General features: G+C 30.4%; 52 protein-coding genes, 1 pseudogene and 1 riboswitch (2 of these 54 running past the window's edge). Of the genes and pseudogenes, 43 read left to right on the top strand and 10 right to left on the bottom strand.

Going from position 1 to position 57,671, the window contains the following annotated elements; translation table 11 throughout:
• From L3B98_RS13355 to L3B98_RS13295, 14 genes are all read left to right on the top strand, one after another.
• Positions 1-1,138, top strand: partial view of an ABC transporter ATP-binding protein gene (locus tag L3B98_RS13355; RefSeq protein ID WP_238917050.1) — the 3' portion only. The gene continues 578 nt to the left of window position 1, outside the view; the window shows 1,138 of its 1,716 coding nt (coding positions 579-1,716); its start codon lies off the left edge, out of view; the stop codon is at positions 1,136-1,138.
• Between the two features lie 50 nt (positions 1,139-1,188).
• On the top strand, positions 1,189-1,317 hold the full coding sequence (locus L3B98_RS28940; protein WP_257788319.1) for a hypothetical protein: 129 nt from the start codon (positions 1,189-1,191) through the stop codon (positions 1,315-1,317).
• Between the two features lie 60 nt (positions 1,318-1,377).
• Positions 1,378-2,799, top strand: coding sequence for a Cys-rich peptide radical SAM maturase CcpM (ccpM, locus tag L3B98_RS13350; protein WP_015391943.1), 1,422 nt, complete (start codon positions 1,378-1,380; stop codon positions 2,797-2,799).
• Positions 2,800-2,816: 17 nt separating this feature from the next.
• On the top strand, positions 2,817-3,932 hold the full coding sequence (locus tag L3B98_RS13345) for a TIGR04066 family peptide maturation system protein (RefSeq protein WP_238917048.1): 1,116 nt from the start codon (positions 2,817-2,819) through the stop codon (positions 3,930-3,932).
• A 12-nt stretch (positions 3,933-3,944) separates the two neighbouring features.
• Positions 3,945-4,205 carry a hypothetical protein gene (locus tag L3B98_RS13340; RefSeq protein WP_077361842.1) on the top strand — a complete coding sequence of 87 codons (261 nt, stop codon included), beginning with the start codon at positions 3,945-3,947 and terminating at the stop codon, positions 4,203-4,205.
• Between the two features lie 199 nt (positions 4,206-4,404).
• Complete coding sequence (locus tag L3B98_RS13335) at positions 4,405-5,286, top strand: hypothetical protein (protein ID WP_238917047.1); 882 nt, start codon at positions 4,405-4,407, stop codon at positions 5,284-5,286.
• A gap of 493 nt (positions 5,287-5,779) precedes the next feature.
• A complete protein-coding gene (locus L3B98_RS13330; RefSeq protein ID WP_238917046.1) occupies positions 5,780-8,323 on the top strand; it encodes a dockerin type I domain-containing protein in 2,544 nt (847 codons plus the stop codon).
• Positions 8,324-8,755: 432 nt separating this feature from the next.
• Entirely contained in the window at positions 8,756-11,506 is a 2,751-nt protein-coding gene (locus tag L3B98_RS13325) for a X2-like carbohydrate binding domain-containing protein (protein ID WP_238917044.1), read from the top strand.
• 553 nt (positions 11,507-12,059) lie between these two features.
• Positions 12,060-14,285: a glycoside hydrolase family 48 protein gene (locus L3B98_RS13320; protein ID WP_238917043.1), complete on the top strand. Its 2,226-nt coding sequence runs from the start codon at positions 12,060-12,062 to the stop codon at positions 14,283-14,285.
• A 417-nt stretch (positions 14,286-14,702) separates the two neighbouring features.
• On the top strand, positions 14,703-17,318 hold the full coding sequence (locus L3B98_RS13315; RefSeq protein ID WP_238917042.1) for a glycoside hydrolase family 9 protein: 2,616 nt from the start codon (positions 14,703-14,705) through the stop codon (positions 17,316-17,318).
• A gap of 180 nt (positions 17,319-17,498) precedes the next feature.
• Entirely contained in the window at positions 17,499-17,642 is a 144-nt protein-coding gene (locus L3B98_RS13310) for a cyclic lactone autoinducer peptide (protein ID WP_015391951.1), read from the top strand.
• Positions 17,643-17,913: 271 nt separating this feature from the next.
• Complete coding sequence (locus L3B98_RS13305) at positions 17,914-20,055, top strand: glycoside hydrolase family 9 protein (protein WP_238917041.1); 2,142 nt, start codon at positions 17,914-17,916, stop codon at positions 20,053-20,055.
• A 25-nt stretch (positions 20,056-20,080) separates the two neighbouring features.
• Entirely contained in the window at positions 20,081-21,907 is a 1,827-nt protein-coding gene (locus tag L3B98_RS13300) for a glycoside hydrolase family 44 protein (RefSeq protein WP_238917039.1), read from the top strand.
• A gap of 28 nt (positions 21,908-21,935) precedes the next feature.
• Complete coding sequence (locus L3B98_RS13295) at positions 21,936-23,354, top strand: dockerin type I domain-containing protein (RefSeq protein WP_238917037.1); 1,419 nt, start codon at positions 21,936-21,938, stop codon at positions 23,352-23,354.
• 69 nt (positions 23,355-23,423) lie between these two features.
• Here L3B98_RS13295 and L3B98_RS13290 read toward each other — a convergent pair whose 3' ends face one another.
• Entirely contained in the window at positions 23,424-24,098 is a 675-nt protein-coding gene (locus L3B98_RS13290; protein ID WP_238917035.1) for an ATP-binding protein, read from the bottom strand.
• A gap of 133 nt (positions 24,099-24,231) precedes the next feature.
• Here L3B98_RS13290 and L3B98_RS13285 point away from each other — a divergent pair, with 133 nt between their 5' ends.
• Positions 24,232-24,417 carry a hypothetical protein gene (locus L3B98_RS13285; protein ID WP_238917034.1) on the top strand — a complete coding sequence of 62 codons (186 nt, stop codon included), beginning with the start codon at positions 24,232-24,234 and terminating at the stop codon, positions 24,415-24,417.
• Positions 24,418-24,733: 316 nt separating this feature from the next.
• Here L3B98_RS13285 and L3B98_RS13280 read toward each other — a convergent pair whose 3' ends face one another.
• Together L3B98_RS13280 and L3B98_RS13275 are read right to left on the bottom strand one after the other, a co-directional pair.
• The gene (locus L3B98_RS13280) at positions 24,734-25,465 is read right to left on the bottom strand and encodes a LytTR family DNA-binding domain-containing protein (protein ID WP_015391956.1); all 732 of its coding nucleotides are present in this window, start codon (positions 25,463-25,465) and stop codon (positions 24,734-24,736) included.
• A 177-nt stretch (positions 25,466-25,642) separates the two neighbouring features.
• Positions 25,643-25,732, bottom strand: a riboswitch (cyclic di-GMP riboswitch).
• A gap of 20 nt (positions 25,733-25,752) precedes the next feature.
• On the bottom strand, positions 25,753-26,349 hold the full coding sequence (locus L3B98_RS13275; protein ID WP_238917033.1) for an accessory gene regulator B family protein: 597 nt from the start codon (positions 26,347-26,349) through the stop codon (positions 25,753-25,755).
• 353 nt (positions 26,350-26,702) lie between these two features.
• Here L3B98_RS13275 and L3B98_RS13270 point away from each other — a divergent pair, with 353 nt between their 5' ends.
• From L3B98_RS13270 to L3B98_RS13260, 3 genes are all read left to right on the top strand, one after another.
• Positions 26,703-27,239 (top strand): CPBP family intramembrane glutamic endopeptidase, encoded by a 537-nt coding sequence (locus tag L3B98_RS13270; RefSeq protein ID WP_238917032.1) that lies wholly within the window; start codon positions 26,703-26,705, stop codon positions 27,237-27,239.
• 691 nt (positions 27,240-27,930) lie between these two features.
• On the top strand, positions 27,931-29,412 hold the full coding sequence (locus L3B98_RS13265; RefSeq protein ID WP_238917031.1) for a cellulase family glycosylhydrolase: 1,482 nt from the start codon (positions 27,931-27,933) through the stop codon (positions 29,410-29,412).
• A gap of 34 nt (positions 29,413-29,446) precedes the next feature.
• A complete protein-coding gene (locus L3B98_RS13260; RefSeq protein ID WP_238917030.1) occupies positions 29,447-30,586 on the top strand; it encodes a dockerin type I domain-containing protein in 1,140 nt (379 codons plus the stop codon).
• A gap of 442 nt (positions 30,587-31,028) precedes the next feature.
• Here L3B98_RS13260 and L3B98_RS13255 read toward each other — a convergent pair whose 3' ends face one another.
• Together L3B98_RS13255 and L3B98_RS13250 are read right to left on the bottom strand one after the other, a co-directional pair.
• Positions 31,029-32,249: a multidrug effflux MFS transporter gene (locus L3B98_RS13255; protein ID WP_238917029.1), complete on the bottom strand. Its 1,221-nt coding sequence runs from the start codon at positions 32,247-32,249 to the stop codon at positions 31,029-31,031.
• Between the two features lie 289 nt (positions 32,250-32,538).
• Positions 32,539-33,423, bottom strand: a complete 885-nt coding sequence (locus L3B98_RS13250) for an MBL fold metallo-hydrolase (protein ID WP_238917028.1) — start codon at positions 33,421-33,423, stop codon at positions 32,539-32,541.
• 387 nt (positions 33,424-33,810) lie between these two features.
• Here L3B98_RS13250 and L3B98_RS13245 point away from each other — a divergent pair, with 387 nt between their 5' ends.
• The 13 genes from L3B98_RS13245 (at position 33,811) to L3B98_RS13190 (ending at position 43,825) form a co-directional block, all read left to right on the top strand.
• Positions 33,811-34,146 (top strand): helix-turn-helix domain-containing protein, encoded by a 336-nt coding sequence (locus L3B98_RS13245; protein ID WP_238917027.1) that lies wholly within the window; start codon positions 33,811-33,813, stop codon positions 34,144-34,146.
• 904 nt (positions 34,147-35,050) lie between these two features.
• On the top strand, positions 35,051-36,310 hold the full coding sequence (tetA(P), locus tag L3B98_RS13240; protein ID WP_238917025.1) for a tetracycline efflux MFS transporter TetA(P): 1,260 nt from the start codon (positions 35,051-35,053) through the stop codon (positions 36,308-36,310).
• Positions 36,294-38,252 carry a tetracycline resistance ribosomal protection protein gene (gene tet / locus L3B98_RS13235; protein ID WP_238917024.1) on the top strand — a complete coding sequence of 653 codons (1,959 nt, stop codon included), beginning with the start codon at positions 36,294-36,296 and terminating at the stop codon, positions 38,250-38,252. Before tetA(P) ends, tet begins: the two co-directional genes overlap by 17 nt.
• A 333-nt stretch (positions 38,253-38,585) precedes the next feature.
• Positions 38,586-38,885, top strand: a complete 300-nt coding sequence (locus L3B98_RS13230) for a hypothetical protein (protein ID WP_238917022.1) — start codon at positions 38,586-38,588, stop codon at positions 38,883-38,885.
• A 152-nt stretch (positions 38,886-39,037) separates the two neighbouring features.
• Positions 39,038-39,148 (top strand): hemolysin XhlA family protein, encoded by a 111-nt coding sequence (locus L3B98_RS13225; protein ID WP_238917151.1) that lies wholly within the window; start codon positions 39,038-39,040, stop codon positions 39,146-39,148.
• Between the two features lie 417 nt (positions 39,149-39,565).
• Positions 39,566-40,318, top strand: a complete 753-nt coding sequence (locus tag L3B98_RS13220) for an SGNH/GDSL hydrolase family protein (protein WP_238917020.1) — start codon at positions 39,566-39,568, stop codon at positions 40,316-40,318.
• 10 nt (positions 40,319-40,328) lie between these two features.
• The gene (locus tag L3B98_RS28935) at positions 40,329-40,454 is read left to right on the top strand and encodes a hypothetical protein (protein WP_275298419.1); all 126 of its coding nucleotides are present in this window, start codon (positions 40,329-40,331) and stop codon (positions 40,452-40,454) included.
• 168 nt (positions 40,455-40,622) lie between these two features.
• A complete protein-coding gene (locus L3B98_RS13215) occupies positions 40,623-40,838 on the top strand; it encodes a hypothetical protein (protein WP_173696295.1) in 216 nt (71 codons plus the stop codon).
• 118 nt (positions 40,839-40,956) lie between these two features.
• Positions 40,957-41,583 (top strand): HAD family hydrolase, encoded by a 627-nt coding sequence (locus L3B98_RS13210; protein ID WP_173696296.1) that lies wholly within the window; start codon positions 40,957-40,959, stop codon positions 41,581-41,583.
• Positions 41,584-41,772: 189 nt separating this feature from the next.
• On the top strand, positions 41,773-42,192 hold the full coding sequence (locus L3B98_RS13205) for a pyridoxamine 5'-phosphate oxidase family protein (RefSeq protein ID WP_238917019.1): 420 nt from the start codon (positions 41,773-41,775) through the stop codon (positions 42,190-42,192).
• On the top strand, positions 42,161-42,376 hold the full coding sequence (locus L3B98_RS13200; RefSeq protein WP_238917018.1) for a hypothetical protein: 216 nt from the start codon (positions 42,161-42,163) through the stop codon (positions 42,374-42,376). The genes L3B98_RS13205 and L3B98_RS13200 overlap by 32 nt, the downstream gene beginning before the upstream one ends.
• 110 nt (positions 42,377-42,486) lie before the next feature.
• A complete protein-coding gene (locus L3B98_RS13195; protein WP_238917017.1) occupies positions 42,487-43,092 on the top strand; it encodes a GNAT family N-acetyltransferase in 606 nt (201 codons plus the stop codon).
• A gap of 223 nt (positions 43,093-43,315) precedes the next feature.
• Positions 43,316-43,825, top strand: a complete 510-nt coding sequence (locus tag L3B98_RS13190) for a VanZ family protein (protein ID WP_238917015.1) — start codon at positions 43,316-43,318, stop codon at positions 43,823-43,825.
• Between the two features lie 167 nt (positions 43,826-43,992).
• Here the strand turns inward: L3B98_RS13190 and L3B98_RS13185 are convergent, their stop codons facing one another.
• Positions 43,993-44,316 carry a hypothetical protein gene (locus tag L3B98_RS13185; protein ID WP_173696301.1) on the bottom strand — a complete coding sequence of 108 codons (324 nt, stop codon included), beginning with the start codon at positions 44,314-44,316 and terminating at the stop codon, positions 43,993-43,995.
• A 270-nt stretch (positions 44,317-44,586) separates the two neighbouring features.
• The gene (locus L3B98_RS13180) at positions 44,587-44,847 is read right to left on the bottom strand and encodes a hypothetical protein (RefSeq protein WP_015391982.1); all 261 of its coding nucleotides are present in this window, start codon (positions 44,845-44,847) and stop codon (positions 44,587-44,589) included.
• A gap of 517 nt (positions 44,848-45,364) precedes the next feature.
• Between L3B98_RS13180 and L3B98_RS13175 the strand changes: the two are divergent.
• From L3B98_RS13175 to L3B98_RS13140, 9 genes and pseudogenes are all read left to right on the top strand, one after another.
• Positions 45,365-46,081 (top strand): annotated as a pseudogene (locus L3B98_RS13175) (glycoside hydrolase family 11 protein); the annotation flags it as partial.
• A 110-nt stretch (positions 46,082-46,191) separates the two neighbouring features.
• Complete coding sequence (locus L3B98_RS28930; RefSeq protein WP_274600556.1) at positions 46,192-46,323, top strand: hypothetical protein; 132 nt, start codon at positions 46,192-46,194, stop codon at positions 46,321-46,323.
• A gap of 32 nt (positions 46,324-46,355) precedes the next feature.
• A complete protein-coding gene (locus L3B98_RS13170; RefSeq protein WP_238917012.1) occupies positions 46,356-46,523 on the top strand; it encodes a hypothetical protein in 168 nt (55 codons plus the stop codon).
• A 252-nt stretch (positions 46,524-46,775) separates the two neighbouring features.
• On the top strand, positions 46,776-47,327 hold the full coding sequence (locus L3B98_RS13165; RefSeq protein WP_238917011.1) for a GNAT family N-acetyltransferase: 552 nt from the start codon (positions 46,776-46,778) through the stop codon (positions 47,325-47,327).
• A 384-nt stretch (positions 47,328-47,711) separates the two neighbouring features.
• A complete protein-coding gene (locus L3B98_RS13160; protein WP_015391985.1) occupies positions 47,712-48,332 on the top strand; it encodes a DUF5052 family protein in 621 nt (206 codons plus the stop codon).
• A 296-nt stretch (positions 48,333-48,628) separates the two neighbouring features.
• The gene (locus L3B98_RS13155) at positions 48,629-48,952 is read left to right on the top strand and encodes a metalloregulator ArsR/SmtB family transcription factor (protein WP_275298418.1); all 324 of its coding nucleotides are present in this window, start codon (positions 48,629-48,631) and stop codon (positions 48,950-48,952) included.
• A 354-nt stretch (positions 48,953-49,306) separates the two neighbouring features.
• Positions 49,307-49,720 carry an arsenate reductase ArsC gene (locus L3B98_RS13150; RefSeq protein ID WP_238917009.1) on the top strand — a complete coding sequence of 138 codons (414 nt, stop codon included), beginning with the start codon at positions 49,307-49,309 and terminating at the stop codon, positions 49,718-49,720.
• A gap of 26 nt (positions 49,721-49,746) precedes the next feature.
• Positions 49,747-50,808, top strand: a complete 1,062-nt coding sequence (gene arsB / locus L3B98_RS13145; RefSeq protein WP_238917007.1) for an ACR3 family arsenite efflux transporter — start codon at positions 49,747-49,749, stop codon at positions 50,806-50,808.
• Positions 50,809-50,848: 40 nt separating this feature from the next.
• Positions 50,849-51,718, top strand: coding sequence for an isocitrate lyase/phosphoenolpyruvate mutase family protein (locus tag L3B98_RS13140; protein ID WP_238917006.1), 870 nt, complete (start codon positions 50,849-50,851; stop codon positions 51,716-51,718).
• 239 nt (positions 51,719-51,957) lie between these two features.
• Here L3B98_RS13140 and L3B98_RS13135 read toward each other — a convergent pair whose 3' ends face one another.
• Complete coding sequence (locus tag L3B98_RS13135; protein ID WP_238917005.1) at positions 51,958-52,458, bottom strand: GNAT family N-acetyltransferase; 501 nt, start codon at positions 52,456-52,458, stop codon at positions 51,958-51,960.
• A 65-nt stretch (positions 52,459-52,523) separates the two neighbouring features.
• Positions 52,524-52,988 (bottom strand): MarR family transcriptional regulator, encoded by a 465-nt coding sequence (locus L3B98_RS13130; RefSeq protein WP_238917003.1) that lies wholly within the window; start codon positions 52,986-52,988, stop codon positions 52,524-52,526.
• 351 nt (positions 52,989-53,339) lie between these two features.
• Here L3B98_RS13130 and L3B98_RS13125 point away from each other — a divergent pair, with 351 nt between their 5' ends.
• The 3 genes from L3B98_RS13125 (at position 53,340) to L3B98_RS13115 (ending at position 57,524) form a co-directional block, all read left to right on the top strand.
• On the top strand, positions 53,340-54,521 hold the full coding sequence (locus L3B98_RS13125; protein WP_238917001.1) for an Ig-like domain-containing protein: 1,182 nt from the start codon (positions 53,340-53,342) through the stop codon (positions 54,519-54,521).
• A 477-nt stretch (positions 54,522-54,998) separates the two neighbouring features.
• On the top strand, positions 54,999-55,961 hold the full coding sequence (locus L3B98_RS13120; RefSeq protein ID WP_238916999.1) for a protein tyrosine phosphatase: 963 nt from the start codon (positions 54,999-55,001) through the stop codon (positions 55,959-55,961).
• 732 nt (positions 55,962-56,693) lie between these two features.
• On the top strand, positions 56,694-57,524 hold the full coding sequence (locus L3B98_RS13115; protein ID WP_238916997.1) for an ABC transporter substrate-binding protein: 831 nt from the start codon (positions 56,694-56,696) through the stop codon (positions 57,522-57,524).
• 12 nt (positions 57,525-57,536) lie between these two features.
• Here L3B98_RS13115 and pgaD read toward each other — a convergent pair whose 3' ends face one another.
• Positions 57,537-57,671: the end of a poly-beta-1,6-N-acetyl-D-glucosamine biosynthesis protein PgaD gene (gene pgaD, locus L3B98_RS13110; protein WP_238916995.1), read on the bottom strand. Its footprint extends 294 nt past the window's final position; only the last 135 of its 429 coding nucleotides appear in the window; its start codon lies off the right edge, out of view — the gene reads right to left on this strand; it ends in the stop codon at positions 57,537-57,539.

The raw sequence follows: 57,671 nt of genomic DNA, 5'->3' as shown, positions 1-57,671 counted from the left end.
AAATAGAAATTTTGCTAGTTGGTTTGGAGATGTAATTGATGGAATAAAAGAAATAAAACAATTTAATATATCTAATTGGAAAAAAGAAGAATTTGAAGAAAAACAAAAAAAAGTGATTAATATGGACAAACAGTTCTCATTATTAGATTCATATAATATATCATTTGATTCATTTTTTCTTAAATTAATAACGATATTACTTTATATACTTGGAGCAAATTTATTTCTGGATTTAAATATGACAATTGGAAGTATATTTGCATTCATCACTTATAGTTCATATATAATTACTCCAATATATTCAATATTAAATATTAAATACATAGTTGCTGGGATATTACCTTCAGCAAAGAATTTTTACGAATTTTTAGATTTAGAGGTTGAAGATAAAATGCCATACAGTCAGCTACCAGCAATAAAAGGAAAAATCAATTTTGAAAATGTGCAATTTTCATATGATAGCACAAAAATTATTCTTAATAATCTTAATCTTACAATTGAAGCAGGTGAAAAGGTAGCATTAATTGGACTTAACGGAGCTGGGAAATCTACTATTTTAAATCTTATTTTAAGGTTTTATAAACCTATCTCTGGTAAAATTCTCATAGATGATAGAGATATTAATAAAATTAATATAAATCAATACCGTAATATAATTTCTACAATAAACCAACAGGTATATCTTTTTAATGGAACCATAAAGGAAAACATATTACTGTATAAGAATGTCGATTCAGATAAATTTAATAAAGCTATTGAAGATAGTCAGCTTAGTGATTTTATAAATAATGTTAGTGAAAATTATTTTATAGATTCAAATGGCAAAAATCTATCAGGTGGACAAAAACAAAAAATTGCCATAGCAAGAGCAATTCTTCGAGATACTCCAATAGTAATCTTTGATGAAGCAACATCAAATTTAGATATAGAAAGTTCAATGAAAACTTATAAATTAATAGATACAACTTTAAAAAATAAGACTATTATTATTGTTTCTCATAAATTAGAAATTTTGAAACATGTAGATAAAGTTGTATTAATTGATAATGGTAGCATTAGTGCTATTGGTAGCCATGATTACTTATTATCCAATAATGAAGTATATAAAAATTTGATATATAAGCATTATATAGATTAGTACTATATAGTGATATATATATATATTTTTCTTCAAGGGGGGTGAGACCTATGAGAAAACTAGGAAAAAAATCTAATAAATTTAGACAAGAGACTGAAAACTCTTGGGGAAGGTGCACTTGTACTTGTCAATCTAATTTATACAACAGTTATAGCCATTCAAACGGTACAGGGTACTAATAAAAAAATAGAAGTGATAGTCATATCACTTCTATTTTTATAGAATAGGAGGTAATATTTTTGAGTAAAGATCCTTTTATATACAAATTTAAAACACCTAGAAGTAATTATATATATGATATAAATACAAATATGCTTGTTAGTATTAATAAAGAAATTTATGATATTTTAGGAAAAAAAGATATATCAGATTCTATTGATAATTCTAGTGAAGAATTTGAAATAATAAATGAAATGAAAAAAAGTGGGTTATTGTCCCCTAATAATATAGAAATAATTGAACATCCTGAAAGCTATTTTTTAGAATCTACCTTTAAACGTAGATTAAATACAATAACATTACAAATTACTCAACAATGCAATTTAAGATGTAAATATTGTGTTTATTCAGGTGACTATGATACTAGAACTCATTCCAATAAAATGATGACCATTGAAGTGGCTAAGAGATCAATTGATTTTCTAATTAATAATTCAATTGATTCTAATATGTTGAATATAGGGTTTTATGGTGGTGAGCCACTGTTAAGATATGATTTTATAAAAGAGTGTATTGAATATGCTGAGAATAAAGCAGAAGGAAAAGAAATATCATTTCAAATTACTACTAATGCAACACTTATCACTCCTGAAATAGTCAGTTATTTCGAAAGGCACAATGTGTTTTTAACAATAAGCTTAGATGGTAATAAAGAAGCTCACGATAAAAACAGGGTATTTGCTACTAGTGGATGTGGTTCTTTTGATGTAATCATTAAGAATTTAGGAGAAATAAAAAAATCATTTCCTAAATACTTCAGTAAAATTCTTTTTAATACCGTAATAGATCCTAAGAATGATTTTTCTTGTACAAATAACTTTTTTACAAATTATGAGACTATAAAAGATTCAACCATAAGTACAAACTTAATAAATTATAACTATTCAAAAATTCATGTTGATAAAAATGAAGATTTCATTATAAATTGGGAATACGAGCTTTTTAAGTTATTTCTATATAAATTAGGTGAACTAAGTAAAAAACATATAACTAAGCTTCAAGATGCATATTTTGCTTCTATAAAAATGACTCTATTTGATAGGGGTGTTACGAATTTAAGACAAAGAAAAGCCCATCCGGGAGGTCCATGTATACCCGGAATACAACGATTATTTGTAAATACAGACGGAGTATTTTATCCATGTGAACGAGTAAGTGAAAAGTCTGAAATAATGAAAATAGGAAATATTGAGGACGGATTTGATATTGAAAAAATATATAAGTTATTAAATATAGGCAAAATAACTCAAGATCAATGCAAAAATTGTTATGCTTTTTATTTTTGTGGGTTATGTGCAGCATTTGCTGACAATCTAACTGAGCTATCCAAAGATATAAAATTAAATAACTGCGAGTCTACTCGCAAACGTGTAGAAAATATGCTAAAAGATTATTGCATGCTTCGAGAATTTGGATATGACTTCGAAAAAGAAAATTTATAAATAGTGGAGGTATATACATGGAAAGTTTGATGATATATCCATTTGATATAGAAAGTATGCCATTAGTAAGGCATGAAAAGTTACTTTCTAAATATTCAATAAAAGTATTAGTTTCACCAAATGGATGGGGAATGACTAATAAAGATGCTGGTATTATTGATAATAGTAATGAAACCAATATAACGATTAGTGAGAATTTTGAAAAAGAGATCACTAATGTTGATACTGTGCTTTTTGTAGAGTCAAATATCAAATTAGATTTTGAAACGGTGATATATCCTAAAGTTCTACTTGCCATAGAACAAAACAAAAATATTATTTGTTCAATTAAGCTAGAAGAAAAAATCAAAAATGAAATTATGCATAAGTGTATGGAAAAACATATTAGATTTGAATACTTGATGTCAAATGAAAAGAATGATATGCAATCAAAAGATGAACAAAAAGCATTATTTGAAATTAATTCTCCTGTTGTTTTTGTATGTGGGAATGATGAAAGAACAGATAAGTTTGAGATACAACTACTCTTAAGGGAGTACTTGTTAAAGGATGGCTATATTTTTTCTCAAATCGGAACTAAAAACTATTCTAACTTGCTTGATTTTCATGTTTTTCCGCAATTCATGTATGAAAATTCTTTGTCAGAGACAGATAAAATAATACGCTTTAATCATTATGTAAAATATATAGAATTAACAGAAAATCCAGATTTAATAGTTATAGGAGTACCTTTTGGTATAATGCCTTTTGATAATGAATTCAATAACAACTTTGGAATAATGCTTTATGAAATTTCCAATGCATTAAAACCAGATTATGTAATTATTTCCAATACTTATAGAGATTATTTAAAAGAAGATTTCAAAGACATGTGTAATTTAGTAAAATATAAATTTGGCTTTGATATTGATTGTTTTAATATATCGAATACTAGGATAGATTGGAATAGTTCTAAACAAGCATCCAGAAAGGCTTATACTAAAATACCGTCTACATTTATAGATGAAAAGATTTCACAATTTAAAGAGAATGATATACCAGTAGTAAATATTTTAAATGAAGATAATTCTTTATTTTTATATGAACATTTAATAAATAATTTATCTGAAAATGAAAAAATCACATGGTTATAAGGAGTTAATATTATGGAAAATGATCGAAATAATAAAGAATTAATCAAAAATGAAATAGCAGAGGTCATGGATAAATTATTTAATATACAAATAGATGAAGATTCATTAGATGAACCACTGTTAGGGAAAAGATTAAAACTTACAGCTAGAGATTTAGTATACTTGTATTTTGAAATTAAAAATATTTGGAACATAAATATTTCAGAAGAATCAATCATTTCAGGTAAGTTTCATACCATTAATTCTATAATTACGCTTATACAGGAAAATTAAGAATAGACATAGTAATGCCGACGTATAAAGATAATATGTGATATAGATGCAACAGTGATTTTCAAGAATATTAAAACATTATAAAGCATTAAAGGAAAAATATATAAATTAAGGCATAAGTTTGGTTAAAAGAATACGAGTATATAAATATAGGATACTAATATATTTGGCACATGTGCCGTATGAAGGAGTGAAAAATATGAAAATAGGACATTCACAAGGAGCTACAATGAAAGTTTCTTTCTCTAGTTCACAAAATATAGGAAATAATATTCCTAAAACAAAAAAAGACAATGATAAAAGTGAAGAGCAAAAAAATGTATCAAATAATTCGAAAAACTTAAGCTTAAAAATGAAAAATGATAGAAGTGCTAATCTATTGAAACAAAAAGAAAATATAAACAAAGCAAAAAATGATTTCAAAGATAATGCCCTTAAACAAAATATGGATCCAAAAGCAATGAAAGATAAACTTGATGAATATGATAAGCAGCTTCAAGATATTGATAAAGAAATAAATCAAATAGAAATGGAAGAACAGAAAAAAGCTCTAAACAATGAAGCAGATGAAAAAAAGGCAGATGATAAAACAGATAATCATACAAATTCTCAAAATAAAAATAAAAATACTGAAAGTGATAATACAACAGATTTAATGAATGTTTTAGTAACATCTTCTGAAAACTTAAATATTATCAAACAGAATAAATCAATAAACGTAGGCTTAAAAGGTGAGAAAAAGGTTTTAGAATCTAATATTGAATTAGATGCTTCACGTGGATCATCTAAGGTAGATCGTGATAGACTTTCTAAATTAGATGATACAATTAAAGAAAGTCAAAAGAATATGTTTAATTCTTTACATGATATAACTAAAAATACGGGAAAAATTAATGGAGATAATTTAAAGGGTGATGATAATATAGATCCAAATTCTTCAGAGGCATTAGAGGATTTTGACGCTCAAAATTCAGACGCTGATTATGATAAAACTTCTTTAAATTCCCAATATATAAAAAAGTATGCTGAAAATTATGAGGAGAAAGATAAAGAAGGTAATACGATAAATTCATTATCATAGCAAGCATTTCAGTGAGTCTTCGATATGATAAATTAGATACATATCCATCATTAATAATAATTTTTTCTATAGAAGTCCAAGGGGAGAGTATAATTGTATTTTCATCTTGGTCTTTTTTTGATTATTTCATTTTTATTTTAAATTAGATTTCTTTAGTGAATATATTATTAAAATAAACTTTATTGATTTGTTTTAAGGCAACATTCCTTTTTGTTTCCCAAGAGATATTTCTACCTATCAATAATCATAGCATCAGAAATTCTTTTTCGAAATTAAATCCTTTTATTTTTATTCGTATCAACTTAAAAATAAATTAATTTCCATATTGTAGTAAAAGTTTTCGTGAAATATAAAAATGTAAACATAAAAAAATAAGGTCTTAAATTTAAGTTAATCATGACCGAGGTTGATTACTTTACGATAAACATATAACTATTGTTATTTTTTTGTCGGATAATATTAGGTATCAATATATTTTTAGGAGGAAAGATGAATGAAAAAGAAAAAATTAAGTTTAATTGCAACTTTATGTCTTGTGACAACATTTGCTACCTCGGTTTCAATTACGGATACAATAGTAAAAGCTGAAACAATAAGCAATGTTGAACAAGAAACATATAATTGGAATAAAGCTAAAACGGGAGCAGGTGGAGGTTTTATTCCAGCTGTGATTTTTAACCAAAGTGAGAAGGATTTGATTTATACAAGAACTGATATGGGTGGAGTTTATAGATGGAACCCTTCAAATAAAACCTGGAAAGCACTTACAGATTGGGTAAGCCATGATGATTGGAATCTCCTTGGCTGTGAAAGTTTAGCTACTGATCCAGTTGAAACCAACAGGGTTTATTTAGCAGCAGGAACTTATACAAATGAGTGGACTAATGATAATGGTGCTATTCTCCGTTCAACTGATAAGGGAGATACTTGGGAAAGAGTTAATTTACCTTTTAAAATAGGAGGAAATATGCCAGGACGTTCAATGGGAGAGCGCCTAGCTATTGATCCAAATGATAACAGAATACTTTATTTAGGTACGCATAATGGTAATGGTCTATGGAAAAGTACAGATTACGGAGTTACTTGGTCTAAGGTAGATAGCTTTACAGCTGTTGGTGATTATATTGATTCAAATTTTAAAGATCAGATTGGAGTGGTATGGGTAACTTTTGATAAATCTACAGGAAGTAAAGGAAATGCTTCTCAAACTATATATGTAGGAGTAGCAGATACTAAGCAAAGTATCTACAAGAGTACAGATGGTGGTGCAACTTGGTCAGCTGTTGAAGGTCAGCCAACTTTAGCTAATCAGTCAAGCTGGGTAACATCAACTACAGATTCAACTCCAAAGGCATTTTTACCACACCACGGAGTATTATCTTCTGATGGATACTTATATGTTACTTATAGTAACACTTGTGGACCATATGATGGAGCTAAGGGTGATGTATGGAAATACAACACTAAGACAGGGGAATGGAAGAATATAAGTCCTATTAAACCTACTAGCTCAGACAATTTTTCTGGTTATGCCGGACTAGCTGTCGATCCTGAAAATCCAAAGACTATAATGGTAACAAATTTAAACTGGTGGCCTGATGTTCAAATGTGTAGAAGTACAGATGGGGGTGAAAACTGGACATCAATTTGGTCTTGGGGATCTTATCCTGAACGTAAATTGAATTATACGCAGGATATATCAAAAGCACCTTGGCTTGATTGGGGTGAATATAAGAGTCCTCCAGAAGTTACACCAAAACTCGGCTGGATGGTAGGCGGAATTGCAATTGATCCATTTAATTCTGACCGCATGATGTATGGAACAGGTGCAACTCTTTATGGGACAGATGATTTAACTAATTGGGATAAAGGTAAAAAAATTGATATTTCAGTAAAAGCTGATGGTATAGAAGAGGAAGCTGTAAGTGCAGTGATCAGCCCGCCAGCAGGTGCAAATTTAATAAGTGGAATGGGAGATGTTTGTGGATTCCGTCATGATGATTTAACAAAGACACCAGATAAGATGATGTCTACTCCAAATTTTAGTACTACAAGTATGGATTATGCAGAGCTTCAGCCAAATTTTATGGTTCGTTCAGGAAATGTGTCGAAAGATAATAAAGACCGTGTAAAGAGCTGTGGATTTTCATATGATGGTGGTAAGAATTGGTTCCAGGGAAAAGATGCAGAGGGGATGGATGTTGATTCAGGAGGAACAGTTGCAGCTGCAGCAGATGCAACTGCAGTTGTATGGAGTCCAACATCTGGAAAGATTAGTTACTCTAAGAGTAATGGAAGTTCATGGACAGCATGTACTGGAATTCCAAATGGTGCTAAGGTAGCTTCAGATCGTGTGAATCCAAAAGTATTTTATGGATTCTCAGATGGAAAATTTTATAGAAGCAATGATGGTGGGGCTACATTTAAAGTGACAAATGCTACAGGTCTTCCAAAGAGTGGAACAGGTAAGTTTAAAGCAGTCCCAGGTAAAGAGGGAGAAATATGGCTTACAAGTGGAAGTAAACAAGAAGGAATATATGGAATGTGGCATTCTAAAGACTATGGTGAAACTTTTACAAAGATTGAAGCAGTGCAGGAAGCAGATACAATTGGATATGGTAAAGCGGCAGATGGGGCAAATTATTTATCAATATATACAAATGCTAAAATAAATAATGTTCGTGGAATATTCCGTTCTAATGATGAAGGTAAAACATGGACAAGAATCAACGATGATAAACATCAATATGGAGCTGCAGATGCAGATATCAGTGGAGATGCTAGAATTTATGGAAGAGTATATATAGCAACTAATGGACTTGGAGTAGTATATGGAGATACCACTAAAGATAATACTCTAAAAGTTGTAGGTGACGTTAATGGCGATGGTATAGTCGATATTTCAGATTATATAGCTATGCAGAAGTATGTAATGGGACAAACTATTGATATAAATACTCAAAACTCGGATATAAATGGAGATGGAAGAATTAATACAGCAGATCTTTTTGCTTTAAGAAAAATAATTAATAGTTAATATTTACAGCAGAGAAAAAATAATTAAAAAAGTATTTAAAATATAAAAATCCACAACATTTTGTTGTGGATTTTTTGATTGGCTAAGTAAATAAATTATGGAACAATATGTCTTATAAACGTTTTCTAACACGTGAGTTTTGTCAAATAAATTACATAAATAATAATAAATTTATCTTAAATGTATTTATAGAGAAAATAATAAGTTATATGACATATATTAGATAGAATGCGATATTTTAAGAAAAAATGGTGAAATTCGTGAGATAATATATACAGAAAATTTATTCTGTAAAATTATTAATGATTTAATTAATTTATGGAGTATTAGTCAAAATTATGAAAACTATTCTTTAGGGGGTGAAAAATGAAGGGGACTTTTATAAAAATTAATTTTAGGGATTTTTATTAAACAAGGGAAAGGATGATCTTTATGAAAAGAAAAAAAATTTTAAGCGTTATGCTGGCAGCAGCTATTGTTTCAGCAAACTTATGTACTACACCTGTATTTGCAGCTGAAACTGCTAGTAATTTAGGCTTAGACTTAACAAATGTAAAAACAGATGAATCAACAAATGCAATAAATGGAACATTTAATGTGACTAATAATGGTGAAGAAGCAATTAATTTATCGGATGTAAAAATAAGATACTATTTTACAGCTGATAATAAAAAGGGACAAGAATTCCACTGTTACAATGCAGACATTGCAGACCCATATAAAAGCGTAACAGGAAATGTAACAGGAAAATTTGTTAAGATGGAAAGCAAGGCTGATGGAGCAGACACATATCTTGAAATAGGATTTGATTCTAGTGCAGGAACCCTTGATTCAGGAAAGACAGTAAACATTCAATCAAGCTTTAATAAAAAGGATTGGTCAAGCTTTAATCAAAGTAATGACTATTCCTTTAATGATGCGCAAAAAGTTGTAGTTTTAGTTGGTGGTAAGGTAGTAAGTGGAACTGAACCAACTGTATCAACAGTAGATCCAGGTAAAACAACAACAGGTGCTGCAGTTGAAGTCAATGTATCTAATGGGTCAAGTGCAAATTCAATAACACCTACATTCACAATTACGAATACAGGTGATGATGAATTAGATCTTACAACCTTAAAATTAAAATATTTTTATACAGCAGATGGAGATGAAGCAGAAACATTTAATTGTTATTATGCAGCAACAGTAGGAGGAGATTATCAGAATCTTACTGGAAATGTAGAAGGAAAAATAGTTAAATTGGGTTCAGCAGTTGCTAATGCTGATTCATATATTCAAGTAGGCTTTAATGGTGGAACTCTTGCAGCAGGACAATCAGCACAAGTACAAGCATCAGTTAATAAGGATGGCTGGAAAGACTATAATCAATCAGATGATTATTCATATGGTGACAGTAAACATGTGGCAGCTTATGTAGATAATAAATTAATATGGGGAAGCGAGCCAGATGGTACACCAATTGTGATATCTGCAAAATTAGATAGAACAAGTATTTCAGTTGATAAAGCATCATTAAAGGATGAAACAATCAATATTACCCTTAATGGAAATACTTTTACAGGAATCAGCGGATTAACAGAAGGTACAGATTATACAGTTTCAGATGGAAATATAGTAACAATTAAGAGTTCTTATTTTGGAAACTTACCTGTAGGAAGTAAAGCACTTACATTTAATTTTGATAAAGGAGAGGCTCAAAAGTTAAATGTTAATGTTACTGATTCTAATGTAACACCAGATGTTGATCCAGTAATATCACCAGTATCAGGAGATTACAATAAGTCAAACAAAGCAGATATAAATGTTCAAATGACATTAAACGGAAAATCTTTTGTTGATATTAAAAACAAAGATGCAGTTTTGAGCCAAGGTACAGACTATGTTGTAAATGGAGATGTGGTTACAATAAAACAATCTTATTTAGATACACTTCCAGAAGGACAAGCTACAGACCTTACATTTGATTTTAGTGGAGGAAAATCTAAAATATTTACAGTTAATGTGATCAAGGCAGTTGAAGATGGTTTAATTATAAATATTCCAGATGTTACAACAAAAGCTGGAGCTACAGTTACAATACCAGTAACTATTACAGGGATTGATCCTACAGAGGGACTTAATGGATGTAATTTCAAATTAAAATATGATCCTGCTCTATTTGAAAATGTATCTATAACATCAGGAGATATTTGTGTAAATCCAGCTAAAACTCTATTTAAAACAATAGACAGTACTAGTGGAACAATGAGTATAATGTATGCTGATTCTACTGGAAAAGACCTTGAGGCTATAGTAAAAAATGGAGTGTTCATGAATATCAACCTTAAAGTTAAGGATTCAGCTGCAAATGCAACAAGTCAAATACAAGTAACTAAAGCTGGAAAGTTTGTTGATAAGGATTCACATGTCTATACAATAAACTATAAGGTTGGAAAAATAACTATTGGCGATGGTGGTGATGTAATAACACCAGTAAAAGATTCTACATTAGATACAAATAGTGCAACTGTTGTATCTACAACATCAGCAGGGGTACAAGTTGGCATGGCCTTAAATGGAAATAAATTTGTTCAAATACAAAATGGAGATAAGGTATTAGTGCAAGGTACAGATTATACAGTTGATGGAACAAATGTGACAATAAATCCTTCGTATATTTCAACTTTACCAGAAGGAAGTAATGAGCTTACATTTAAATTTAGTGCTGGAAATGATGCGAAGTTTAACCTTAATGTTACAAAGCCAGCTACTGAAACATTGGCTGCAGGCATTGGAAAAATAGAAGCAAAAGCTGGAGATACTGTAACTATTCCTGTTACTTTATCACAAGCACCAACTGCTGGAATAGCAAACTTCTCATATAGAATCAAGTATGATCCTAATTTAGTAGAAGTAGTAGGTGTAGACGCAGGTAGTATAATTACAAATCCAGAGCAAAATTTTGTATCAGGAGTATATGAAGATACAAAAACAATATCTATCCTATTTATAGATAATGCATTGAGTGATGAAGAAACAATAAAAAATGCTGGTGTATTATCAAACATCAAATTAAAAATAAAAGATAATGCTCCAAAAGGTTTAATTCCTATAGAGTTTAATAATGATGATCATTCATTCTATGATATAAATGGAAATGAAATAAAAGCTGATTTTAATAATGGAAGTATAGAGGTTAAATAATAAACTATAGATATCCAACGCGAGAATTAGACTTATGCAACAATTACCGAAATTAGATACATTTATCTTCCACAGGACTAGTGAAATTTTCGCTGGAAGCTTCTAAATGGCAGCTTGTTGTCATTTCAGCGTGTTCCAGATGTAAAAGCTGGACATGCTAAAATGGAACAAGCTCCCATTAATAATCTTCATCAGCTCAATTTCACATGTCTGCTTCCAGAAAAATGTATCGGATTTCTAGTGTGGTGTTACGATTATAATCTCTCAATTATACATGTATATTCCATTTATAAGTTAAACTCTTAAATTGGATATCTATATAAAAAAGTTAAAAAATACATTGGCTGATCTTCAAAATAAGAGATAAAAATAATAGATAAATAATGTGTATTGTGCTTGCTAATACATTAAACTATAAGTCTGGCTAAAACAGAGAAGATTATGCTGGCTGAATATTTCTTTGATATACCAAAGATCAGCCATTGTATAGAAAGTATTAATTAGATTGTCTTACAGCCAATTTTAATTGGTAAAATTATAGGGGGGAAATACAATGATAAAAGCAAAGTTAAAGATATTAGTTGCATCTGTTATGTGTTCAGCAATTTGTTTAACACCGTTCTTCAATACTGCAGCTATGGCTGCTACTACAGCTCAAAATGCTTCGACAGCTCAAACTGATGAATATCAACAACGTTTCATGACTATGTGGGGAAAAATTCATGATTCTAAGAATGGATATTTTAAGAACTTTACTGATGGGGGAACAACTTTAAAAGTACCATATCATTCAGTTGAAACATTTATGTGTGAAGCACCAGATTATGGACATGAAACAACAAGTGAAGCGTATAGTTATTATATGTGGCTTGAAGCTATGTATGGAAAATTCACAGGTAACTGGAATGAATTTAAAAATGCATGGGATTCAGCAGATAAATATATTATTCCTCATGGTCAAGATCAAGCGGGAATGAATGCGTATAATCCGAATAGCCCAGCAACTCTTGCTAATGAATATCCAACTATAAATAAGTATCCAAGTAAATTACTATTTGGAACACCAGTTGGAAAAGACCCAATTAACAATGAGTTAAAAAATGCATATGGTTCAGGGGAAATGTATGGAATGCATTGGCTTCTTGATGTTGATAACTGGTATGGCTATGGTAATCGTGGAGATGCAAATAGTAATGCTCCAGCATATATAAACACATTCCAAAGAGGATCAGAAGAATCAGTTTGGAAAACAGTACCTCAACCATCCTATGAAACTTTTAAATGGGGAGGTAGAAATGGATATTTAGATTTGTTTACAGGAGACAATAATTATTCAAAGCAATGGCGTTATACAGATGCACCAGATGCTGATGCTCGTGCTATTCAAGCGACATATTGGGCTGATGAATGGGCAAAAACTCAAGGTAAGGATGTTAGTAAATATGTAAGTAAAGCATCAAAAATGGGTGATTACTTGAGATATTCTATGTTTGATAAATATTTTAAACCTATTGGAGTAGGAGCAGATCAGCAAACAGAGGCTTCTGGTCAGCATTATTTACTTTCATGGTATTATGCTTGGGGCGGTGGCGCTGGTGGAGACTGGTCTTGGAAAATAGGATGCAGTCATAATCACTTTGGATATCAAAATCCAATGACAGCATGGGTAATGTCAAAGGATGCAGATTTTAAACCTAAATCATCCGGTGGTGCGTCAGATTGGAATAAGAGTTTAGATCGTCAATTGGAATTATATCAATGGCTTCAATCTTCAGAAGGTGGTATAGCTGGTGGAGCAACAAATTCACTCACAACTGATGCTGGAAGTTATCAAAAATACCCAGAAGGTACACCAACCTTCTATGGAATGGCTTATGACTGGCAGCCAGTATATCATGATCCACCAAGTAACAACTGGTTTGGTATGCAAACATGGTCAATGCAACGTGTAGCTGAATTATATTACAAAACAGGAGATAAGAGGGCACAAGCTGTACTTGATAAATGGACAAAATGGGTTAAGAGTGTAGTTAAACTCAATGATGATGGAACTTATGCAATACCAAATAACTTAACATGGTCAGGACAACCAGATACATGGAATGGAACGTATACAGGAAATCCAGGTCTTCATGTGGATGTAAAAGATTATTCACAAGATGTTGGAGTAACATCATCATTAGCTAATACATTAACTTATTATGCGGCAGCAAGTAAGAAGTATTCAACATTTGATAAAGACTCTGCGAAGCTTGCAAAAGAACTTCTTGATCGTATGTGGAAATTAGACCAAGATAGCAAAGGATTATCAGTAGAAGAAGAACGTGCTGATTATAGTAAGGTATTTGATACTAAGGTATATGTTCCAGATGGATGGAGTGGAAAAATGCCTAATGGAGATGAAATTAAACCAGGTGTATCATTCTTAGACATTCGTTCTAAATATAAGCAAGATCCAGATTTTGCAAAGGTAGAAGAAGCTTATAAAGAAGGAAAAGCTCCAGTATTTAAGTATCATCGTTTCTGGGCACAATCAGAAGCTGCTATAGCAAATGGTACTTACTCAATTTTATCTAAGGAATTCCCAGCTGACAGCGTTCTAAAAGGAGATGTTACTGGTGATGGAACAGTTGATATCCAAGATTATATTGCATTACAAAAATATATCTTAGATCCAGCTACGCAAATAAATGCTGCAAATGCTGATGTAAATGGAGATGGAAGAGTAAATACAGCTGATTTATTTGCATTAAGAAAAATGGTATTGGATAATCAATAAACTTATAGGATAACAATTAGTTTATGTAAAGCTAACTAAATAACACATATATATAAGTTGTATATATAGATATCCAATGCAAGAATTATACTTATGCAACAATTACCGAAATCAGATACATTTATCTTCCACAGGACTAGTGAAATTTTCGCTGGAAGGTTCTAAGTGGAAGGTTGCACCCATTTCTGCATGTTCCTAAAGTAAATTTATGACAAGCAGAAAATGAAACAACCTTCCACTAATAACCATCATCAGCTCAATTTTACATGCTTGCTTCCAAAAAAATGTATCTAATTTCTAGTGTGGTGTTACGATTATAATTTCTCAATGATGCATGTATAGTCTATTTATAAGTTAAACTCTTAAATTGTATATCTATATTTAGTTAGCAATATGAAAATATAGGGGGGGAAAACAATGATAAGGAAAAAAATAGCATGTTTAATGCTTGCAGGTAGTTTATTTATGTCTTTTGTTCCAACTACCTTTGCTAATGCAGCTGATAAAGTTTCTGTAGGAAACTTAATAAAAAACAATACTTTTGATAATGGTGTAGGATTACCTTGGAACCAAGTTGAGACTTACCCAGCTGATGCGGACTTCGATATAGATAATGGAACTTACAATGTAACAATTAAAACACCTGATGAAACAAAATCAAAGGATACAAGATGGGGGGTTCAATTCCGTCATAGAGGCTTAACCCTTGAACAGGGACACACCTATGAAGTATCCTTCACAGTAAAAGCTACAGCAGATTGTAAAGTATATCCTAAGATAGGACAGCAAGGAAAAGAATATAAAGAATATTGGAATTACAATCATAAAGGCTGGGAACCATTAAGCCTAAAAGCTAATCAACCTGTAACTGTTAAAGAAACTTTTACTATGACTGATCCTACAGAAAATGCATGTGAATTTGCATTCCATCTTGCTGGAGACTGTTTAGCGGCTAATCTTCCTTATACAGTTTCGTTTGATAATATAAATCTAAAAGATCCTCAATTTCCAGGATACGATAAAGAACCAGAAGAACCAACAAATGCTGTTCGAGTAAATCAAGTAGGATATTTTACAGATCTTGAAAAGAAAGCAACTGTAGTTTCTAGTTCAACTACACCTATAGCATGGAGATTATTAGATAGCAGCAATAATGTTGTAAAATCAGGACAAACAACTGTATTTGGAAAAGATCATGCATCAGGGGATAATGTTCATACAATTGACTTTTCTGATTTTAAAACAGAAGGAAAAGGATATAAATTAGCAGTAGATTCAGCAGATGTTTCTCCTAAGGAAAGCATGAAATTTGATATTGGCAATACTATCTATTCAAAAATGAAATCTGATGCCATAAAATATTTCTATAATAATAGAAGTGGGATTGAAATAAAAGGGAATTATGCTGGAAGGGCAGATTTAGCAAGGCCAGCGGGGCATCCAAGTGATGTATTAGGCAATGCACCAAATACCTGGTATAAAGCAAATTATACATTGGATGTAACCGGCGGATGGTATGATGCAGGGGATCATGGTAAATATGTTGTTAACGGTGGGATATCTACATGGACAATGATGAATCAATATGAACGTGCATTACAGAATAAGGTAGATCTTAAGAGAGCTCCTTTTGGAGATGGAACAATGAATATTCCAGAGAGTGGAAATGGAATTCCAGATATTCTTGATGAATCACGTTGGAATTTACAGACACTTTTAAAAATGCAAGTACCAGATGGCAATGAACTTGCAGGAATGGTACACCATAAGGCTCATGATGAACGTTGGACAGCTCTTGGAATACGTCCAGACCAAGATCCACAAAAGCGTTACTTACAGCCACCAAGTACTGCAGCGACGTTAAATTTAGCAGCTATTGCAGCACAAGGTTCTCGTCTTTGGAAGAGTTATGATAGTGCTTTTGCAAGTAAATGTTTAGCATCAGCTGAAAAAGCATGGGATGCAGCAGTGGCACATCCAGATAAATTAGCACCACTAACAGGAGCTATTGGAGGCGGTGCATATGGAGACAATAAAGTTGATGATGAATTTTATTGGGCAGCATGTGAACTTTATGCAACAACTGGTGAAAGTAAATATTTAGATTATATTAAGAGTTCTAAATACTATTTACAAATGCCAACATCATTAACAGGAGGAGAGGATAATGGAATAACAGGTCCTTTCGACTGGGGAAATGTACAAGGCTTAGGAACAATAACTTTAGCTCTTGTGCCTAATGGATTACCAAAAGAAGATGTAGATACTGCTAAGAAAAATATTAAAGCAGCAGCAGATGTCTTTATAACTAACGAAAACAAAGAAGGTTATGGTACACCTATGACTGAAGGACCATATGGTTCACCTTTAAGCGATGGTTCTGCACAATCAGGTAAAGGATATCCTTGGGGATCTAACTCATTAGTAGTTAATGAAGGTATTGTAATGGCTTATGCAAATGATTTTAGTGATAAAACAGATAATAAATATATTAATGGTGCTGAAAGGTCAATGGATTATATATTAGGATGTAATCCAAATGTACAAAGCTACATTACAGGCTATGGAAGCAATCCACTAGAAAATCCACATCATCGTTTCTGGGCATATCAAACAGATAATACTTTCCCTAAGGCTCCAGCAGGTGCTATGGCAGGGGGACCAAATTCAGGTTTAGAAGATCCATGGGTTAAAGGATCAGGATGGAAACCAGGTTCAAGACCAGCAGCAAAATGCTTTATGGATAATATAGAATCTTGGTCTACAAATGAAGTTACAATTAACTGGAATGCTCCATTTGCATGGATGAGCTCTTATATGGATGATAATGGAGGCCAGAAAGGTGGAAATGCTGTAAAGGGAGATGTAAATAATGATGGTGAAGTTGACAGTATGGATTATATAGCTTTACAAAAATATATAATGGATCCATCGAATAGTAATATAAATACTGCAAATGCCGATTTAAATGGAGATGGAAAAATAAATACAGCAGATCTTTTTGCATTAAGAAAAACAATTATAAATAGTTAAAAAAATATTTTACTAATATAAGGAAATATGGTATAATTATCACGTGTTAACGATAACATTGTCATATAAGTAATATTATCCCATTACATCTTAAATTCAAAATGTTGCACACTTAATAAAGGAAATTTAATTGTAAGGGATTAATTACTTAAAATAATATAAATTATGGGAGGGATAATAATGACAATATCTAGAATTAAGGGCTTAGTCGCTATGGGACTTTCAGCAGCAGCAATGTTTGTTGCAGCAACTTCATCAAGTATGTGTTTTTCTTGCCATTTTGAAGAAGTTAAAATGCCTAAATCATTATACAAGCGTGATTAGTTATAACTTAATTGTAAAGGCTATATAAAGAAAAATCCCATTGACATATTAATTATTTATGTCAATGGGATTTTTTTTATAGCCCTCATTTATAAAGGTGCTTAAATTTATATTTTATAAAAAAGCATAACATAATACAATTTGGTCGTAAAAACTAATAAGAAATTAGAATATTATATTATGAAAAATTAGTGCAAACTTGGGAAAAAAGGTGGAAAAAGTGTAATAATTTGATAGATAATAAAAGAAAATGGATAGGAGGGGATATAAAATGCTAAAGAGAAAAGGATACATTTCTTCAATTATTTCAATTATACTTTTAACAGGATTTATTGGAACTTTATGTCCAATAAAAGTTAAGGCCGATGAAGGCAGCATAAAATACAATTATGGAGAAGCACTGCAAAAATCAATAATGTTTTATGATTTTCAACGTTCAGGAAAATTACCTAATGATAAAAGAGATAACTGGAGAAGTGATTCAGGGATGGATGATGGAAAGGATGTAGGCTTAGATCTTACTGGTGGGTGGTATGATGCCGGAGATCATGTGAAATTTAATCTGCCTATGTCATATACGTCAACCATGCTTGCCTGGTCACTTTATGAAGATAAGGAGGCTTATGAAAAGAGTGAACAGTTAAAGTACATTAAAGATGAAATAAAGTGGGCAAATGACTATTTTATAAAATGCAATCCAGAAAAAGATGTATATTATTACCAAGTAGGTGATGGAGGGCAGGATCATTCTTGGTGGGGGCCTCCAGAAGTAATGCAGATGAAAAGACCATCATATAAAGTAGATATAAATAATCCAGGGTCTACAGTTACAGCTGAAACAGCAGCATCTCTTGCATCAGCAGCCTTAGTTTTTAAGGACAGTGATTCTGAATACTCACAAAAATGCCTGAAACATGCCAAAGAACTATTTGAATTTGCAGATGAAACAAGAAGTGATTCTGGATATAAAGCTGCATCTCCGTATTATACTTCTAATAGTGGTTTTTGGGATGAACTTTCATGGGCTGCAACATGGCTTTACATGGCTACAGGAGACAGCACATATTTAGATAAAGCAGAAAGTTATGTTCCGCATTGGAGCGTAGAACAGCAGACTTCAACTATATCCTATGCATGGGCGCATTGCTGGGATGATGTGCATTATGGTGCAGAACTGCTATTAGCAAAAATAACTAATAAAGAAACATACAAAGAAAGTATAGAAAGGAATCTTGATTTTTGGACTACTGGATATAATGGAAGACGTGTAACATATACACCAAAAGGATTAGCATGGTTGAGTGATTGGGGTTCTTTAAGATATGCTACAACCACAGCATTTTTAGCAGGTGTCTATGCTGATTGGTCAGGATGTTCTAAGGAAAAAGCTTCAACATATAACAATTTTTTAGAAAGCCAAGTTAATTATGCCCTTGGAAGTACAGGAAGAAGTTTTGTAGTGGGATTTGATGAAAATTCGCCTAAAAATCCACATCATAGAGGTGCACAAGGATCTTGGTTAGATGATAAAAAGGTTCCAGGTTATAATCGCCATGTTTTATATGGTGCTCTAGTTGGAGGACCAAGTTCAAATGATTCTTATACGGATGATGTAGAGAATTTCAGATGCAATGAGCCAGCATGTGATTATAATGCAGGTTTTGTAGGAGCTTTAGCTAAGATGTATGGAAAACATGGAGGGGAACCTATAAAAGATTTTAAAGCAATAGAACAAAAAACTAATGATGAATTCTATGCGGAAGCTGGGGTAAATGCTAGTGGACCGAATTTTATGGAAATAAAGGCGTTATTATATAATAAGTCAGGCTGGCCAGCAAAGGTTGGAGATAAGCTTTCCTTTAAATATTTTATAGACATTAGTGAAATTATAAAAGCTGGCTATACTTCAAAGGATATAACAATTTCAACAAATTACAATCAAGGAGCTAAGGTGTCTAATTTAATACCTTGGAATGAAGCACAGAATATATATTATGTAAATGTTGATTTTTCTGGAACAAAAATATACCCAGGAGGACAGCCTAACTATAGAAAGGAAGTACAATTTAGAATGTCAGCGCCAGAAAAGTGTTCATGGGATAATTCTAATGATTTCTCATACAAGGGAATTTCAACTGTACCTGGAGGAACACCGCTTCAAACATCTAATATACCTGTATATGATGATAATGTTTTGGTTTATGGAAATACACCTGATAAAGGGGATAAGCCAGCTATAATTGGAGATGTAAACAATGATGGAGAAGTTAATATTTTAGATTATATTGCACTGCAAAAATATATAATGAATCCTTCAGCTAGTATAGAGTTAAAGAATTCAGATTTAAATGGTGATGGAAGAGTAAATACTAGTGATCTTTTTATATTAAGAAGAACCATAATTGAACAATAAAATTAATGAAATGGGGTAGAGTGAAATGATAAAAACAAAAAAAGGGTTAGCGGTTTTGATTGCTTGCGCATTGATTACATCAGTTTTACCAGTGACAAGTGTGCATGCAGAAGAGACAAATTCTATTAACATAAGCATTGATACAGGTGCTGACAATGCTAAAATTAGTCCATATATTTATGGCGCTAATTATGATTCTAATGGAAATGAAGGTACAATTCCACAAGTAGCAACTGCAAGCAGACTTAGTGGAAATAGGCTCACAGGATATAATTGGGAGAATAATGCTTCAAATGCAGGAAGTGACTGGAAGCATAGTAGTGACAATTATTTAAATATGAATAGACCATATGACACTCAAAATATACCAGGAGAAGTAGTCACTAATTTTCATGATGAAGCCTTAAAAAATGGTTCAACATATTCTCTTGCTACGTTACAACTGGCAGGATACGTTGCCAAGGACAAAAATGGATCTGTAAGTGAAAGTGAAGCAGCACCTTCAGCAAGATGGGATCAGGTTAAAGTAAGAAAAGGAAGTGCGTTTTCCCAAACACCAGATTTAACTGATAATTATGTTTATATGGATGAGTTTGTGAATTCGCTAATATCTAAATATGGTAAATCAGATACTGCAACAGGTATTAAAGGCTACAGTCTTGATAATGAGCCAGGGCTTTGGTCTGGTACTCATCCTAGAATCCATAAAGACAAAGTTACATGCGCAGAACTTATATCAAAAGGTACAGATTATGCGAAGATGGTAAAGGATATGGATTCAAAGGCAGAAATATTTGGACCAGTTTTATATGGAATGGGTGCATATCAAAGCTTACAAAGTGCTCCAGATTGGGATAGTGTAAAAGGAAATTACAAGTGGTTTCCAGAGTATTATTTAGATAATATGAAAAAAGCATCTGAAAAAGATGGAAGAAGATTATTAGATGTATTTGATATTCATTATTATTCAGAAGCTACTGGTGGTGGTATTAGAGTAACTGAAAGCAATGACACAAATGTTGATTGTAATAAGGCTCGTATACAAGCACCTAGAACCTTATGGGATTCAACTTTTAAAGAAGACAGCTGGATTGGTCAATGGTGTGGAGATTTTACTCCAATAATTCCTAAGATGCAAAGTGCAATAAATACCTATTATCCAGGAACAAAACTTGGAATAACAGAGTATAATTTTGGTGGAAATAATCACATATCAGGTGGAATTGCTCAAGCTGATACATTGGGTATTTTTGGTAAGAATAATGTATATTTTGCAGCATTATGGCCATTTGATGGTAAAAGTGATTACACACAAGCAGCGTTTAACCTATATAGAAATTATGATGGTAAAAAGTCAACTTATGGTGATATAAAAGTTAAGGCTGAAACTTCTGATGTTGATAATTCATCTGTATATTCTGCTTTAGACAGTAAGGATCCTTCTAAATTACATGTAATCATGATTAATAAAAATTATGATAAGCCTATGACTATGAGTTTTAATATTGGAGGAAATAAAGTTTATCAATCAGGAAAAGTGTGGGCTTTTGATGAAAGTAGCGCTCAAATTACAGAAAGAACTCCTATAACAAATATTACAGATAATAAATTCCAATATACAGTTCCAAAGTTAACAGCATGCCATATAGTGTTAGATCTTAAGCAAGGTTCAACAACTATGCCTGGGGATGTAAATAATGATGGAGAAGTTAACGTTTTAGATTACATTGCACTTCAAAAATATATAATGAATCCTTCTGCTGGAATTGAGTTAAAAAATGCAGACCTTAATGGTGATGGAAAGATAAATAGTGCAGATCTTTTTGAACTAAGAAAAAAGATAAATGAATAATAAAGTTAAGGTAAGGGAGTAGATAAAAATGTTTAAAGTAAAGAAAGGCGTAGCACTTTTGATAGCATATGCACTTACAATTTCATGTGTACCGATGATACATGGAAATGCAGCAGAAATAAGTCCGATTAATTCAAGTATAGAGAAAAATCTTAATCAAGATGTAGTTTCTAGTACTAATTCGGATATTAGCACCAGCAGCTTTGTAACCTGTGATGGGAATAAGTTTAAAGTAGACGGACATGATTTCTATTTTGTGGGACAAAATAATTACTATTTACCATATGCACCAGATTATATGGTAGATGATGTATTTGCTGACGCTCAAGCCATGGGTTCAAAGGTTATGAGAACATGGGGATTTATTGACGGAGCATCAAGCTGCGATGTAGTTTTACAACCTAGTCTTGGCGTTTATAGTGAAGAAGGATTTAAGCATTTCGATTATGCTGTGAAAAAAGCTAAGGAGTCTGGAATAAAACTTGTGATTCCATTTGTGAATAATTGGAAGGACTTTGGCGGAATGGATAAGTATGTTGAATGGACTGGAGCTGGCAATCATGATGCATTTTATACAAATGAAGCATGTAAAACAGCTTATAAAAATTATATATATCACTTCTTAAACAGAACAAACACATATACTGGAGTGAAATATAAAGATGATCCAACAATTATGACTTGGGAACTTGGTAATGAACCTAGATGTAAGTCAGATGCAACTGGGGAAACGCTTTATAACTGGGCAAAAGAAATGAGTGAATATATAAAGAGCATAGATTCAAAGCACCTTGTTGCACTTGGAGATGAAGGTTTCTTTAAGAGAGATGGAGCAAAGTATAATTGGGATTGGAACTATACTGGCGGTGAAGGTGTGGATTGGGATAAATTGATTAGTATACCTACATTAGATTATGGGACATTCCATTTATATCCAGATGGATGGAATGAATCTGTAGATTGGGGAACTAAATATATTAAGGATCATATTGATGCTGCAAATTTAGTAAATAAACCAGCAGTGCTTGAGGAATATGGAATTAAGAACAATCAATTAAATGTTTATACAACCTGGGGAAATGCAGTAATAAATAATGGGGGTGCAGGATTAATGCCTTGGATGTTATCAGGCATTGGATTTGATAACAGAACTTTATATCCAGATTATGATGGATTCCGTATAATATATCCTAGTGACATAGCTACTTTACTTTCTGATAATGCAAAAGTAATGAATGCTAAATCCAGAGCTACAACTGGTCCTTCTGTAATGCTCGGAGATGTAAATGAAGATAATGCAGTTGATGTATTGGATTATACAGCACTACAAAAATATTTACTTGTAGGAACAGGTAATATAAATAAAGCAAATGCAGATGTAAATAAGGACTCAAGAATTAATACAGCAGATCTTTTTGCATTAAGAAAAATAATTTTAGAGGGATAAAAGTTTTAGGAATAAGTTGTTATTGCTGAAAAAAGGGCAGGTTATTTTTTATAACCTGCCTGTAAATTTTTATTTATTGCGTATTAATAGTTCTTGAACAAAAATACAATCTTCAATTGTAGTATTAAAAAGAACATTTTTATATCGTTTATTGATTATATCTTTAACATTGTTTAAGCCAAGACCTCTTCCCTCTCCCTTTGTAGAAAAGTTTTTTTGGTACAGCTTATGAATAGGAGGTGTAGAACTCAAACAGGAGTTACGTATATTAAAAATAACTTCATTGTCAGTATTTATGGCAGCAAAATGAATAAATTTATTATCACATAAAATACTGGCTTCTATAGCATTATCAAGAAGAATGCCGATAATCCTGCATATGTCAATAACACTCATATTAATGAGTTCTATATCATCTGCCATTTCGATTTTAACATCGATACCTTTTGAATGTGCATTAACAATCTTTGAAGATAACAAGGCCTTCAAGGGACTAATTTTAATATGTGATAAGTAAGACAAAGACATATCTTTATTTACAATTTCATCACTTTCAGGAAGTAAATCATTGTAATAGTAATTCTTTAATCCATTAATATCGTCAGTTTCTATATAGCCTGCTAAAGTTGAAAGAATATTCAAATAATCATGTTTGAAGCTTCTTAAATCTGAATACATATTTTCAAGCATGTTTGTATAATTTTGCAATTGAGAATATTCTTTAGATCTATGTTTGTTTACCAAAATGGTAAAGCAGTAATATGTTATAGTTGTAATTAATATAAAAAATATAAATAAATTTAGTGCATTAAATAGAAGCATATTTTTATTCCATGTTACTACAAAATCTTTTAAACTATATTGGTAGTATAAGAATATGATTAATAGAATACTTATTATAAATGCAATAGGTGGTTTATTTGAAATTTTAATATTAATATCAATTCGACTAGAAATCTTTAATAAGATTAGTCTAATAATTTTACTTAGAACAAAAACATTAAGAAGAATAAGAAGTTCTGACATGAAATTTAATAGAAGATTAGCATTTATGTCAGAATAATTATATTTTAATAGATATATTAATATTGCTCCTGTAATAGCATCAGAAATAAATAGTAATATCCATATAAAAGCAGAAAAAATAACAGAAATAAAAAAATTTCTATATATTAATAGCAAACAAGTAAAAATGCAAAGCGGCATTACATATATAGGCAAGGCAGCTTTGGTATTAATAAAGAAATAACCGATTAATATATATATTATTATTGAGAATTTAATTAATATATTTTTATTAGGCTTTACAAAAAAAGTAAAGTTTAGAGCCGGGACCAGAATCTCAAGCATGATAATTAACGGAAAAAGTATATTAAGTACTATTTCAAGCATTTCTTCAACAACCCCTTTATATACCTTAAGGATACATAGCAAATCTCACTATTTGTCATTTCTACAATCATCTTACTTTTATCAATGGATTTAATCTTTTTAGTATTAACTAAATATGATCTATGAGTTTTATAAAAATTAGAAGAAACTGCTTGTTCAATGTTTTTTAAGGTACCGTAAAATTCATATTGTCCTTTAAAAGTATGTACTGAAATTTTATGTTCTTTGCCAGCAGTTTCGAAAAAAAGAATTTCATCAAAATCTAAAAAAATAACATTACTACCAACATCTATTGAAAGCTTGTTATCATTTTTTGTTTTTGCAGCATTTAGATTATTATGTACAGCATTAAGGCAATCAGCTATTTTAACTTTTATTGCATTAATATCTCCCTTAACTATGTAATCAAGGGCTTGGACTTTATATTGAAATGTAAGAAGCGTTAATTCAGCATGAGCAGTTAAAAATATAATATATCCCTTAGGATCATAGGTTCTTATTAAGTGTGCCAATTGAAAGCCATTAAGATCACTATTTAAGTCTACATCTAAAAAATAGATAAAACTATTTTGACTATTATCAATATACTGAATAACTTCGTGAGGATTGTTTGTAGAAAGTGCAATTTTACAATTGAATTTTTTAGTCTCATTAGATATAATGGCTTCAATTTTTTTTCTTTGATCTAGATTATCTTCACAGATTATAATATTATTCATAATTTTCCCCCTAAAACTATTTAAGTACAAAGTAGTTCTTATAGTCATTCTTTTTACTTAAATTTTGTTTTATATTCTTCAAGATCTTTATGTATCATATACATTTCTACATAAAATGAAAAAGTGCCCATATAATTATAGGCACCAAAACAAAGCTTAAAATTTGTGTAAATACATTTTGGCAACCTGACAATCATAGAAAATTAAATTATCCTTAGACTCATAGTTTTGCGGCCCTACCTTTCAGTAAGTGTGCTATTAGCATTGTATTTTTATTATTACTAGATTTATAAATTTTTGTAATTAGCATATTTTTTACCAAATAATCTGTAAGCTATTGGCGTAACTACTAAGGCTCCTTCTAAAATAGAAAAGGTTATTAAGTTGGTATATATGTTATTATGAAGCAATAAAGCTAAAATATAGAAAGCCATAATAACTATAATAGATTTTATCTTTAAAGATTTTCTCAATTTTAGGCTTATAAGAGGACGTTCTTCAGTATCAGCAGGAGCATATAATAATATAAGGGCAACACTTATTAAAAATAAAATAGATACTAATAATAGATTTCTTTGTATATTTAAACTTAAGTAAACATTTCCGAAAAAGAGTATGTAATTTATAATGATACATTGGAAGGTCGAATTTGCATGAACTCCAGAAGCAAAAATTCTAAGAGCTGCAAAAACTAGAAAAGCAGTAAGGGTATATTCTAATATTCCTAGAAAATATGCGGTAGCAAATAAAATAATAGATTTAAATATAGTCAAAAAAATGACTAATATTCCATAATGAATTTTTTCCAAATCTTCAGCAGAAGCTGAGGTATTGTTTTTTATAAATTTTGTACATTTCTCACTTAATGGTTTTGAAAGTATCATAAAATCAGTCCTTTTTTGGTTAACGTTAACAACATACTCAATTTAGATTGCTATCTGCAATCTAAATTATATACAAATATATCTTCTCATAATATTTAAATTAAATAAATATATTTTTCTCTAAACGTACAAAATTAAGCATTAAAAGTAAAAATTAACATTTGATGTTCTGAAATATTCTTTTTATGCCTAAAAATGGACGTTTTATTACAATGGTATTGACTTTTTAATAAAACGAGTTCTAAATTTATTATAATTAATTGTTATAAAATGGAGATAATATGTATATTTACATAATTATGAAAATGTTTAAGACTATTGTATAAATTTTATTCAATGGAGGTGATTATATAATGCTTGACGTAAAATATTATATATGCAGTTTGTTAATGTATCTATTAATATGTATTAGTCCAGTAATTCTTTATATAAAATTTAAGGAAAAAGCAAATGTATTGGCATATCTGAAGTTAACAGGAAATTCCCGAAAAGGTGTGATTGTTGGAAGTGTAATAAGTATAATCTTTGTAGTGTTAATAATTATAAAAAATACAATTATTGGTTTTGATAAGTTTAACACAAATTTGGGATTGCTTTGGATAAGTGGTTTATTAGTAGGTTTTTTTGAAGAGATTCCGTTTAGGGGATTTTTATTGCAAAAGTTATGGAATCATATGAATTTTTGGAAAGCTAATTTGTTAACAACAGTAATATTTGTATTATTTCATATACCAGTATGGATGAGCAGTAATACGCCTCTTTTAAAAGCAACAGTCAGCATTGGAGCGGTGAGTCTCGCATTAGGATATTTATTTAAGGAATATAAGTCTTTGTGGATACCAATAATATGCCATTCTATATATAATTTATGTATATGGATGGGATTGTAAATTAAAAGTGGATGACTGATAGTATATGATTTATATATATGTCAGTCATTTGTTTTTTTATTCTATAGGAAATTATATTGTTGGACAATCTGTGGATAACTTTTGAAACAGACTAATTAATTAGGTTTAATATCTTAAAAGAATAAAAAATAAATCATATTCGCCTGCCAGATTTTTCTCACATGCGTTCGAAAAGGCAGATGCGTAAAAAAATCTACGGCTCCACAGTCGCCTGCGATTTTTTTATTCTTTACGAGGAATTTATAATACAGTAAAATCTGTGGATAATATATGAAAAAGACTATTTAACTGAGTGTGTATAAGAAAAAGAATAAAAAACAAATCATATTCGCCTGCATAAAATGTTCTTATATGCAGATAGTTCCGTATTGCAGTAAAGTTCCTTATTGTGGCATAGCCACTCTTTTTATGAGTGCATAGCTGCTCTTTTTATAAGGTCATAGCTGCTCTTTCTAAGGGAATGTTCTTATATGCAGCATAGCTGCCTTTTCTAAGGTGCACATTTCTTGAAAGCGCAATTTTAAGGCCGAAAGCAACAAATGTGAGATAGATATTATTTTAGGAATGAAAATAAGATATTAGTGATTATAAGCTTGTATAAAGGCGATAAGTATATAATAATTTATTTGTTATAAAGAGTCATTTTGTCATATTTTTAGGAGGTGGGTGAATGAAAATTAAAGTGAATTACATAGCTATAATCATGACTATGTTATTTTCGCTAATGGCACCAATTAATGTGTTAGCAGCAGAAAATGATAATAGTGATGATTATCTTCACACTGATGGAAGTAAAATTTTTGATGCAGAGGGAAATGAAGTAAGGCTTACTGGTATTGCTTGGTTTGGGAATGAAACACCAAATTACTCATATCATGGATTATGGGCAAATACATTAGATGATATTTTAGACAAGGTTGCAGATAATGGTTTTAATTTATTAAGAGTACCCTTGTCAGTTCAATTAGTTAATGAATGGAGACAAGGAAATTATCCAATGCCTGATTCAATTAACGATTATGTTAATCCAGATTTGAAAAATAAGAACAGTTTAGAGATACTTGATAAATCTGTAAGTGTTTGCAAGAAAAAGGGTATAAAAGTAATGCTTGATATGCATAGAGTGATAGATGGAAGTCAATCTAATGCATGGTATACGGATAAATATAGTGTTGAAGATTATGAAGAATGTTGGAAATGGCTTACTAATCATTACAAGAATGATGATACTGTAATTGCTATGGATATATTTAATGAACCACATGGTAAAGCTTATAGGCAGGAACAATGTGCAAAATGGGATGAGTCAACTGATGCAGACAATTGGAAGCATGAGGCAGAAAAGGTTGGCAAAGAAATTTTGGATATTAATCCCAACCTTTTAATTATGGTAGAGGGTGTGGAGACATATCCTAAAGAAGGTAAGGATTATAGTTCAAAAGATGTAAATAATTATTATGGAACTTGGTGGGGCGGTAATCTTAGGGGAGTTCAAGATCATCCTATAAAAATAGAAAATCATCCTAATCAAGTAGTATATTCCCCACATGATTATGGTCCAGGGGTATCAAATCAACCTTGGTTTGAAAATGGGTTTACTAAAGAAAGTCTAGTGAAAGAAGTATGGGAACCAAATTGGTTTTATATCCAACAAAAAAATATTGCTCCATTGCTTATAGGTGAATGGGGTGGAAACATGGATGGTTCAGATAATCAAAAATGGATGCAGGGATTAGCAGATTTTATTAAAGAAAATAATATAAATCATACATTTTGGTGTTTAAATCCTAATTCTGGTGATACAGGTGGAATTCTTGGATATGATTTTAAAACTGTAGATACTGCTAAAATGGCGCTTGTTAAGCCTACTTTATGGCAGGAAAAAGAAAGTGGAAAATTTATTGGTTTAGATCATAAAATTAATTTGGGTAAGAATGGTACCCATGTAGCAGCAAATACAAATATTAATCCGGCAGTTAAATTAGGCGACGTAAATGGCGATGGAAGTGTAGATACAATGGATTATATAGCATTACAAAAATATGTAATGGATTCGTCAAATACAATAAATACAAAAAATGCAGATATAAATGGAGATAATAGAATTAATACTGCAGATTTATTAAGTTTAAAAAAATTAATTTTACAATAAACATAAAATAATAAATAAAACGGGGTGATGTGTTTTGAGGATAAGGCTTAAAGGATTTTTACAATTAGCATCAATGGTAATAGTTACTTTGATCATGTTTGGAAATGTACAAGTTGCTTCGGCTAGTACTGAGATTCAAAACAATAGGGAACTTCAATATGGAGCATGGATTGGAAGCTGGCCGGCTGCACAAGGATTGACAGATTTTCAAAACTTACAACAAAGGCATCTTGATGTAGTTAATATGTTTATTGATTGGAACACCGATTTTGATCATATTAAGCCAAACTTCGATGCCATATATGCAAATAATTCGATAGCTTCACTTACTTGGGAAGCTCATGGTCTTTCAAATGCAGATATAAGAGATGGAAAAAAAGATAATTATATAAGACAAATGGCTAAGGATATAAAAGCTTACAATAAAAGAATGATTATAAGATTATTTCATGAGGCAAATGGTAATTGGTATGCATGGGCTGTGGGAGATAGTAAGATAAATACAAATGAAACATATGTAGCTGCATTTAGGCATGTTGTAGATATATTTAGACAAGAAGGAGCTGCTAATGTTAAATGGGATTTTAATGTTAATGCTTCAAGTGTTGGACAAGGTGCAAGTTATTTGGGACATTACCCAGGAGATGACTACGTAGATATTATATCTATAGATGGATATAATTGGGGAACTACTCAAAGCTGGAGTAGTTGGCAATCTTTTGATCAAATATTTTCACAAGCCTATAATGCATTAAAAATAAAAAATAAACCAATGGCAATATCTGAATTTTCATCAGCAGAAAAAGGTGGAGATAAAGCAAAATGGTATGAAGACGCTTTTAATAATATAAGGTCAGAGAAATATAACTTGATTAATACAGTTGTTTGTTTTAATGAAAACAAAGAAACTGATTGGAGAATAAACTCTAGTGAAAGCGCATTAGAAGCTTTTAGAAAAGCTATTAATTTAGGGAAAAGTTCAAATGTTGAGCCAGAAGTTAGGCTAGGAGATGTGAATGATGATGGAAGCAAAGATGCAATGGATTATATAGCATTGCAAAAATATATAATGGATTCGTCAAATACAATAAATACAAAAAATGCAGATATAAATGGAGATAATAGAATAAATACTGGAGATCTTTTTGTTTTGAAAAAATTAATTTTAGAATAAATACTTAATATAGATATCCAACGCAAGAATTAAACATATGTGGTAACTTACCGAAATCAAATACATTTATCTTCCACAGGACTAGTGAAATTTTCGCTGGAAGGTTCTAAATGGTGGCTTGTCGCCATTTCAGCGTGTTCCAGATGTAAAAGCTCCAGGGAGAAAGTTCGTGTTTCTAAATATAAAATTTGGACACTTACTTTTTGGACAAGCTGTAAATGAAACAAGCCACCATTAACAACCATCATCAGCTCAATTTCACATGCCTGCTTCCAGAAAAATGTATCTGATTTCTAGTGTAGTGTTACGATTATAATTTCTCAATGATGTATGTATATTTCATTTAGAAGTTTGATTATTAATTTGGATATCTATATAACTGAATTCCTTATGGAGATAGGTCACATTTTAATATGTGGCCTATTTCATTTTAAGTTTTTATTTAAACAATATTATATTCATGTTTTTTTGAAAGAATGAGCCAAAGGATTAAGCTTATAACTGAGGTTATTAAGTACATAAGTCCCATAATGATTATTCTATTAAAAAAATTAGAAGAAATCACAATCATGCCTATACATCCAAATAATGTTAAAGCACAATTTATAAGAGAAGACGCCGCACCAGTTTCTTCAGGTATCTGGTTCAGCATTATACTTGTTGTTTGTGGACGAATTAAGCTTCCAAAGAATGATGCAGGTATTAAGGAAATCATAAATATAACGGGGCTTAAATTACCAGTTATAAGCATTGAAAATCCACTAATAGCCATAACGATGTATGCTATTGTTATATATGGAATCTTATTGTAGTGCTTTGATAATTTTACATATGCCAATGGTCCTAGAAGAAAGAAAACAGCATTTGCTGCAAAATAGTAACTATATACTTTTGGACTTAATCCAAAACCATCAACAAAAATATAAGAAGATGCTGATATAAATGACATAGATGGAATTGACATAATTGAAAAAGTAATAAGTAGAGACATAAAACCTCTATTTCTTGATACCACTCCTATGTTGCTTATGGAACTTATTATGCTTCCAGTATATCGTTTTTCAATAGTTTCTTCCATAGCTATACTTCCAGCTAATGTTAAAATGCCTAAGGCTCCCAATACTTCAAATACACCTCTCCATGAAAGAACACTTAAAATCATAGCTCCAATAACAGGTGAAATTATTGGTGATAACATTGCCGTTGATTGAACTAAAGCTAAAACAGTTACAAGCTTCCTTCCACTATATGAATCTTTTACTATTGCTGTAGATACTGCAGTTGCTGCTCCACAACCAATAGCTTGCAAAATACGAAATAAAATTAGTTGATATACATTACCAGAAAACACACATGATATACTAGCGATAGTATATATAGTAAGCCCAATGATTAGTATCGTCCTTCTTCCGTATTTGTCACTAAGAGGTCCCCATAAAATAGTTCCTAGTGCATAAAAAGCAAAGAAAAGTATTAATGTAAGATTTACAATACTAGTATTTGTATTAAGGCTTTCTACCATTTTTGGCAACGCTGGCAAATAGATATCTGTAGATAATGGAATAAATGCACTTAGTAACGTTATAAACGCTAGAAAGCCTTTTTTTCCTAAATATTTTTGTTTTTTCTCTTTTTCTACATAATTGTCTTTTATAATTTCCATATGTTCCTCCAATTTTAATAATGCTTTTTTGATTAGCTTGTTTTTATTTGTCCGAGGCCTCACCAGCATTATGCGGATTTCGTACTATAAGCCTTCCGTCCAATCTTATTTTTTGTGAAGACGTTGGAGAATGAGTTTATTCTTCTAGATATTCCTCAGTAAAATCAGCATCACTATATATACTTAGGATATAGAGTGATGTCTTACATATGAAGAGTGCATGTCTCGTTTCATCTTTAATCAATAGGTTATCACTCTCATTGATACAGTTTAGAGATATAATGTTTGATTATAGATCAATCCGTTCCACTTTGTGTCCTAAAAATTCCTCAAGTCTTTTATCGGAGTATTGGATATTGACTGTTTTATAGATATGCTGGTATCCTCGACCTAAAAGCCCTCGGTCAAACGGTTTATCCTTTAAATAATTCTGCTGAAATTCTCCCGAAAAACATTCAATGTATGCGTCGACGTAATCCATTGTAATTGGGAGATGTCCATGGGCACTATAAATATCTTTGATATCATTTTCTAATCGTTTTATCTTTTTCCAGCTGTCTAGTGCCATGGAAAATGGTGCGTTTCTATCAGATTCAAAAAAGTAAATGATGACGTAATCACAAATCATATCTCCTGAAAAAAGTCTCTTTTTTTCTCTATCCAGCAGCATGATATGCCCGTAAGAATGCCCTGGTGTAAATATTACCTCCAAAGTTTTTCCGCCTAAGTCAAACAATTCGCCATCTTTTACAAAATGTGGAGTCAAGGTTCGAAGCAGGCTCCTTTCAGCGAATGCCTTGCTATCGAAATGTTCAATGGCTTCAGGCTTATTTTCTTTCAGAAAATTTACCCCCATCTCAGCTATGAACTGCCTTTCGTGCTTTGTGTCAAAACCCATAATCTGACCGTAGTCAGGCTGGTACAGCCATACGTCTCCAAAATATTCGCTTCCGTAGCTGTGGTCAGGATCGCCATGGGTCAATACCAGCATTACTGGCAGACTTGTTATACTTCGAATGATAGGCCTTATGTCCTCGAATCCATAACCAGCATCAATTAAGATCGCTTTTTTTTTCCCTAGGATAAGATAAAAATGCACAAGTGCAGCTTGAGTAATGACATATAAATCATCGTCTAGTTTTTGCACTTTACAGAAATTTGTTGATGTAATCATGATTATCACCTTCCTTTATTGTTATTAAGATTTCATCTATATACACATTTTATGGCTGTACAATAATTATATCAAGTACTATAATATTTAATGTATACTATCAAAAATGATAGTATTGAGTTGAAAAAATAAATGATGTGTACATTTTGGGACCATGAAACAAACAATCGTCCAGTTTAAGTCAGATTCGTTAATCATATCAGCGATATAAATATTTTCTTTTTTACATATTGGAAATAAGATTCTGCCACGAATCCAGGAACAACAGTGATAAAAGACTTCTTATCCCTTTATCTTTACTTTTGAATAATACTATGTATAATGAATACTAAGAAGTACAATAATATTTGATTGGTACTATTAAATATGATAGTAATGAGGTGGCATATGAAAAGAAAGTCTGAAGATGATTATGTAGAAAATTGTCCAATATCAAGCGTGCAAAAGATAGTACGTGGAAAGTGGACCATGGTTATCGTATTTTTTTTGAGCCAAGGTACTTTAAGATTTGGGGAACTTAGTAGGAAAATGCCACAGGTAACTCAGGCAAATTTAACGAAAGAGCTTAGAATGCTAGAAGAATACAGGATTATACATAGAGAAATATATAAAGAGGTTCCTCCTAAAGTAGAATATTCATTGACAGAGTTGGGGGTGAAGTTTTTACCAGTATTGAAATCCCTAGAAAAATGGGCAATGGAATATGAAAAAATGTCAAACTAATTTATCAGCCATTTCATTTTGTTTTAGATGAAACTCTTTTCGATATGCTTCTAAACTTTCATTAAACATAATGCCTCTTATTTATAAGCTAGAGAATAATAGGCTGAAATATGATTCTATATTATCCCCAAATTTGATAAATTATAAAAATAAAAGTATTGAAAAAAATTTAAAATTCATATATGATGTAACCATACTGAAATATAAACATGAAAAGAATATGAATGTAAAGGTGATGTAAATATGCTAAAAGAGGTAGTTTTAAATTAAACTAACTAAATAGGGATTATTTTAAGAAGTATATGAAAAAAGCTTGAATAACTCAAGTTTTATTTATGGTGCAATCAATTAACAATAATGTTAATGTTGCCATGTTTATTTGTGTACTCTAAAAATAATCAGTATATAATGAGCATGTTACATCTTTATCTGCAGAATAGGAGCCGTGTTCTAAACACGGTATTTTTATGCCTATTTTTGCTACATTTATAGATATGTTATGAGATTTTAATTTGTATAATTTTAGGAACATTAAAAAATAACAAGTCAATCTGTGAAGGCTATTTTCTATCATACTGGGTCAGCAGATTACCCTAATAAAAAATAATCATTGTATTTTGAATTGTTATTTTATTTCGTATCCTTTACCAATAAGCTATATAAATTAAAATTGTATATTTCATGTTTGTATTTAGGTTAGGCACGTGAAAATAAATAGCAATTGAATTTGTTATTTATTTGATAGTGACTTATATGATTATAAGGCTGTAAATGAATTGTTATGTTCATTTATGGTCTTTTTTATTTATTTTTAAGGAGAATATTATGGTAATTTATATATTTGAAATTGAAGATTCCAAAAGAAAGACAAATTTTTTAAGAAATACTAGGATGGTGATTATTAATGGTTAATAAACTTTCAGCATATAAAATTTATTTATTATTTTCAGCGATTACTGCAATGTGTTTTTCACTGACAGCAACAGTTATGATAGTGTATCACATTGAAAATGTTCATCTAAATCCACTTCAGCTTATACTTGTTGGGACTACGTTAGAGACAGCATGTTTCATATTTGAGATCCCTACTGGTATAGTTGCAGATGTGTATAGTCGTAAATTATCCATTATTATAGGTGCAGTTTTAACAGGGGTAGGACTTATTTTAGAAGGATCTATTTCTAGTTTTATTTTCGTACTTGCTGCACAGATTGTATGGGGATTGGGTTCTACTTTTATCAGCGGGTCTCTTGAGGCATGGATTGCAGAAGAAGAGAGAACTAAGGATTTAGATCGAATTTATATAAAAGGAGCACAAGTAGGACAGATAGGATCAGTTGTTGGAATAGTATTAAGCACTGTAATAGCTAATTTTTCCGTAAGACTGCCTATTATAGTTAGTGGAGTTTTATTTATAATTCTTGCATTATTTTTAGGGTTATATATGCCAGAAAATAATTTTAAACCATCTGCTCCAGAGGATTTAAATACATTCAAAAAGATGGAATATACTTTTAAATCTGGTCTTAAATTTATAAAAAGTAAATCTATAATCATAATTTTACTTTCTGTAACTTTGTTTTATGGATTGTCAAGCGAAGGGTATGATAGACTTTCTAATGCACATTTTCTGCAAGATACTATGCTTCCTAAGCTTTGGAATCTTCACCCAGTCACTTGGTTTGGGATCTTTGGAATTGCAGGAATGGTATTAAGTGCAATAGTTATGCATTTTATGTCAAATAGACTTGATGATGATAAGAATAATAGTGGAAAGCTTTTGTTAGGTATAAATATATTTTATATATTATTTATGTTTATATTTGCTATTACAAAAAACTTTAGCTTAATGTTAATGGCTTATTTAGCGACAAATATCTTTAGAACTATAAATGAACCTATATTTAGTGCATGGATTAATGGACATATAGACGATAAGGCTAGAGCTACTGTACTTTCTATAAATGGACAAATAAATGCCTTAGGTCAAATTTTAGGTGGGCCAATTATAGGAATTATAGCTACAAATATTTCAATAAGTATTGGTATAGCATGTACTTCACTATTAGTAACACCAGTACTGATTTTATATGTTGCTTCTATGATAATGGATAAAAAGGTTGTTGATAGAGTTGGAGGTGGCGATTATGAAGAAAATAATTAATATAGGAATCGTTGCACACGTAGATGCTGGAAAAACAACTATAACAGAGAATTTATTATATTATAGCGGGGCTATAAAAGCAGTCGGAAGGGTTGATTTAGGTAATACACAGACAGACTCTATGGACCTTGAACGTAAGAGAGGAATTACTATTAAATCGTCAACTGTATCTTTCACTTGGAAGGACGTTAAAGTAAATATTGTTGACACTCCAGGACATGTAGATTTTATTTCAGAAGTTGAACGCTCATTAAGTGTTTTAGATGGAGCAATAATAGTTATATCAGGAGTAGAAGGGATTCAGTCTCAAACAAGAATATTATTTAATACATTAAAGAAGTTAAATATTCCAACAATAATTTTTATAAATAAATTGGATAGAATAGGGGCAAATTTCAATAAAGTATTAGAAGAAATAAAAAAGAATATGTCCAATAAAGTGGTTAGACTACAAGAAGTATACGATGAAGGAAGTAAAGAGGTTTATATAAAAAATCTACACGATATATGTATGATGAATGATGATGTCATTAATGTTTTATCGGATTTAGACGAAGCATTTCTAGAAAAATATATTAGTGGAATGGAGATTGATAAAAAAGAAATACAAGAAGAACTTTCATTATATGCAAGGAAAGGAAATCTATATCCAGTATTTTGTGGCGCTGCAGCAATTGGACTCGGAATTGAAGATTTATTAGAAGGAATTTGCAGTTATCTCCCATTTGCAGGAGATGATTGTGTAAGGGATTTATCAGGAGTGGTGTTTAAAATTGAAAGAACAAGCACTAATGAAAAGAAGGTTTATGTAAGATTATTTAATGGAAAAATATCAGTAAGAGATAAAATTCAAATGCCTAATAAGGAGAATGTAGAAAAGGTAAAGAAAATTAATAGGTTAGAAAATGGGAAAATTACTGAGGCGCAGAGTATAGAAGCAGGGGATATAGGTATTTTATATGGACTTGCAAGCTTTCAAGTTGGAGATGTAATCGGAATTTTAAATAATAAAGTTAAAAATATATCTATGGCTAAACCAACATTAAAAACAACAATTTCTGCAATTGATAAAGAAAAAAATTCTGAGTTATTTAGGACACTAACATTTCTTTCAGAGGAAGATCCATTATTAGAATTAGAGATGAACGATTTAGATAAAGAAATTCATGTTAATTTATTTGGTGAAGTTCAAATGGAAATACTGAGTGCTATAATAGATGATTTCTATGGAATAAAAGTAGAGTTTTCAAATATTCAAACCATTTATAAGGAAGCACCTAAAGGTGTTGGAACATCAATAATACATATTAAGGAAGAAGCAAATCCTTTTTATGCAACGGTAGGTTTGAAGATAGAGCCTTTGGGAAGAGGTGGAGGACTTAAGTATATTTCTAATGTTTCAGTAGGTTCACTGCCAAAATCTTTTCAAAATGCAATTGAGGAAGCAGTTATTAAGACTAGCAAACAAGGACTTTTTGGATGGGAGGTTACGGATGCTAAAGTTACACTTACCTGTGGTGAATTTTTTAGCCCAGTCAGCACGCCAGCAGATTTTAGGAATGTGACACCTATGGTATTTATGGAAGCCTTATATAAGGCACAAACTGTTTTGTTAGAACCATTACATGAGTTTGAATTAAGAATTCCTCAAAATGTTTTAAGTAAAGCGATTTGGGATTTGGAAACTATGAGAGCTACTTTTGATAATCCTGTTGTTATAGAGGAGGAATTTTCAATAAAAGGATTGATTCCAGTAGAAAACTCAAAGGAATATAAAATGAAAATAGCTTCATATACACAAGGGAAAGGAATGTTTGTGACAAAATTTTATGGGTATAAGGAAGTTCCGGCTGAATTTGGAAAAGTAAACACAAGAACAACGTATGATCCATTGAATAAAAAAGAGTATCTTCTTCATAAATTAAACACAATTAGAGATTAAGTAATCTATAAATGACTATAATATTATGATTATTAGTTTGTAATATTTAATACTGGGACAAAGACAGCTAAGGCAGTAGTTGTTAATGATCCGGCAACAAATCATATTGATTTTAATGTTAGTGGAGTAACAACTACTCAAGGTAATGTTGATTCGAGTTCAATATTAAAAAATATTATAGTTAACGTTGGAGATATATACTACCCCCTAAATATAAATGGAAGTTTGTCCAACAGGTCACTATTGTCGAAATATAAGATTAATAATATTATAATATTGCACTTATTAATATGGATAGTTAATATAGTAAAAATTAATCGGGAGGAATAGAAAATGATAGGAACTGGTTTAGGGAAGATATTATCAGGAATTACAATAGCAGCAATGATTACAGGGGCAGGTATAGGCTTTGATAGAATGATTAATACAAACAAAATTGACAGTACTACTGCAGTAATTCAAAAGGCAGAGCAACAAATTGACGAAGTAGGGAAACAAAATGATGCAGATAAAGGAACAGTACAAAAATTAATTGATTATGTTAAAGGACTAGAAAAACAAATAGATGATACCAATAAAAAATTAGATGATTTAGATAGAGAAGCATCTAAGCTAAATAGCATGTTAAAATAATATTTTAAAATCACTTTTTATAAAGGTTGAGGTATTAAAAAAAGAAGAGATTGATGATGACTAACATGGAATATAATAAAATATGCATTTAAGACACTTGCAGCAATGTAGGTGTCTTTTGTTATACAAAATTTAAAAAAGGCAGGTGCAATATGAATGAAGAATTAGTAAAAGATAAACTGGAGACACATGATAAAAGGCTCAACAACCATGGGGAACGATTAGATAAAATAGTAAGAGTGTGTTTGGGATATAGGAGTTAATCTTGTATCCTTTATTTTTTGCCTAAAATTGTCATTATGTTTAATTGTATTAGTGGCATAAAACATATAATAAGTGAAATAAGAGAAAGTAGTATTGTGAATAATTACTTTAATGTATAAATATAAATAATTAAAGCAAAAAGCATTTAATTATCTAAATGTTGATGTAAAATATTAGTAATAAATAGTTGGCTATTAATAATATATTAAATTAGCAATGAAGGATTTATTATGTCATAAAAATTTACAATTTACTTAAAAGAAATAATAAGTAATTCAAAATTTAAAGATATATATGTTGCAAAAATAATTATTCAAGACTTAAAGATTTCCTAAGGAAATCAAGATTCATTGATAATTGCAATATATATTAAGTTTTTAACTTAAATATTTAATTTAAGGAGGTAAAGAAAAATTATGTTTCAATCAAAAATTTTTAAAATAATTCCTGCAGTATTACTAGTTTTTTTATTTACATTAATTATTCCTAAAAATGCTAATGCTGAAGTTATTTCTGGTAATTTTTCGGAAAAATCAATCAATAACCTACCAATAAGTAAAGTGACTACAGTCAAGGGCAATGACGTTCTGGTAATTGGTGAATCGTTTATTGCACTATCTCATGATATTACAAAATATCTTGAACAAGATGCTCGTAATGGTGGTGTCCTAGCTAATAATGAACATTTTCGTGACTATGCAGTAAGTGGAACAAAGTTGTCTGGAGGCATTTATCCATCTATACCTAATCAATATAATAATGCTGCAAAACAAAGTAAAGTCAAGTATGTTATTATGGATGGCGGAGGAAATGACTGTTTACAACCAACAGGCCAATATGCTCAAGATGCGACTAATGCTCTGAAAAATCTTTTAGCTCAAATGAAGAAAGATGAAGTTTTAAAAGTTGTATATTTCTTCTATCCAGAGCCTCAATCAGATTTTGGAGGATTAAAAAATAGACTTGATATTTTAAGACCACAGATTCAAAATATAGTAACTAATAACATTAGCCCGAAATGTTATTGGCTTGATTTGAGACCTGTATTTGCAGGTAAATATAGTCAATATATAAAAGCGGATGGAATTCATCCAACTGCAGATGGATCTAAAGCTGCTGCGGATGCAATCTGGAAGGTAATTAAAGATAATAATGTATTTAATAAATAATAAATATATATTGAAAAAGTTAGAATTTGATAAAACTATAATTGGTGAAGAAGTTCAGAATATCAGTGATAAAGAAGGTAGATTTTTAGTTAATGAAATAGCTAATGAAATACTTAATCTTAAAGAGCAATTTTAAAAATTGTTTATATGAGTATGCATTATATAATAAATTATAAGATAAAAAGCAGTAGTCACAATCCACTACTGCTTATTTTTTGCGTAAAATTTTAAATATCATACTTACAGAATATGTTACAATCAATCTGTGATGGTAAATTAATAAGCATTAGGGGAGGGGATTCGGTTGGAAAGACGATTTAGCCTTTTGTTTGGAATAATCGGAGGTTTTTTTCTTACACAAATAAATGGATTATTTCAATTAAGAATGGCTTTAGGAAACGTAAATGGATATGTCACAGATGTTATATTTAGAATACTTTCAATTATAGGACTTGTATGTATTATTTATTTTAGCATTTTATTGATTATTGACACGATTAAGACAGCACACAAAAGGTAGTAATGAATTCATGATTATGACATAATATTCATAAGATGTTTAGAAATAAAGATTTTGTAATTACTACATTATTGTATTATATGATGTAGCAATAAAAAGGGAGGTTGGGAGAGTAAGAATGAATATTGATAGCATTATTTTTGATTTAGATGGCACTCTTTGGAATTCAATAGAAGGAGTTTGTGGTGCGTGGAAATCGATATTATCAAAGTATCCGAACATAAAAAAAGTAGTAACACCTAAAGATATGGAAGGATGTATGGGACTTCAAATAAATGAAATAGGCAAAAAGTTATTTCCAGATTTAGATGAAGATTTTCAAATGAAGTTAATGAAAGAATGTTGTGAAACGGAACAAGTTTATTTAGGAGAACATGGCGGGGTGTTATTCTATAAATTAGAAGAAACACTTAAAGTGTTATCTGAAAAATACAAATTGTTCATAGTTAGTAATTGTCAAGATGGCTATATACAATGTTTTTTTAAAGCACATAAATTAGATAGATACTTTGATGATTTTGAATGCTCAGGTGTAACAGGATTATCAAAAGGAGAAAATAATAAAATTATAATAGAAAGAAATAAGTTGAAAAGTCCAATTTATGTAGGAGATACTAATGGAGATGCAGAATCAGCAAGAGTAGCAGAAATTCCGTTTGTGTATGCAAGATATGGATTTGGTAATGTTGAAAAATATGATTACGTTATTGATAGTTTTGAAGAAATACTAACTTTAGGATTATAGGTGAAATATAAATTATAGACATAATCTGCATGATATTAATAATAGATGCGGATTTTCTACGATTATTGTAAATCGTGTATAGTAGATTAAAAAATATGTTCTTTAAAAATTAAATAATATTACTTTTACAAAATATGTTATAATAAGTATTAAATAGTAAATGGCGTAATATAGATAGGAGGAGTCAAAATGAATGAAAAAATCATCTCTAGAGCTGGAGAAATTGTTGAGAAAAATACAGGGGAAGGAACTTATTGTGAATTGGCACTTATTGATTTAGAGGGGTATCCGACTGTTTCAACTATCACAGCTTCTAAAGCAGACGGTATTAATTGGTTGACATTCTGTACTGGAATTGGCAGTGATAAATCTATTAGAGTTAATAAGTGCAATAGGGCAAGTGTTTGCTTCAATTCCGATGAGTATAATATAACCCTCGTAGGTACAATTGATATAATCACTGATCCAGATATAAAAAAAGAAATGTGGTATGGAGGATTAACTAATCATTTTAGCGGTCCGCAAGACTCCAATTATTGTGTATTACGATTTAAAACGGAACGCTATAACCTTTTAGTTGACTGGGAAGAGGCGAAGGGAAGATTGTAAAACAATCAGAAAAAGAACAAAACAATATATTGATTCTTTTAAGATAAAACCGAAAAGTTGTTATGAAAGATTACTTAAGGTAATAAGATTTGGCTCAAGTCCAGAAGATATTGAAAAGTTCTATGATGAATGGTGTGAATTGGTTAAGGATTTAGAAAGTGTTTGTAACAAAGAAGCAGCATAATAAAAGTGAAATTTGAATTTGACAGATTATTTATCTTGATAGTGTAGAGTGAACTATGAAAAAACAGAAATATAAAATAGATGACAACATTAGTTAGTGGAGGCAATTTAATGAAGGTTGAAATTAAAAAATTAACACCTGCTCATGTAGATGAATATATGAACTTTTTCGAGACAACACCACATGATGATAATATACCTGAACATACCTGTTATTGTGAGTGCTGGTGTAGCGCCGATCACCGTTTTGAAACAGGAATTCCATCACGTGAAGAAAGAAAAGCAATGGCTATTGAATATGTTAAGAGTGGACAGATACAAGGATATTTAGCATATGTTGATGATTGTATAGTTGGTTGGTGTAATGCAAACACAAAGACAGAATGTGTGAATTGTATAGGCTGGTATCGTTTTATGCCACAAGTAAATGAACTGGAGATTGATGTAAATGCTAAAGTAAAGTCGATATATTGTTTTCTTGTTGCACCTGATATGAAAAGAAAAGGAATAGCAAAACAATTATTGCAATATGCTTGTCAAGATGCGAAAAGCGATGGTTATGATTATGTTGAAGTATATCCCGAAAAAGAAACTACCGATGAACTTAAACATTTTATGGGGTTTGTTGATATGTATAAAAGCTTTGGATTTACTATTCATGCAGAAACAAATCAAAAATTTATAATGAGGAAGCAGTTAAAGGGCTCTAGAGGATAAGGAGTATAGGAAGCAAACATATTCCTATTTGCGTAGCTGTGCTCAAATCTTTTTTGATTAATTTACATATTTCTTTACATAATTTATATTTGTATGCTTTGTGCAAAAACTTATGTAAAGATTAAGGTATTTTTAAGTTAACATTAATTGCTAATTAATATTATAGTAATAAACTAAAAATGGAAAATAAATTTAATTAGTATAAAATGTTACGGGGGTACGTATGGAAACTAGAGAAATAAAACAACGATTATTAACAACCTGCTTACTGATATTATATTTGCTCGTATTAACCTGGATTATAATATTTAAAATGCAATTTTCAATTCAAGACTTGGACCATTTGCGAAGTATTAACTTAATACCATTTAAGGAATCGGTAATAGTGAATAATAGGATTGAATTTTCAGAAATATATGATAACATACTCGTATTTGTTCCATTTGGACTTTATGTTAGTATGTTAAAAAGTAATTGGTCTTTCTTAAAGAAAGTTGCTCTAATAGCAGGTGTAAGTTTGCTTTATGAAGTATTGCAATTTATATTTTCAGTTGGTGCATCTGATGTAACTGACCTTATAGGAAATACATTTGGAGGAATAATTGGAATTGCAATATACATTGTTTTTCGTAGACTATTAAAAACAGATTTTAAAACAAATAAAATTTTTAATATTATTGCACTAATTGGGACAATATGTGTGATTATATTGTTAGCAATTTTAGTGAGTTAATTTTAATACATGATATTCTTATTAAAAGCTTTAGGCTTATCGCCCTTACTTATGCTGTTTTATAAGAATCGTAATTATCAATAACAATTCCAAGTTTGGTTTAAATTATGGCATTTAATTTTTTTATAGAGTTAGATATGTAGTAAATGAATGAAGGAATGCGAATATTAAGTTGAAAATAATAGTTGGCCATTGCCAATTACTACAATCTTATGGTCATACTGCATTGGTTTTAGAGTATATTCAATTGAGTTTGGTTCAAGTCTTATTGATTGTTGAATAAGTTGATCACCACTAAATATAATCATGAAAATCTTACCGGAAGAAGCATTTTTTACTTTATAGGAAACATTAGGCATCAACTTAAAATCATTAATGGTATAAAATCCTTCGGAAAATGTTTGAGGATTAGGAGCAGCTATAACAGCTAGATTATTCATAGTAAATGCTAGTAATAAGAAAATAGAAAATATAATAGCTGATTTTTTCATTAGCTTAACCTCTTTTCATAATTTAGATGGTGCAGTTTATAATAAGTTTATTATATGTAAAGCATGAGAAAATATTCTAAGCACTTGATTTTGTACAATTTTCTTTATAGCTTTAATTTTAGTTACTTTGTATAATTATGTTACATTTGTTTAAATTCATATGTATGAGCATTTATTTTTCTGGTGTTACATAGAAATACTGTAGCACCAGAGAAAATCCTTACTAGCAAATAACTTAAAAAATTTTGTTTTGCTAAATTTTTTACAACCTTAGTAAAGGGTAGGAACTGGGTAACATGCAACTTGACTTATAGATTTTTCATCAAATCCATAAAACACCCATTTTTTACCGTCCCATCTATAACCAGAAACTTCTCCTTGCTCTAGTCTTGTAGGATAGAACCAGAAAGGCTTTCCGTGTTTAGGCCATACATACGTATATGATTGTAAGCAGTCAACGATATATGAAACCTTTGGCTTTTTAGGTTTAGTTTTTGGTGGAGGAGAATTTGGTGGTCCATATTCTCTCATATGATTTTGCTCCTTAAAAAACGCTCTAAATTATATTATGATTGGAAACAGATATTGTTCATTTCACCTGCATAAAATGTTCTCATATGCAGCATAGCTGCTCTTTCTAAGGGAATGTTCTCATATGCAGCATAGCTGCCTTTTCTAAGGTGCACATTTTTATGCTAATCGTGAAGATATTTTAAGTATATTTCATAATTTTGATATAGAAAGAATACGCCATATAGATTATTGCTACCTAAATCATGAAAAAACAGATTGTAAGTATTATTACATAAACGGATATAAAAAATAGTGAGAGTATTTGCATTTAATGCATTATTTTGGACATTTTAGGATAAATAATAATATTTAATTTTTATATATGGTAATATGTAAGAGGAAGGATGTTAATCGTTTTTGGTTATAATTTGGATGGTACAACTCCATAAACGGTTAATCTGAATTTTAGTAAACTAGGGAGGAATTAAATATGTTGAAAAGAAAAGTAATTTTTACTGCTTTAGCAGCATTAGTTATGACAAGTTCTTTAACTATGGTTGACAATACTGTTTTTGCAGCAACAACTTTAAGTACAACAGAAAATACTTTTACTAAAGAAGCTTTAAGTACGCAAAAAATTTCTTCAGCATTTAACGCACAGGCAGTACCGAAAACGATTACCTCAAATGAAATTGGTATTAATGGCGGCTACAACTATGAACTTTGGAGGGACCACGGAAACACCAGCATGACGCTAAAGGATGGTGGCACGTTTAGTTGTCAGTGGAGCAATATCGGAAATGCGTTATTCCGTAAAGGCAAGAAATTCAATGACACCCAGACATACAAACAGCTTGGAAATATATCAGTAAACTATAATTGTAATTACCAGCCATCTGGCAATTCCTACATGTGTGTATATGGATGGACGAGAGGTCCTCTCGTGGAATATTATATAGTAGATAGCTGGGGCAGCTGGAGACCGCCTGGCGGAACATCAAAAGGCACAATTACAGTCGATGGTGGTATCTATGACATATATGAGACCACTCGAATCAACCAGCCTTCAATTGAAGGAAATAATACAACTTTTAAGCAGTATTGGAGCGTCCGCAGATCTAAACGCACTAGCGGAACAATATCTGTCAGCAAACACTTTGCCGCTTGGGAAAGTAAAGGAATGCCACTTGGAAAAATGCATGAAACTGCATTTAACATAGAGGGATACCAAAGCAGTGGGAAAGCTGATGTGAATAGTATGTCAATTAATATCGGAAATAAATAATAATCAATAAAACGCTCTTTTTCAAGAGCGTTTTTAAAAAAATATACACCTATGATTATAGAGGAGAAAATGAATTTTTGGCTGGAGAGTATAAGGTAAGTGGTAGGACTATATTTACTGAAAAAGATAATAAGGCTACTTATGAAGGTAATAGTAGTGAAATTTTCACGGTGACATATAAGGGAGATATATCTGAACTTCTTCAATAGGACATTTAGAAATATATAGTGAAGGTGCAAAATTGGTTTATGATTTAGATAGTAATGAAGCACTTAGACAGAAAACTTTTATTTTAAAATCTCGTAGTATAGATGGGGTAGAATCAAAAAAGGAAACAGTAGAAGTTAATATAAATATTGATGAAAAAATTCAATGGTTTGAAAAACATATTTACAATATGGAAAATTAAATATATAATTAAAGATTAAAACTTTTTCTTTCTACTAGCTTTTGCTTAACAATATTATTTTAGCTTAAAAGTGATAAATATACAAGATAAAATAAGCATATGCGAGTGTATATTTGCAGTTTCGCTAGTAATTAGTATTAGTATATTAGAACAGTTTATATAAAGTTTAGTATTTTTTAGGTCTGATGATATAATACTTTTGGATAGAGACGTCTTTATACTAATTATAGATAAATTTGGAGAGTGATCTTAATGCAAAAAGTTTATGAAACTGAAAGACTTTTGTTAAAAGTTTTAGATAAATCTTATGCAGAAATGGTTGTTGATTATTGTTTAAGAAACAAATCTTTTTTAGAAGAGTGGGAACCTTTGAGGAGCGAAGAATTTTATACAAAGCAATATCAGGAAGAACAACTAGATAAAGCGTTAACAGATATAAAAAATAACAATTCGTTAATATTATGGATATTCAAAAAGCAAGACGAGCAAAGAATATTGGGTTCTATTGCTTTTACTAACATAGTAAAAGGTGTATTTTTATCGAGTTATCTTGGCTATAAATTTGATAAAGATGAAATCAATAAAGGGTACATGACTGAGGCAATTCAAAAAGGAATTGAAATTATGTTTAATGAATATGGATTACACAGAATTGAAGCTAATATTATGCCAAAAAATAAAAGATCATTAAGAGTAGCTGAGAAATTAGGCTTTTATAATGAAGGACTAGCATATAAATATTTAAAGATAAATGAAAAATGGGAAGATCATATACATATGGTTTTATTAAATGATAAGGTTTAGTAAGAGTTTTGGCATAGGTTTTGATTATAAGTTAATATTTAAGAGTTAGATTATTTGGAGTTGTGTAAAAAATAGTTTGGTTGCAATTGGGTTATTATTTTGTTGAAAGTTATTGTAATTTAAGCTAGAATTACATTAAATAGGAATGTAAATAAGTGTGAAAAAGAATTTTCATAGGTGATGAAGTTCGCTTTTAAATATCTCCTTTGAGATTGATGACCTCTACTATATCAAAAATATAGTAGAGGTCTTTTGTTTTATATTAGATATTTTATGGATACTAGACACCTTCAAAAGAAGAATAGGATAAAAAAATAAAATTTAAAGTAATTATTTGTACTTTTATAAGATTTTATATACAATAATATCAGGGGTGATGTATTAATGAAGAAAAAACTTAGACCAATAATTCTAGTTATTGCTATTGTTCTAATAGGAATATCTGTATTTGGATGCGCTAAAATAAAAGATTTGGCTGGAAAAATTAAAGGTGATTTAGTTGGACAACAATTTACTGTAACCACCTATGATGATTATGGAAATAAAACTTTAACAGTTGAAGGTAGCAAAGTTACAGTAGGCTTGCTGCAAAATAGTGATAATTTTGATAAAAAAGCTTCAGAATTTAAGTCAGAAGTATTGGAAGTTACAGTTAATGGAAATCAAATGTTCCAAGTTGGTAATACAGTAATATTTGCTGAAAATGGATTGGATATGATTGAAGGCTATGATGTTCCAACAGATGTTAATGTAAATAAAGGTGGCGGTTATGTTCCACTTGATAGATTCGTTAATGATGTTAAAAATAAAATAGGAAAAGACAAGACAATTATTATAAGCTCACAACAAGGGATTCCTATAGGAGTATATCAAGGCAAAGACGTCTATGTTACAATACCAGAAGATTTACCTAAAATGACCAGAATAAATATAGATGGAAAAACCTTGTATATTCATAGAGCTAATTATACTATTCTTGATAGTAAAATGATAAAAGGCAAATAACAAAGTGGACAAGTATATAAAAATGTAATAGTATTTATTAACAAATCCTAATTGCTAAATTAAATAGTAATTAGGATTTTTTTATTTAAGATGTTTGGGAAAATCATGCATAGTTATTTAAAAGCTTTATAATACTATTTTGTAACAGCAATTTATTTTTTGAATAATATAACTATATAGATAATTGTTTATTTAGTTATGTTAAATATAAATTAAATAACTAAGTTGTATTGACAATAGATAGACAATGTTTTATATTGAGTATATAGATATATATCTATATAGGAAAGGTGTGAATGCATATGGATTATGAAGAAAATGCAAAAATTTTTAAAGCATTAACTGACCAAAGTAGATTAAAAATAATTGATATATTATCGTGTGGTGAAAAATGTGCATGTGAAATTCTAAATTATTTTGATTTTACTCAGCCAACTCTTTCACATCATATGAAGGTATTAAGTGATTGTGGCCTTGTAGAGGTAAGAAAAGAGGGGCTTTGGAATTACTATAAGTTAAACATAAACAATTGTAATAAACTTACATTGTTTATGATGAATCTCATAACAGAAACAAAAGATTGCATTTGTAAAGATAAAGCTAATTGTACTTGTAAATAAGAATTATAGATATCCAAAGCAAGAATTAGGCTTACGCGAAAATTACCGAAATCCAATACATTTGTCTTCCACAGGACTAGTGAAATTTTCGCTGGAAGGTTCTAAATGTGGGCTTGACATCATTTCAGCGTGTTCCAGATGTAAAATCTGGACAAGCTTAAATGAAACAAGCCCCCATTAAGAACCATCATCAGCTCAATTTCACATGCCTGCTTCCAGAAAAATGTATCTAATTTCTAGTGTAGTGTTACGATTAGAATTTCTCAATGATACATGTATATTCCATTTATAAGTTTGATTCTTAAATTGGATATCTATAAGTTATAAAACAACTTAAATAGGAGGGATGAAGGTATGAAAACAAAAGTAGCATTTGTTTGCGTTCACAATTCATGCAGATCACAAATGGCAGAGGCACTTGGAAAGCTTTATGGAAGTTCAGTATTTGAAAGTTATTCTGCTGGAACAGAAACAAAGCCACAAATAAATCAAGATGCAGTGAGAATAATAAAGGACTTATATAATATTGACATGAACAAAACTCAAAAATCTAAACTTTTATCTGATATTCCAAGTGTGGATATCGTTATAACTATGGGGTGTAATGTGGAGTGTCCATTTTTGCCTTGCAAATATAGGGAAGATTGGGGATTGGATGACCCAACAGGTAAAAATGATGAGGAGTTTATAAAGACCGCTAAAACTATAGAAGAAAAGATAAAAGACTTAGCAAATAGAATTGAGAATAATGAAATTAATTTAGACTAATAGTTAAATAGTAGGGGGATTTGAAAATGAATAACAAATCATCAAAACTATCATTTTTAGACAGATACTTAACTCTATGGATATTTGCAGCAATGGCACTTGGAATATTCCTTGGATGGGGAGTGCCATCATTATCAGCAGGACTTGCAAGCTTATCTGTTGGAACAACATCAATACCGATAGCTATAGGTCTTATTGTCATGATGTATCCACCACTTGCAAAAGTAAATTATAAAGAACTTGGAAAAGTATTTAAAAATCCAAAAGTTCTTGGTTTATCATTAGTCCAAAATTGGTTTATTGGACCAATCTTAATGTTCATACTTGCTTTTGTGTTCTTAAAATCTGATTCGGAATTAATGACGGGACTCATTCTTATTGGACTTGCTAGATGTATAGCAATGGTAATTCTTTGGAATAGTTTGGCAGATGGGGATAGTGAATATGCAGCAGCTCTAGTAGCCTTTAATTCTATATTTCAAGTAGTATTTTATTCAGTATTTGCATATATATTTATTACAGTTTTGCCACCAGTATTTGGACTTACAGGATATGAAGTTCATATTTCCATGGGAGAGGTAGCAACGTCTGTGGCGATTTATCTGGGAATACCATTCTTATTAGGAATGCTTACTAGACTTATATTAGAACCTATGAAGGGAACAGAATGGTATGTAAAGAAATTTGTGCCTAAGATTAGCCCACTAGCATTAATAGCTTTATTATTTACAATTGTAGTAATGTTCATGTTTAAAGGTAAATATATTGTAGAATTACCTTTGGATGTTATTAAGGTTGCAATACCACTAATAATATATTTTATAGTTATGTTTTCTGTTTCATTTTTCATAAGCTATAAATCAGGTATAAATTATCATCAAACTACTACTTTATCATTTACAGCTGCAAGTAATAACTTTGAATTAGCAATAGCTGTTGCAGTAGCAGTATTTGGGATTCAATCAAGGGTAGCTTTTGCAGCAGTAATAGGTCCATTAATAGAAGTACCAGTAATGATTGCATTAGTAAATGTAGCATTACATTGGGGAAGAAGGTATTTTTTCTATTCTAAGGAAGAAAATAATTAATACGTTTATTATCAATGTTTTATAGAGAGTAGTGTGAAAAATGGATAGAGATAAAATTCTAAAACAGTTATTAAACTCTAGCGAAACACTTATCATGCCAGATGCGTTTGATCCAATTTCTGCAAAAATAATTGAGTATGCAGGATTTTCTGCTGTTCAATGTTCAGGATATAGTTATGCTATATCAAAAGGATATAAGCATGAGGACGATATTGATTTAAAGACTAATTTAGATATTACAAAAAGTATTGTTGATACAGTAAATATTCCTGTCATGGCAGATGGAGAAGATGGTTATGGTGAAGGGGAGAATTTTAAGAACACAATTAAAGAATTCATTAATACAGGTGTGTCAGGAATAAATATTGAAGATCAAGTTCATAATATGGAATGTAAAAAATTAAGAATTATAGATGAATTGGACATGCTAAATAAGATTAAGGATGCAAACAGTATTAAATTTGACCTTGGAAAAAATGATTTTATTATTAATGCTAGAACTGATGCACTCTTGTCATTAAGTAATAGGAAAGAGGCACAGAAATTAGCAATAGATAGAGCAAATAAATACTTAGAAGCTGGTGCAGATCTTTGCTTTGTATCATATGTAAAAACACTTGATGAAGTTAAGTTGTTATCAAGAGAAATTAATGGACCTATTAGTATTGCTGCAGGACTACAATATAATATACAAGAATTTTCAATAAATGATTGCATTGAATTAGGAATTGCGAGAGTAAGCCTTCCTACAGTTATGATTTTGAATTCGATTGAAAGTATGGTTAAAAAATTAAAAGAAATAAAAAGTACTGGTAACTTTAATGAAATAATTAAGGACACCAATTTATTATATAATAGCAATCTGTTAGAAGAAATTTTAAATGGAAAAAATAAATCTTTGTTACAATAGTTTAACTTGGGTAAAGTAGCAAAAATTATATGCCTCTTATAAAATAGAGATGAACTTTCTATTTTATAGGAGGCATTTTTTTATTGTCGAGTAAAGTATAAAAATTTCGATTTTTTAAGCCAGTTATATCAATACTTAAGAATGATATGGCTTGTGAAAATGTGATTAAAAGAGAGAGTGGAGCAGCCACTTTTTTATGGGAAGCACTTTATTTAAAAGATTAAATTTCATACTAAAAATTAATCAATTCCAATTACTTTGCTTCTACGCTCCATTAACACAGTATCATGCCAAATACCATTATTCATTTTTGCTATCTTTTCTCTAATTCCTATTTCTCTAAAACCACAGTTTTCATGAAGTTTAATACTTGCAACATTTTCTTTTATAATCCCTGATTGCAAAGTCCAGAAGTTATTTTCTTCAGATAGTTTTATCATGTTTGTCATAAGAGCATGACCTATTCCTAAACCTCTGTAATTCTCGCCTACATATATGCTGACCTCAGCAACGCCAGAATAAACACATCTGCTTGAAGTAGCACTTAGAGTAATAAAACCAAGTACTTTTTCATTTGATTTAGCAACTAGTCTACAAGATTTCACATGTCCATTATCCCAAGCTTCAAAAGTTGGTACTGAATTTTGGAAAGTAGCAATACCAGTATTGATGCCTTCTAGATAAATTTGTGAGACTTCGTCCCAGTCAGATTTTTTCATCTTTTCAATTGTATAATTCATAGTCTATTAACTCCTCCAATATAAAAAATATTTTATCAGTAAGAATGAACTAGTTATACATTTTTTTAATTTTCATCATTACAACAGTTAGATGTGTTTTCAGCCTTAGTAAGAGCCTCAATTATAATATTTAATCCATTAAAAACTGTTAAACGTTCTTCAGTAGATATTTGATTAAAAATATTCATAAATTTATCATCCATTTTACTTTCAATATCTCTAAAAAGAATTAAACCTTTGTCCGTTAATTTAATATCTACACTTCGTCTATCTGTTTTTGACTGAGCTCTAAATACAAATTCTTTTTTTACAAGGCTGTCAACAGTTCTACTCATGGTACTTGTGTCTAAACCTATCAATATAGCTAAATCTTTTAAGGTAATACTCCCAATGCGTCCTATCTCAATTAAGGCATGGCATTGAGCTAAAGTAACTTCTAAACAACAACTGTCTTGCTTATTTAACAATCCAAGCTTTCGCTCTAATAGTCTAATTAATTCTCTAAAATTTTTACTATTAATATCATTCAAAGATATCACTCCTTAGGTAAATAATAGCACTAATAGTTGCAATATACAATTATTGTTTTATACAAATTAATTAAATTTTAACTTTTCATTTTACTTTTTTTAATATTGGTGAGCACTAGAAATGTAATATTTAATAAAACATTGACGGCTTAAATAATAAAGTACTTTTTTGTTATCTGTTTAAAGTAGAATAGTATAAATATGGATGACGGAACATGTAAAAATTTACTAAAATTCTTAGATATAAAGGAATTTGTATTACGATTAGTGTTGGATTATATTGGAATAACAATTAAAATAGATATATGGAACGCGCGTTCATTTATTATTGAGATAAGGGAGAAATGATAAATGAAAAATTACTTTAAAAAGTTTAGTATAATGTTTATGATGGTTTTAATGTTATCAGCGGGATTTTGTGTTAGTGCTTTTGCGGATGATATTTACACAGACAATTTAATACCTAAAATGACTAGTAATACAAATCCTAGTGGGAAAGTTACTTGTAGTTCTACTTGGGATAGTAATACGTGGCTAGGGTATAGAGCGTTTGACAAATCAATAGATAATTTGGGATGGTGTACTGCCAATGGATATCCTAATGGATGGCTAGAATATGAGTTTGAAGCTCCAAAAAAGATAACTCAATATACAATTGCAGCTAGTACTGTGCAAAATAATGCACCACCTAAATCGTGGACATTTGAGGGATCAAATGATGGAGTGAGTTGGACTAAATTAGATTCAAGGAATAATGAAACTAATTGGAGAGATAATGAAAAAAGGTTTTATCAATTTAATAATAATATTTCATACAAATTCTATAAAATTAACATAAGTAATTCAAATAATCCTAAATATTGTGTTATTTCAGAACTTGAAATGATGGAAAAAGTAAATAATATAACAGGAATAGCATTAGATAAACCATCAGTGGTTTTAGCAATACTAGACTCACAACAATTAACAGCAACAACAACTCCAGCAGGAGCTCAAGTAACCTGGAAATCAAGTGATACATCAATAGCTACAGTAGATTCAACTGGTAAAGTAACTGCAATGAAAGATGGAACCTGTACTATAACAGCAACAACTTCTGATGGATTAACTGCTACCTGTGTTGTAACTGTAATACCAAAAGGAACTGATCCAATATTAGAAGATAAGATAGTTAATATTGCACATGCAAAAGGTGATAATACAAATAATGCTGGCGGAGATGTTACAATTATATTTCATGGATCAGCTGATACTACCTTGAGTGTAGTGAAAACAGCAGATGTAAAAGATGTATGGGTGGGAGATAATTTCACATATACTATAGTCGTCACTAACACTGGTACAAAGACAGCTAAAGCAGTAATAGTAAGTGATCCAGCGCCAAATCATATAGATTTTAATGTTAATGGAGTAACAACTACTCAAGGAACAGTCGATTCAAGTTCGACATCTAAAAATATTATAGTTAATGTTGGAGATATTCCACCTGCAGGAACAGTAACAATTAAAGTACCTGCAACTGTAATAGCATAAAACGATTTTTTAGAAGATAATCAAATATAAATTTCATAAAAGGTACTTGCAGAATGCAGGTACCTTTTAACATTAGCGCGCATTAGGAAGAAAGTATAGATAATACTAAAGGCTTAAATAAAAAGTCTTTTTTTATAATCACTAATTGATTCCATGATAAAATAAATTATATGGGAAATTGAAATTTTGGAAGGGAACTTTCTATTTGCAAAAAAATTATAGATTTTCATAATGGAGAAATAGTGGCTATTAATAACAATATTGGAGTAAGTTTTATAATCAAATTACCTTGTACTAATATTAAGAACAATCAGTGAGAAATAAATGATTGTTTTTAATTTTCATAAAATCACATAAAGTTCACACAATTATTATATATCAATAAGATATTCTCTTAGTATAATTTTAAATATGTGAAATAAAAGGCTTTAAGAAGTTGTAGTAGTTTATATAAACAGAAAAGGATTGGTGAAGTTAATGAAAAAGAAAAAAATTATATATATTATAGGAATATTGATAATTACAGGTACATTAAGTGCTGTATTCTATGTGGAACATATGTATAAAGCAAACAAAAGCATAGATACAAAAGCAGAAAGCATACAAAATGGGAAGGTGAATCTTGTAATAGACACTGAAAATAAAGCTGCGCTTCCTAAAAATTTTAGAACTACAAAAGATAAGATTAACAGTGAAAAAGCAGGTGATGTTAATCTGGCAGGAATGTTTGATCTAAATATTTCCGGTAGTGGTGCTCTTTCAGAAAAAGGTTTAGCTATGATAAAAGAAAAAATAGGTAGTAAGTCCATCATAGATGTTGACCTACGTCAAGAAGATCATGGCTTTGTTAATGGTATGGGAATAAGTTGGTTTGGAGAGAATGATCAAGCTAATAAAGGAATTTCCAGAGATCAAATTATAGCTGATGAGAAAAATAAGCTAAATGGAATATCTAAAGATAAACACGTTGTTTTTGATAAGCTGCCTAAAGGTAAATCCATAAATACAATTAGTGAAATTAACAATCCAGAAAGTGTACAAACTGAAGAAGAACTAGCTAAAAGTCTAGGTATGAATTATCTGAGAATAACTGTAACTGACCATGAAAAACCATTAGATGATCAAGTGGATTTATTTGTTGGATCAGTGAAAAATCTTCAACAGGATACTTGGTTGCATTTTCACTGTAGAGGAGGAGCTGGGAGAACTACTACTTTTATGGCGATGTATGATATGATGCATAATACAAAAAATGTCAGCTTTGAAGATATAATAAAACGCCAAACTTTAATAGGTGGATCAGATTTATTAAAAGGCGAAGATCAAGATGAAAGTCAAGATAGGTTGAATTTCATGGAAGAATTTTATAATTACTGTAAAGATGATAAAGATGAATTTCAAACATCATGGTCTGAATGGATTAAAAGTAATAAAAAATAGCACTATTCAAACCTGATTTAATAGTAAATGTATCAACTGGTTCAAAGTATAGATATCCAAACCAAGAATTAGACTTATGCAACAATTACCGAAATATGATACATTTATCTTCCGCAGGACTAGTGAAATTTTCGCTGGAAGGTTCTAAATGTGGGATTGTCGTCATTTCAGCGTGTTCCAGATGTAAAATCCCCAAGGAGAAAGTTCATGTTTCCAAATATAAAAGCTCCAGGGAGAAAGTTCGTGTTTCCAAATATAAAATTTGGACACTTACTTTTTGGACATTCACTTTTAGACAAGCTGAAAATGAAACAAGCCCACATTAATACCCTTCAACAGCTCAATTTCACATGCCTGCTCCAGAAAAAAATGTACCATATTTCTAGTGTAATTTAGTAATTTTAATTTCTCAAGAGCGTATATATATTCCATTTATAAGTTAAACTCTTAAATTGGATATCTATAGCCTAGAAAAAGTATTATATTAAAGTAGCTGTTGCAAATATGTAACAGCTACTTTTTGTTCAGATAATAAAATTTTGACATTAGTTTATAAATAGTTTAACTTTGATTTGATTTTAATTAACAGCAATGAAAAATCGAAGTATAAAGAGTTAAAGGTAGTAACACAAAACTTTAAAGTTTGAGTTGTTATCAAACACGAATAATTTATATTTCAATCACAAACAATAACTATAAAAATGTCTGGTATTTTAAAGGAGAGTTCTATTTATGAAAAAAAAATTCGCTTTAATTGTTGTTATAAATCTTATTGGAATAATAATTTGTTGCGGTGCAAGCACTGTGGAAGCTGCAATAGAAAAAGATAGGTTGCAAACAATAATAGAAAGAGGAGTAATAAATGTTGCTTCAGGATACGATGTTCCATTTTTTTATATGGATTCTAAAACAAATCAGATAAGTGGAATTGATGCTAATATCATAACTGAAATTGTAAAGCGACTTGGAATTAAAAAAACTGAAGTGAAGAAAGTACCATTTGAAAGCTTATTAGAAAAATTAAATACTGATGATAGTATTGATATTGCAGCTAGTGGAATATATATAATTCCTGAACGTGAAAAGCTTGTGGTCTTTACAGAACCTTTGTATAAAGAAACAGAAGCTGTTATTGTTCCAAAATTTTCTGAAATTAATTTTATGAGCGATTTAAAAAATGCAGTAGTTGGAGTAGAAAAAGGAACAGCATTTGAGGAGTTGGCAAAAAAATGGAAGGGAAATAACTTAATAAAGGATGTAATGTTTTTTGAAAATTCATCTGAATTATTGAATGTTATAAATAACGGGAAAGTTGATGCAGGTGTATCTGATTCCGTTGTTGTAAACTATTTATTATTAAAGAATAAAAACCTTTTCTTAAGAACGCTAAAAGGTTATACTCCTGAAATACCTGGAACTGTAGGAATAGCTGTTAGAAAAGATGATAAATCTTTATTAAATGCATTAAATAAAGCAATTAGTGATATGAAAGCAGATGGTACATTGTATACGATTCTTGTAGATAATGGATTAGATAAAAGTAATATGATTGAAAATAAATGATATAAGTATATGTTACACTATAGTCTTTTCTAAAATGATAATTTTATCATTTTGCATTTTTTTCACGAGAAGTGATGGTAAGTTGAAATAAATCTCAATTTCTTCTTGTGTTACATCTTTAGGAAACTTACGTCGTCTTAAATGTGC

The sequence above is a fragment of the Clostridium sp. YIM B02555 genome (genome assembly GCF_022320955.1).
Lineage (GTDB): Bacteria > Bacillota > Clostridia > Clostridiales > Clostridiaceae > Clostridium > Clostridium saccharoperbutylacetonicum.
Note: the sequence above shows the minus strand (reverse complement) of the source record. Positions and strands in the feature narration are given on the sequence as shown.

Coding starts and splice junctions, on each gene's coding strand:
- L3B98_RS28940 (WP_257788319.1), top strand. CDS start 1,189: ATGAGAAAACTAGGAAAAAAATCTAATAAATTTAGACAAGAGACTGAA.
- L3B98_RS13345 (WP_238917048.1), top strand. CDS start 2,817: ATGGAAAGTTTGATGATATATCCATTTGATATAGAAAGTATGCCATTA.
- L3B98_RS13340 (WP_077361842.1), top strand. CDS start 3,945: ATGGAAAATGATCGAAATAATAAAGAATTAATCAAAAATGAAATAGCA.
- L3B98_RS13335 (WP_238917047.1), top strand. CDS start 4,405: ATGAAAATAGGACATTCACAAGGAGCTACAATGAAAGTTTCTTTCTCT.
- L3B98_RS13330 (WP_238917046.1), top strand. CDS start 5,780: ATGAAAAAGAAAAAATTAAGTTTAATTGCAACTTTATGTCTTGTGACA.
- L3B98_RS13325 (WP_238917044.1), top strand. CDS start 8,756: ATGAAAAGAAAAAAAATTTTAAGCGTTATGCTGGCAGCAGCTATTGTT.
- L3B98_RS13320 (WP_238917043.1), top strand. CDS start 12,060: ATGATAAAAGCAAAGTTAAAGATATTAGTTGCATCTGTTATGTGTTCA.
- L3B98_RS13315 (WP_238917042.1), top strand. CDS start 14,703: ATGATAAGGAAAAAAATAGCATGTTTAATGCTTGCAGGTAGTTTATTT.
- L3B98_RS13310 (WP_015391951.1), top strand. CDS start 17,499: ATGACAATATCTAGAATTAAGGGCTTAGTCGCTATGGGACTTTCAGCA.
- L3B98_RS13305 (WP_238917041.1), top strand. CDS start 17,914: ATGCTAAAGAGAAAAGGATACATTTCTTCAATTATTTCAATTATACTT.
- L3B98_RS13300 (WP_238917039.1), top strand. CDS start 20,081: ATGATAAAAACAAAAAAAGGGTTAGCGGTTTTGATTGCTTGCGCATTG.
- L3B98_RS13295 (WP_238917037.1), top strand. CDS start 21,936: ATGTTTAAAGTAAAGAAAGGCGTAGCACTTTTGATAGCATATGCACTT.
- L3B98_RS13285 (WP_238917034.1), top strand. CDS start 24,232: ATGATTAATAGAATACTTATTATAAATGCAATAGGTGGTTTATTTGAA.
- L3B98_RS13280 (WP_015391956.1), bottom strand. CDS start 25,465: ATGAATAATATTATAATCTGTGAAGATAATCTAGATCAAAGAAAAAAA.
- L3B98_RS13275 (WP_238917033.1), bottom strand. CDS start 26,349: ATGATACTTTCAAAACCATTAAGTGAGAAATGTACAAAATTTATAAAA.
- L3B98_RS13270 (WP_238917032.1), top strand. CDS start 26,703: ATGCTTGACGTAAAATATTATATATGCAGTTTGTTAATGTATCTATTA.
- L3B98_RS13265 (WP_238917031.1), top strand. CDS start 27,931: ATGAAAATTAAAGTGAATTACATAGCTATAATCATGACTATGTTATTT.
- L3B98_RS13255 (WP_238917029.1), bottom strand. CDS start 32,249: ATGGAAATTATAAAAGACAATTATGTAGAAAAAGAGAAAAAACAAAAA.
- L3B98_RS13250 (WP_238917028.1), bottom strand. CDS start 33,423: ATGATTACATCAACAAATTTCTGTAAAGTGCAAAAACTAGACGATGAT.
- L3B98_RS13245 (WP_238917027.1), top strand. CDS start 33,811: ATGAAAAGAAAGTCTGAAGATGATTATGTAGAAAATTGTCCAATATCA.
- tet (WP_238917024.1), top strand. CDS start 36,294: ATGAAGAAAATAATTAATATAGGAATCGTTGCACACGTAGATGCTGGA.
- L3B98_RS13230 (WP_238917022.1), top strand. CDS start 38,586: ATGATAGGAACTGGTTTAGGGAAGATATTATCAGGAATTACAATAGCA.
- L3B98_RS13225 (WP_238917151.1), top strand. CDS start 39,038: ATGAATGAAGAATTAGTAAAAGATAAACTGGAGACACATGATAAAAGG.
- L3B98_RS13220 (WP_238917020.1), top strand. CDS start 39,566: ATGTTTCAATCAAAAATTTTTAAAATAATTCCTGCAGTATTACTAGTT.
- L3B98_RS13210 (WP_173696296.1), top strand. CDS start 40,957: ATGAATATTGATAGCATTATTTTTGATTTAGATGGCACTCTTTGGAAT.
- L3B98_RS13205 (WP_238917019.1), top strand. CDS start 41,773: ATGAATGAAAAAATCATCTCTAGAGCTGGAGAAATTGTTGAGAAAAAT.
- L3B98_RS13195 (WP_238917017.1), top strand. CDS start 42,487: ATGAAGGTTGAAATTAAAAAATTAACACCTGCTCATGTAGATGAATAT.
- L3B98_RS13190 (WP_238917015.1), top strand. CDS start 43,316: ATGGAAACTAGAGAAATAAAACAACGATTATTAACAACCTGCTTACTG.
- L3B98_RS13185 (WP_173696301.1), bottom strand. CDS start 44,316: ATGAAAAAATCAGCTATTATATTTTCTATTTTCTTATTACTAGCATTT.
- L3B98_RS13180 (WP_015391982.1), bottom strand. CDS start 44,847: ATGAGAGAATATGGACCACCAAATTCTCCTCCACCAAAAACTAAACCT.
- L3B98_RS13165 (WP_238917011.1), top strand. CDS start 46,776: ATGCAAAAAGTTTATGAAACTGAAAGACTTTTGTTAAAAGTTTTAGAT.
- L3B98_RS13160 (WP_015391985.1), top strand. CDS start 47,712: ATGAAGAAAAAACTTAGACCAATAATTCTAGTTATTGCTATTGTTCTA.
- L3B98_RS13155 (WP_275298418.1), top strand. CDS start 48,629: ATGCATATGGATTATGAAGAAAATGCAAAAATTTTTAAAGCATTAACT.
- L3B98_RS13150 (WP_238917009.1), top strand. CDS start 49,307: ATGAAAACAAAAGTAGCATTTGTTTGCGTTCACAATTCATGCAGATCA.
- arsB (WP_238917007.1), top strand. CDS start 49,747: ATGAATAACAAATCATCAAAACTATCATTTTTAGACAGATACTTAACT.
- L3B98_RS13140 (WP_238917006.1), top strand. CDS start 50,849: ATGGATAGAGATAAAATTCTAAAACAGTTATTAAACTCTAGCGAAACA.
- L3B98_RS13135 (WP_238917005.1), bottom strand. CDS start 52,458: ATGAATTATACAATTGAAAAGATGAAAAAATCTGACTGGGACGAAGTC.
- L3B98_RS13125 (WP_238917001.1), top strand. CDS start 53,340: ATGAAAAATTACTTTAAAAAGTTTAGTATAATGTTTATGATGGTTTTA.
- L3B98_RS13120 (WP_238916999.1), top strand. CDS start 54,999: ATGAAAAAGAAAAAAATTATATATATTATAGGAATATTGATAATTACA.
- L3B98_RS13115 (WP_238916997.1), top strand. CDS start 56,694: ATGAAAAAAAAATTCGCTTTAATTGTTGTTATAAATCTTATTGGAATA.